This window comes from Methanomicrobium sp. W14 (assembly GCF_017875315.1).
Classification (GTDB): Archaea; Halobacteriota; Methanomicrobia; order Methanomicrobiales; family Methanomicrobiaceae; genus Methanomicrobium.
Map to the genome: position 1 here is coordinate 398,823 of NZ_JAGGMM010000001.1, position 57,671 is coordinate 456,493.

A 57,671-nucleotide genomic window follows, 5' to 3' on the forward strand; every position below is an offset into this window, starting at 1 on the left:
TGAATTATTCTCAGGCAGATTAATACAGAAAGTGTCGGTGCAAGGGCGCAACCTAAAGAACCGGCGGTGAAAACAGCCATTCCTGAAAGAAACATCCTGTTCTTCCCGACTGACTCTGACATCCGGGCAAAAACAAGCATTGCCGCAGTCATTGCGACAAGATATCCTGTTATAGTCCACTGGGAAAGGGCCAGGTCTGCGTTGAAGTATGATGTAATCGTCGGAAGAGCTATGGAAATTACCACACCGTCCAGTACAGACATGTACATTCCCAGTAGTGCGACGAACATCACAGCTTTTCGTTTATCCGGGCTGTATTTCCCGGAAATATCTGTGTCTGATTTGTTCATGAGCACTAAGTTTCTGGCACAATATATTCAAACTATTACAACCAAAGTGGGTTGTAATGCTGGAAAAACTTGTTGAAGACCTAAAAAATTATGGTTTCACCGAATACGAATCAAAAGCCTACGTGGCGCTTGTCGGCCTCGGAACCGCAACGGCAAGAGAAGTCTGTGAAATTTCAGGAGTCCCGCAGGGACGCATCTATACAGTCCTGAACACTTTGTCTGACAAGGGGTTTGTAAGCATACAGGAGGGCGTTCCGACATTTTATCTGGCTGAAAACCCTGCCGGAATCTTTACCTCCATAAAAGAGGAGTACTGTTCATCAATCGACGAGATGATAAAAAGCCTTAAGAAGCTTAATTATGAGGCGAAGCCGCAGTCGCCTTTCTGGTCAATCCACAGTGAAAAGAGCATTGTCACAAGGGAAAAAGTGATGATTAGGTATGCAAAGCATGACATCATCATTATTATAAAGGACCCCTCGTCCCTCCGCCCTCTTGTAAAAGACCTTAAGGCTGCAAAAAAACAGCTTGACCTGACTATTCTCGTATATGAAGGCAGCGAAGTGAAATGTCCGGGCCTGAAAATCGAAAATATGAGCAGCGGCCTGTCCGGCCTTTTCATTGAGATGGAAGACGAGTTCGGTCAGGTGATGAAGGATTCTGAATGGAGCACCGAGCTGTTTATGCTTGTTGACGGAATGACGGCGTTTACATCCGGTTACAGAGCAGGTAGAAAAAGTGCGACAGTGATAAAATGGCCGCCTATATGCTTTATGATGAAAAGACTTATCAAAATGCTTGAGCCCAACGTTTAAGTAAGTGATTTTGCACTAATTTTTTGTACTGCTTTTTTTATCGGTATTATGATGAAATCCGGTTTCATTTTGTCCCGTATGACCTGACATGCTCCCATGCTTTTTTGAGTTCAGGTCTTATTTCATTGTTGTCGTCGTATATGACGATGTTTTTTCTGTCGTAATAAGTCCGGTCCTTTCCCTGCGGGCAGACCTTTATGCATATGCCGCAGGGGGCAAGACGCCGCTTCTCAAGCCTGGCGCTGTTCTCTGCGCATGCTTTTTTGTCAGTAAGCGATTCCGGATAATTTCCCCCTCCATTTAAGGCTGAAACCGGGCACATACGCACGCATGCCATGCAGTGGCAGCAGAGTTCTTCTTCCATAAGCGGGTCCGGAGGGAGACATGCGGCTGTAAACACTGACCCAAAACGCACTCTGGGACCGTATTCCGGGGTCAGGAGCATGTTGTTCACTCCGAAATTTCCAAGCCCTGCAAGAAATGCGGCGTGACGGTGGGAGAAGAATGCGACCGGCTTTTCAAGTAGTACGTCAATGCCTGTGTACCCGTCCCGGGGAACAGAGACGGAAGGGTATCCGCATTTGTTGAGGTATTCAGCTATTCTGTATGTATACTGGTCCAGAAGTCTGTTAAGGGTGCCGTAAAGCTCCCTGTACCAGACTGACGGTGTTGTCTCTATAACAGGGAGATGGACGGGCAGACCGATTACTATTACCGACTTTGCCTCAGGGAAGACTGACCGGGGATAGAAGTCTTTTGGAATCCATGGTCTGAAAGGCGGTTTTTCCCAGCTTTCTGCGCTGGCAACTCCAAAAATGGGTATGTCCATCTCCCTGCATTTCTCCTTTAGGACTGTTTTCAGTTTCTCTGTCATAACCACCCGAAATTTTTTATCGGCCCTGAGAATAAATATACCTTATTCATCCCTGAAAAGTGCCGGTTCAGCAGGCACCTGAACTATTCAGCGGCTCCCTGAATTTTTTCCGGTGATGTAAATTATGAGGAAAGGGTTCTCTTCAACAATGACCCGGGGAAGAGAAATACCCGTTTTATTCCATCCTGAATAATATGGTGATGTAAAATGCAGGTCAGTAAAATTACCATTGGAAGCTTTTCGCACCTCACGTATCTTTCGCAGAAAGCACTGCGGCTGTATGACAAAAAGGGAATACTTGTTCCCGGATTTAAGGACATGTTTACAGGTTACCGCTATTATACCACAGAGCAGATAGAAGAGGCCCTTAAGATTAAAGTGCTTGCGGGCCTTGGTTTCTCTCTCTCCGAGATCTCGGTTATTATGTCTGCAATAGAGAACGGAGATGAGAAATATGTGTCTGCGCTGATTTCAAAGCGTCGCATCGCCACAATGGCTGAAATTGACCGGCTTGAAAAAATAAAAATCCTTTTGACTGAAAAAAAGGGTTTTACGGAGTTGTTCAGAATGAATGTATCAGAACCGGTAGTTAAAGAGGTTCCTGCTTTAAGAGTGCTTTCAGCCCGCAGGACAGGTACGTATGAGGAAGTTTGCTCAGATATTGCTGACTCTTTGATGGAAATAGTCAGCAGTCCTGAAAACCAGAAAAACGCTGTTAAAGTGACAGGGCCCTGTATTTCGCTGTGCTATGATGAAGAATACAGGGAGACGGATGCAGATATTGAGATGGCAGTTCCTGTTTCGGGACAGGTTATATCAGACAACCCTTCGTTTTCAGTAAGAACCCTTCCTTCATGTAAAGTAATTTCCGTAATCTACAAAGGTCCTTATGAACACGAGGGATTTTCTGTTGCGTTCGGTAACGTGTTCAGATATGCGTCTGAAAACGGACTTGAGACAACCGGGCCTGACAGGCAGATATACCTCAATAACCCGGATGAAAACGATCCAAAGGACTACCTTACGGAAATCCAGATCCCACTGAAATAATCTTTAAAAAAATCATTTCTTTTTGAGGATGTATACCAAAAGTCCTGTTTCGTTTTCGGTTCCGGATTTTATGAAGCCGTTTTTATCAAGAACCCTTTGTGAAGGGATGTTGTTTTTTTCCGTTTTGGCGGTTATTTCACTGGCAAGGCCTGATTGAAATGCTTTTTTTACTATGGCACTAACTGCCTCTGTAGCGTATCCCATGTTTTCAAACTGTTTCAAAACGGAATAGCCTATTTCCGGGAGTGCATTTTCGTGAAGGATAATTCCGCCGCTTCCGATTAATGTTCCGTATTCCTTACTGTCTTTATTTTCGCCTTTAAGTACCCAGTAATAACTGTAAAGTCTTTTCTCTTTGCAAAAACCAAGGAATAACTCAAAAACTTCCTTTGTTACAGTTTCGTGAGGCCAGTTTTCCGGGATGTCTACGGATGAAAGCGTTCCGGGTTTACCCCTTTTCCCAAGTTCATATTCCAGGGTTTCTTCTGTTTCTGGTATAAGGAAAAGTCTTTTGGTTATAATAATATCCGAATCCAATTTTTGTCTTCCTTTTATCAGGGATTTAAGATCAGGTGTCCATAGACTCCTTTTCTGTTGAACCTGTTTTCTATGATATAATTGTAGATTTTAACGTTCTGGTTATACTGCGATACTAAAGACTTTACAAATGAGTTTTTGCTGTTGTACTCATTGACAAGGTTATTGTATTCAGCTACAAGGCTGTTGTATTCTGCTGTGCTGCCTCTTTTTTTCAGGCTGTCCATCCTTTCAGCCATTGAGCTTATCCCGGAAGCCATAACTTCAAGCTCGTTTTCAGAGGAGTTAATTCTGGGCTCAAGGCTTTCAGCCTTCTGCTTTGCCTCAGTCATCCTTTCATAGATATAGGAGACATCCCCGCAGCTGTTATATGAGGTTGTTCCGTTTCCGACCCTGATTATGTATGGGTCTGAACTGAGAGTTTTACCGTCCCTGATTTCAATTACAGGCCAGCCTGGATAGTTATAGTCAGTTACCTCGACATATGCATAGCCTGTGTTTTTATAGGAGCATTCCGGGGATTTAATTCCGACAGACATATGCTCATCATCTTCAAATTCCATCAGTGAGACGTTGTAGCCTTCGGCTGACAAAAGGGCTGCCGTAAGTATGCTTTTGTCGTCACAGTCGCCGGAATTTTCATAAACTGTCTCTACCGGGAATTTTGGTTCCGTTCTGATTTTATCCGTTTTATAAGGAATGGACTCCACGTATGCAAGGATAAGTTCTGCGTACCTGTCAGAATCCAGAGACATCTGCTTCTTTAAGCTTCTGAACTGTTCCAGTATTGAGCTGTAGAGCGGAGAAAGTGACGGGTCGTTTATAAAAGACAAATAATACCCGGATGACCAGTTGTTTGATGATATTTTGTCCTGGCTTAAGTATGCTGATTTGTCGGCGTTGTATGCAGCCTCGTATAATCCCCTGTCTAAGGGTATTTTGATTGTTATGTTGGTGTTTTCAAACGGGAAAGTATGACTGACTGTTGTATATTCTCCTGTAGCTGAATTTTCCGGAATTGAAGGGTACTTGTCCTGACTTTGTCCGGTGAAGGTCGTAGAACAGCCGCATGAGAGAACGGATACGAACAGTAGTAAAAATACGGTCAAAACAGCAGAAAGTCTTTTGTCTGTCATTTTTTTCTCACCTGAAACCTTGCCCTGGGTGGTTCTTAATTCATTTTATTAGTATTCAGCTTTAATTTATTTTATAGGTAAAAACAGTTTTTCAGGTGGCTGACCTTTACTGTATCTGGTGAAGATAATGGTGAAAAAATGAAAAAAACAAGTCTTCATTGCCCTGTCTGCAATTCCCGGGATATATACAGGATGACCGGAGGATTCACAGGAGAAATATATATCTGCAAAAAGTGCGGCTATAGGGGAGCGCTTGTTGTAGAGTACGATAACGACTTAAAGGATGAATTTGAAAAGGCTTCTTCTTTCAGGGAAAGTGAGTATAATTGTGACTGTGGGAATTTCAGGGCAAAAACAGTCCTTGAGATAATTCTGGTTGTCCTTATTCTCCTCTCTGCTTATGCAATTCTTTCAGGATTTTAGGTTTTAGTCGCAGATATATGCCGGTTTGGAAAATAAAAAAGAAATCTGCTGAAAATGGCTGGGATAAATAATTCTCTCAAAAAATAAGTGGTATGATTTAAAAAAATCAGATGTTTCCGCCGGTATAATTAAATCCCTTATTCTGGACTGTGTGTTTTTCTGTAAATGAGTTTGTTATAAGATTTTTGTCGACCTTTGACGATATTTCACCTGTCTTTGCATAATTGTACATAAGAGCAACGAGTATGGCCTGCAGCGCTGAAATCAGAATGGCTGTTATTGCGAAGATGATTATGGTAAGGGCGCCCATGGAAGCTATTACAGTAGTATTTTCTGTTGCAAGCGAAAAGAATGTTCCTGCTAGAAACAGCATAAACGGGATGTAAACGAATGCAAATGAGAACCCGGCAACGACAGTCTCTCCCCATGTCTGCCTGAATAGTGACCCGGACTCTTTAATTGCCGAAAAAGCGTTTTTATGCTCAAATATCATCACTGGTATCACGAAAAACGTTGCAAGTTCCCACGCTGCACCTGCAATCAGAGAGACGATATCACCTATGACCTGACCTGCGCCGCTTTTTTGGTTTCTCAGAAGTCTTAATACCAGGCCGACTGTTGCCGCAATAAGAGACCAGACAAATATTCTTCCTGCGTTTGCTGCCGAAGCTTTTATGCCGTCCATTAAAGCCGGGTCATTTCCATCAATTACGGCTGTCGCGTTCGAGACAATTCCTGCCTTGAAGAAAGACGATATAAAAGCTATTACAAGGTATATCACAAACAATACAGCGACCCATGTTATCCACCCTGTTGTAGTCATGGAATCCGGGTTGAACCCTTCCGACCTGAATACGAAAAGAACAGGGAAGAACAGAAATACAAGGGCTATAAGTATGCAGACCCCTGATAAAACCGGAAATGCCATAAGACTTTTTTCACGTCTCAGTATTCCGAAAGTCTCCTTGAAAAGAGTCCATCCTTTAATTGCGCGATCAAACATAAATAATCTCTCTCATTCTGTTAATATTAAGAATACTGTTTAAGAGTCTGTTCATCAGTACGTTTATTGTGACCGGATAAAAAGAACAGCCGGGCTGACTATTTCTTTCAGGCTGCCCGGAGGTTATAACTCATACTTCAACGCATCTATTTATCGGATTATATTCAGATTATAAAGAACAAATGTCCAAGGCGTTTTTAGGAAAACTTGTTTTAAACTGGTGCGACAAATGCCATACTCCTGTTCTCGGGAAGAAGTGCTTTTGCGGTGAAGAGACAAGAAGCGTATCAATAACTCCCCCGGGAGATATAAGGCCGGCATTCAAAGCCGATATTGATCACATTAACGACCTTTATCTGAAGCAGTTCGGAGAAAAACTTGTACCTGAAGGTCATATAGTAATTCTCAACAAAATACCTGACGTAGACAGGATGGAGGAGGTCATAATGGGCGGTGCCGTTGTCTGTGCGTACAGGTACATACCGTCTGAAAAGAGGTGGGAGCTCCTGCCCAGGGTTCACGCGGCAAAATACTCAAAACCGAAATATAAGTATATTGTGGCAGACGACGGTGCAGTTGAGCCGATAAAGAAAGGTTCGAGTCTTCTTGCTCCAGGTCTTGTCGATATTGAAGAGAGTGTAAAAGCCGATGATGAAGTATTCATCCTTTCAAAGTCCGGAGAATGCATAGCAGTCGGGCGTTCGCGTGTAAGCGCTAAAGAAGCAAAAGAAATGGACCGCGGTCCTGTTGCAAAGACAAGAAAAACGAAACCCGATGTCTGTGTTCCAGGCGAGGCTTCATGGGAGAAAGCTGTTGGAGCCAATACCAATATACTGAACAATGCTGAAAGTGAAGCTGTCAACTTTGTAAAATCGGTTGTCAGCAAAAACCCCGGACTTCAGTGCAATGTCTCTTATTCCGGAGGCAAGGACAGTCTTGCAACTCTTCTGATAGTCCTGAAGGCAATAGGTAAAGTTCCTGTTTTGTTTTCCGATACTGAACTTGAGTTTCCGGAGACCTACAAAAATGTTGAGGAGGTTGTTGAAAAATATGGCCTTGATATTGTAAGAACCGGTGCAGGCGAGACTTTCTGGGAGGATTTTGAGGTGGAAGGACCTCCTGCGGTTGACGTAAGGTGGTGCTGCAAGGTATGTAAACTTCTGCCTGTAAAAAGAATAATCGAGGAGAAATGGGGTGAATGCCTCTCATTTATCGGTCAGAGAAAGTATGAGTCGCTTGCAAGGATGAAGAGCCCGCGGGTCTGGAGAAATTACAAAGTTCAGGTCCAGTTGTCTGCAGCGCCCATTCAGCACTGGACTGCTCTTCATGTATTTTTGTACCTTTTCAGGGAAAAGGCGCCTTATAATATACTATACAAGAGAAGAATCGACAGAATCGGCTGTTTTATGTGCCCGTCAAGCGATCTCGCGACATTTGAAATAATAAAGGCCGAATACCCTGACCTCTGGAAAATGTGGGAAGAAAAACTGTATTACTGGATGAACAAACAGGGTCTTTCCGAGGACTGGGTAAAGAATGCCGAATGGAGAAAGAGAGGAGGAGAGGATGACACAAGTAGTTATACTTGATTATGGTCTTGGAAATCTCAGAAGCGTAAAAAAAGGTCTTGAGAAAGCCGGTGCACAGACTACTATCACATCTGACCTGAAAGTCATGGATTCTGCGGACGGTGTTGTTCTCCCGGGTGTCGGTGCATTTTCCGAAGGGATGGAGAAGCTTTGCGATATGAAGGCTGCCCTATGCGATTATGTAAAGGAAAGGCCTGTTCTTGGTATATGTCTGGGGATGCAGATGCTTCTTGAGGTCGGTGAAGAGTATGGTATCCATAAAGGTCTTGGACTTGTCCCGGGAACCGTCAAACGTTTTCCTGTCCGGAAAGGCTATAAAATACCTCATATGGGTTGGAACACTATATCAATAACGCAGAATGACCCTTTTCTTGAAGGAATAGATAATAACAGCTATGTCTATTTCGTTCATTCCTATTATGCCGAAACGAAACCGGAGTACACTCTTACTTCAACCGATTACATTTGTCCTTTTGCATCTTCTGTAAAAAACAAAAATGCGTATGGGACGCAGTTCCACCCGGAAAAAAGCGGGAAGACTGGCTTAAAGATTCTTGAAAACTTCATTGGGCTTTGTAGTGAATAATTTTTTTACATTCTATTTTTTTCATATACTATGAAACAGGTTCTTTATTTGAATTTATGGCATTCACAATTCTCTCTGATGATTTCTGCAAAGTTGATATTTTTAAGGAATTAATTCATCTGGTCAGATCAGCAATAACGGTAATACGGAATTGTTGTATAAAATGTTTTCATCCAATAAAAGTAGAAGTTATTTTACTTTGTCAGACTGTAGAGATATTATTGAAAGCCTTTAGTTCATTTACATATTTTTCGATAAGATCTCTGTAGTCATGCATGATTCCTTTTTTACATTTTGAGTAAGAAAATTTTTGGAATATTTCGTCTTGTCACTGTGAAATTGAGAATCATATATCGTTGGTGGGGTCTTCTGACTCATCAATTATAAGAAATCTTACAAAAATAGATCTAACTTTTAGTAAAGTGCTGTCGGTGGGATCCGAACCCACGACCTCCAGATATCTCAGATATCAAAGCGCCCCGAAATGTCCTCAAAAACCCTATGAGTCTGGCGCCCTAACCGACTAGGCCACGACAGCACATCTTTAATTTAAATGTCGGTCTTACACACGAAGTGCATAATGAAAACGACGGATTCTCTATTAAAGGTTATGATATTGTTTTGTAAATCTGTATCAAAACAAAGTAACTCCTGTTAAAAATAAAAATGCCTAAAATATTTCTAAAAATTAAAAATTAATTTTCACTTTTTCAATTAATTCTCAGACTTCATAAGCTCTTTTTCAGTATCATCGAATACTTTGGTTATTGATTCGCTAGGGGGCTTCGTGTATATGCTTACAATGTATATCGCCGCAAGTGACAGGAAAAATCCAGGGATTATCTCGTAAAGACCGAAGAATTCAAACTGTTTCCATATCAGGACAGTAATTCCTCCGACTATGATTCCGGCAAGTGCTCCCGGAAGGTTTGTTCTCTTCCAGAACAGGGCCATTATCACAATCGGGCCGAAAGCAGCGCCGAACCCGGCCCAGGCATATGAGACGATATTGAATACAAAACTGTTCGGGTCAAGTGCAAGTATTATTGCAAGTATTGCAACAAGAAGAACGGAAAACCTGCTTATCCATATCAGCTGCCTGTCTGAAGCATCTGATTTCAGGTAATTTTTGTAAAGGTCCTGTGATACTGCCGAAGCGCTTACAAGAAGCTGGGAAGATGCGGTACTCATAATTGCTGCAAGAATACCACAGTAAATTATTCCTGCAAGGAACGTGAAGAAAACCTGACCTGTCATAACCATAAATACTGTCTCTGAGTCTGCACCGACAAGAGGAGTCGAGAGAAAGACTCTTCCGATAATTCCTATAGCAACGGCCGCAAAAAGCGAGATGATTACCCATATCATTGCAACCTTCCTTGCTTCTTTTATTTCCCCGGCTTTTCTGATTGCCATAAACCTGACAAGTATATGAGGCTGTCCAAAATATCCGAGGCCCCATGCAAGCATGGATACTATCGCAATTACTGTAAGGGGACTTCCGTCAGTATCAAGGAACGGGTTTAAAAGTGCGGGGTTAATCTGCTGAATACCTGAAATTGCATTTTCCGGACCGCCAAGCATTGAAAGTGCTGCAATAGGAACGATAAGAAGCGCGAAAAACATTAAAGACCCCTGGATAAAATCGGTAAGGCATACAGCTTTAAAACCTCCTGTGAAGGTATATAATACGACGATTAAAGAGCCCATAAGAAGAGCTGTTCTGTAATCAATTCCGAAAACCGTGTTGAACAATTTTCCGCTGGCAACAAACTGTGCGGATGTGTATATTAAGAAGAAAACAAGAATGAAAAGTGCGGAGATTGCACCTATAATATCCGATTTGTCCTCAAACCTGTTTTTTAGGAATTCAGGCAGGGTAAGTGAATCATTAGCATTCTTCGTGTAGACTCTGAGCCTTTTTGCTATGAATTTCCAGTTCAGAAATGTCCCGATAATAAGACCCAGTGCCACCCATATCGCAGACATGCCGGAAAGGTATGCAAGCCCGGGAAGACCTATCAGAAGCCATCCGCTCATATCGGAGGCTTCAGCGCTAAGTGCCGTAACATACCTGTTAAGGCCTCTTCCACCAAGAATATAGTCGCTGACGCTGCACGTTTTTCTATAATACAAAAATCCTATGATGACCATTATGGACAGATAAAGTACAAAAGCTGCCAGAGTCTCCAGTTCATTGCCAGATAACATTACAATCTCCTATTAAAGCGGTATCCTGTCACTTTTTCAGGCATAAAATATTCCTGAGATTTCACTTTTTTGATGAAAACAGGAGCTGTTCTGTATGAATAAGGCACAAAGCGTCATTTTTGGACCTCAGGCAAAGTCCTGCATGAAGATGCTAGTACCTTATCGGTGAAAACGGCTTGTCAGAATATTCATCTGGATACCCTTGGAAAATCAGTATCGTCTATATTGAAGCGACAGATAACACCTTTGCTTAATTAATCTAAAATAATTATTATATATATCATAAGTACTTGAGATTTTGAGCTGATAAAAGTTATAATGACTGCAAATTTTCCGTATCTTTATTATCTGGACGATTTTTGCCTTTTGTTTTGTAAATTACCAAATGAAGAATTTCCTTTTTTTTCTGGTTATCAGCATTCTTCTCAGCCAGAATAAGCATTGGAACTGCTTTTTCCCCAAGGTCTAAAAGACTCTCTTCTGCGGAATCGGATACCTTGTCATCCTCGTCAAAAAGGGCATTAATAAGTTCATATATGGATTCCGGCCGGTTGATTCCTGAAATGACGAATACAGCATTCAGCCGTTTTTTCGGGTCTTTACTTTTTAGGAGAGATTTTGCTGCATTTAATCCCATCAATCCTTCTTCTCTCAGTGCGACCCAGTTTTCACTTTGGATATAGTGTTTTATTCTTTCGTTTTGTTCAATGAGAGAAATTGTATTTTTGGCAGCGGTATTTTTTTCATCAGGGCTGTTCTTAATCTTCTCATTAAGAGAAAAAACAGCGTCTGTACCATATTTTACCAGGTATACCTGAGCAGTTCCTGAAATTTTTATTTTTTTGTCATCCAGAGCTTTTATAAGAGGATCAAGTGATTCTCTGGTATTTATTCTGCCTATAGTTCTTACAGCATTCAGCCTTGTTTCATCGTTTTTGTCATAAAGAAGTCTGGAGATCAGGGAAATTGCCCCGGGGCCGATTACTTCAAGTTTGTCCCATTCTCTGTTCTGTATATAGAATTTTATCTTTTCGTTCTGCTCTATTTTATGTATAATTTCTTCAATTACTGCTCTATTGTTGTAATCGCTTTTTTCCTCTGCAATAGTCTTTAAAGCAGGTAAAGCAGTCTGCCCCATTTCTGTTAAAGCTTTTTTTGCAAGACATGAAATTTCTTCATCCATATCAGAAAGTGCATCCGAAAGCGGCCTGACAGACTCCTCAGTGCCTGTTTTAATTATAATACTGAGTGCATTTTTTCTTTTTTCAGAGTATGGATTTTTTAATTCGCTGTATAGTGGCTGTATGGAGGTCTGTCCCAGTTTTAAAATGTCGCTCCACATATTTCTGGCAATCATGTAATAAACAAGGTCATCCGCATTTTTTGGGACAGTTTTTGTTATCTCCAGTGCTTTTGCTGCATTTTCCTTATATCTGCTGTTTTTTTCACTTTTAAGGGCTGTAATAAGAGGTTTTTGAACCGCATTCCCGTATTTTACCAGTCCTTTTACTGCTTTTTCACGTATGGTTTCGTTACTGTCGTCAAAAAGGGATATCAGAAGTTCAAAAGACCTGTCATCATTTAGTTCAGCCAAAAGGTTCACTGCTGTAAGGCGGACCCGTGAATCTTTGTCTTTCAGTGAAAATTTTAAAACATCAAATACTCTTTTATCTTTGGTTTTAAAGAATGATTTTAGATAAACCATTTCTACAGCAGGGTCATTTTCAGTATATATCCTGTCGTGCAACGCACTGAATGCTTCACTGTCGTGAGTATCGGGGATTTTTTTTGCAACTTCTGTTCTGATCTCAGGTTTTCCGTAGTTGAGAGTACGAATCATGCCTCTTATACCTGGTTTTCCGATTTTTATCAATACACCTGAAATTTTTTCCTGAAGGGACTGGTCTGCGTTGTTCATTGCATTTATCAGCGGTTCAACCGCAGGTTCGCCTGTTTCTGCGATTTCGTCTGAAAATTTCCTGCTTGTAGACAAATTGTCACTTTTAAGGCCTATCAGAAGGCTTGAGACTTTTATTGCAGCTTTTTTCTTTATTTCAAGCTCTTTTTTGATTATGGCATCAATTTCGTTCTGGGTAAGCTGTTTTTTAATGTCCTTGGCTGCTGTCTCTTCTTTTTTGGAGTTAGCCTGCTGTATAAGGTCATCAATCTCATTCTGGGTAAGTTTTTTGCCAAGGAGTACGGTTGTTTTTTTGTTTTTGAGATATACGGACCTGTGCAGGAGTTCATCAATCTCATCCTGTGTCAGTTTTTTGCCAAGGAGTTTAGATGTTTCATTTTTTTTTGCAGAATATGTTTTTCCGGTCAGTCTGATGATTTCATCCTGACTGAATTTTTTTTCAAGGATCTGCATTGCGTCAGTGTCCTTTGAGTTAAGTATTCTGTCAAGAAGACTGTCCAGTTCATCAGGGTTTAGTTTTCTCCTTAAAAGGTCTGCTGTTTTCCGGTTTGACTGTCTTATAATTTCTTTTTCTCTTTTGAATTCCCTCTCTGTGAATATATCCAGAATTGCCCTTGCATTCCTTTTTACCTCATAATCATTGTCTAAAGCATATTCCCTGACATATGGAACAATTTTTGTATCTTCAATCTTTGAAAGGACACTGAGCATACCGAGCTTTTCCATTTTTGTTCCCTGTATTTCTACCCTGTGAACCTCTTTCATAAGGTAATTGAACATAAAATTGCTGTATTTCAAAAGAGCTTCCATGGCCTTTTCTCTTACACTTTGCTCAGGGTCGTTAAGTGATCGCGTAACAGGGGGAATTCCGGAGGGATCACTTATGTCGCCAAGGGCACTAAGGGATGATATTCTTACAAGTTCATTTGAATTGGAAACCATATTTTCAAGAAATGGTATTGATGAATTTCCAATCTTTGCAACTGAATTTGAACATTCCTCTCTTACATAATCTTCACTGTCTGAAAAATGCCTGATTAACGCAGGTATTGTTGTAATGTCATGTATTTTTCCAAGGGAATATGCAGAAGCTTTTCTTACGCCGCCGTCTTCATCGTCAATAGTTTTCAAAAGAAGGGGTACTGCTTTTTTTTCGTAGATGTCTCCCAGTGCTTCTATTGAAGAGGCCTTTAAACTGGTGTTTTCATCTTCCGCAAGAAGGCAGAATATCTCGTATGACTTTTTACCGTATTTTTTCAGGTTTTCCACAGCTATTATCCTTACAACATAGTCCTTGTCCGAAAGCGCCTGTGAAAACTTATGGATGGTTTCCGTATCAAATTCCGATTTTTTAAGAATATCCTCCCAGTATTCAGTGGAATTAAATTCTGGTTTATTTATTGAATCCTTTTTATCAGTTGTATTATTTTCAGGTTCTTCCTTCTTTTTTTCTTTTATATACGAAAGAGCCTCTATAGCACCGCATTTAATTTTTTGGTCCGGTCCGTTTTTAGCTGCTTTTATGGCATCAGTGCCTGGCTTTCCGATGGAGTACAATAATTCTCCTGATTTTCTGCGGGTCTCAGGGATGTCATCTCCGAGGAATTCGATGAGAACGGGTATTGCCTTCTCGCCTAATTTTTCAACGTCTCTGTAATTTCCGCGCAGCATCATTGCTTTGGCAGCCTCCAGGACATTTTCTGTCTTCAGACCTGCTTTTTTTAGAGACCATGAAGCTTCAACCCTGACATCATTGTCAGAGTCATTCATACTTTGTATCAGGAGTGGGTATAGCGATGTGTCCCTTTTTTCAGAAATAGCGGCGACTGCCGACTGCCTTACCTCTTTGTCGCTGTCTTCAAGAAGTATTTTTAAAAGAGAGTTAGCATTTTTACTATCAATTCCACCGAGAATGACGGCTATTCTCTTTTTTATTCCGGGATCCGGCGTTTTAATGCCAAGATTGAGAGCGGGAAGAGCATGAATCCCTGTTTTTCCCAGTGATTCCCATTCGTTCTTAGCCAGGTAATAAAACGCTTTTTCTGTCTGGTTTTCAGTTTTCCAGTGTAGTGAATCAAGAGATTCAGCAGATTTTGCCCTGACATTTATGTTTTCATCCCGGAGAAGGTACAAAAGCGTATTTATGACTGTCTTGGTGGAAGGCGTAATATACCCAAGTACAACTGCTGAACCTTGCCTGAGCCTGTAGTCTTTGTCCATCGCCATAGCTGAAACATTTTCATATGTCTGACTGTTGTTTCTGACAATCCACGCAATTGTTCTTGCAGCGCCATCCCTTGTGTTTTCATTTCCGTTTTTAATGAGGTTCAAAAAAGTGCTGAAAAAATTTCTTTCATATGTACCCAGTATCTCCGCTGCCGCAGATCTGACATTAACACTTTCGCTGCCTAGTGATTTTAAAAGCGGAACAGAAGCAGCATTTTCCATATTCTTGAGCTTTTTAATTGCTTCCCTTCTTTTCTTTTTATCATGAGAGTCCAGAGAGCCTATTAAAATGCTGATTTCGTCCGACAAATCCCCCCACCCGGAAATATTATAAAAATCTAAAAATTTTAATTGAACAGATTCTGCAATTAAATTTTAACTTAAAGTCTGTATGCAGATAAATTTATCCCGGAAATTCGCACTGGAGAAAAATGATGTTTTATTCACGCAATGGCAGTAAAAAAAGGATACCTGAAATTTTATTCTGCCAGATAAATATACTTTTCAGGAACCTCAATCTCTATTTTATACGATTTAAGCATGTTTGGGTTTATTATGAAATAATAATTCCCTGCGCCTTCATAGAATTTGTGTGTCCATACGAATTCATCAACGTTGTCTCTGTCCAGGACCTTGCCATCTCTATCTGTACTGTTGTCGCCGGTGAGGACATCTTCAGGCTTGGAAAAAAGATAATTACTGTAACTTCCTTCAGATTTGTCTATCTCTTTTGGGACTGCTCCTTCTGTCCGGGTATTCAGGATATATACGATACTGTTCGGGTCTTCTGCGTCCATGACCTGAATGTTTATTGATGGAATAATCATATACTGATTTTCGGGTTCTACACCTATTCCTTCACCTTCACTTGCTATAAACCCTTCAATCTCTCCTGAATCACTGTCATCGGTATTTCCCACGTCTCCGAGATTTTCAATGCTGACTTTCATCTCCCAGTAGGGAAAGGGTATATTGATTATCTGCGTTGTGGCATCCCACTGTCCGTCTATTGTTGCATAAGTAACAAGAGTGTTGTTGCCAGGTTCCTCGTATGACGGGATGCTGTATCCAAGGTCTTTAAGGTTCGGTGCCCACTGAATATTATATGTTGAAGGGTCAACGAACTGAATCGATTTAGGCGCTCCGTCCCATGCAGGAGTTTCAGTCGGCGTCTGCGTGACTTTGGATAAAACAGGAGTATACGGGGATGACTGTGCACCTGAGGGTATGGGTATATTGGACACGGTCTGAGGTTTGGACTCAGGCAATACGCTCTCTCCGCTCAATATCGGCTTAACAACAAGTGCCAGAATGATTACGACTGCAATTGCAACAGCAAAGAACATGAGGTCCTGTTTTTGCATAATTTACTTTAGTTTATTTTAATTTATATATGATTTGTTTTTAAAAAATAATTTTAGATTAATTTTATTCATTTTCTTCAAAAAATTGTCAGAATAAGTGTAATGCATATAAGATATGCAAATTCCGTTTTAATTTAAATAAACCGATTAAAATCGTGCATTGATAAATTAATAAAATAGTTGTATTGATAAATTGCCATCCGTTCATAATGTCAGGTTGCAATTCCGCCTGATAAAGCTGACATCTTGGAATGAGCCGGTGAATCATTTTTCCTGTACTCGGTAAACTGCTTTAGGGACACGGTAAGGTCTCTTGTGAACGCGAAATATCCAATCTGGGTATTTTTGCACAGGTTCATAGCCATGTCCATCAGTCCCCTTGGGTCTGGACGTGCCTCCCCGAGCCATATATGGAAAATATTGCCGCCGTCGACTATCGGGAAGAAGACATGCTCTATCTCCATTCTCTTGGTAAGTGATACGTCTGCACCCGGTGTTACATGTGTCCCGTTTGTGTAGTATATGGGGAGATCAAATGTAGTCCCGAGTTTATCAAGGGCTGTTTTAAGATCGCCTTTGACAACTTTCTTGGTATATTTGCTGAAACGTATATCTATGAGGTCGGCTACACCGAAGCGCTGTCCTGTCGTTTCCGCAGGTGTACGCGCAAGAGCTATTGTCATATTATGTTTTGCTGATATCTTTTTGGCATACATCTCAAGCTCGGTCATAGCCCTGACTGCAAGGGCGAATGCTTTCCTGTCTTCGTGAATCTGGTATCCGGTATGGTGCTGGACCATCTCGTTTACACCCACAACGCCTATAGTATATACGAGTCCTTCCAGGTCGACTGCAACAGGACCCCTGAGGGTCCCTTCAGGTGAGTTGGGATCTTTTGGGCGTTGCATTGCAAAAGGCATTCTTCCTTTGGAGCGGATATTCTCCATCCATCTTCTCTTTATTTTGAAGATCTCTGTAGCTACGTCCATCAGTTTTTTAAGTTCGGCAAAAAGCCTCTCATCATCGCCTTCCGCTTTATACGCCGCTCTGGGGCAGTTTATTGATATTACCTGCCATGACCCCATTGAGAAGTGCTTTCCGTCTTTGAAATACATCTTGTCATCAAAGAGAGCGTCCTCGTTTGCCATTGATGAAAACTGGTATGCGCAGCACTGGTAGCATGATATGCCTTCTCCTGCTCCCCTGTATGCCGGGATCTGGTTGTCATAGTACGGTGTCCCGAATTTTGATGCGAGTTCAAAAGTCATAAGGTAAAGGTCACGGTAAGATGGCAGATCAGGATTTTCCATGTTGAATTTCTCATTCTCAGACATGAAGTCGGGTTCGATGCTTATCTCGGGTTTGGGAAAGTTGAAAGGTTTTCCCCAGTAGTCGCCTTCAAGCATGACTTCCATAAGCGCTTTGAATAAGAGACGCACCTCTTTTTCATATTCACCGTAGACTTTCTTCGGAGCCTGTTTTCCGTCCCATATTTTTCCTTTGTAAACACATGGTTTGTCACGCCAGAGTTTCGGGACACCGGGTGAGAGCTGAACAGATGAAAATACGACCTGCCCTCCGCGTGCGACCATCATCTGTGTCATCTCATAGACAAACATCTGCATATGCTGTTTTATGCCTTCATACTCCATCCCTTCAAAGTACGGTGCAAGAAACGTCAGAAAATTGTAGTAGCCCTGCCCGCCGGCAAAGTTTGTCTGCGCACTTCCGAGGGCTTTTACCGCGTGAAGAATTGCCACCTCAGGTCTTTTTGCAGGTCCTGCAACAGAAGCCTTCGTTCCGTTTCCGTCAGGCATAAGCCCGTAATAGAAGAAATAACGCAGGTCCCAGTCCTGGCAGAATGGTCTTGTGCCGAAATACTCCAGGTCATGGATATGCAAATCTCCCGAAAGGTGATAGTCTGCAAGCTCCGGCGGCATCTGCAAAAGGTACTGCTCCTTACTGATTTTATCCGCTTTTTTCTTGTGGGAAGTCTCTGCATTCTCCTGGAGATTTGCGTTGTCTTTTGCCTCAAACCCCCTGCCGACGTCTATTAAGTGTGCGTCGTACACAGGTGTTCCGACGCGTGTTGATACGTTTCTGTACTGTATCAAATCCTCTTCAAGAAGTGATGTATTTACAATTTCTCTTATCAGGGGGCCGGAAAGAAATTTGAGATTCAGCTTAAGAATTTTCTGCTCTACGTTGAAGGCTATTTTGCAGGCCGTTTCCTCATCAATTGGGTTTCCACCGTAAAATTCTCCGACCAGTTCAGTCTCCTTCAAAAGCTGCTGAACAATTCTGTCACGGTTCCACTCAAGAATAAGTCCGTGCGAAGTCCTTACTTTTGGAAGCGGAGATACCGAATAGCCTTCAAAAGTCTGCTGCAAAAACTTCTTTTTTTCACTGACCATTAATCAGTCACCTTTACACAGGGAAAGCACTTCGTCCCTTACAGAACCATTGTCAAACAACTCCTGTGACGTAAGAAATTTGTCATTTACCTGGAGGACAGGAGCTTCCCTTACGAATACATTGTTTAATCTGAGTTCTGTCATGTTTGCCGGATCTGCGAGGTCAAGTTCTTCATATAAAAAGCCGTTTTCCTTGAGGAAACTCTTTAGCATTTCGCAGTTCGGGCAGTTTTCAAGAGAATATACAACTATTTTCTGATTATCGGACACTAAAAAATCCCCCAATCGGTGATTATATGATTGTTTGTTGTGGAAAATAAAAAGACTGTTGGTTATTCACATTTGTTGAATCAAGATCAATTTAAATTTGCAACCCGTCCATGTGCTAATTTTCCCGGCTGTTTGTAAGTTAATCCTTAAACCTGTGCAATCTATTTAGGAACGCAAGTGATTATATGTATAGAAAATGGTGAGGATTTTTGCTGCACTGGACCTCCCGCCCGGGGCCAGGGACAAGATTGCAGATATTGGAAAAGAGATATCGAAATCAGAGGCTGAACTGAACTTTGTCAACCCCGAAATATCTCATATAACGCTTAAGTTTATAGGGGAAGTTGAAGAGGATCTACTCGAAAAAGTTTTGGATTCCCTGTCTTCAGTAAAATACGGGCGTTACAGTATAAGCCTGAGAGGAGTCTCTTTAAACAGCATAAAGTCCCCGCGTGTTATCTGGATAAACGGTTATGACAACGGTTCTTCTGCAAAACTTGCCGGATTAATAGATCTGAAACTAAAGAACCTTGGAATAAGAGAAGAGAGAAGACCTTTTAAAATTCATGCAACTGTTGCAAGAGTTAAAAGATGGCATCCCTCGGTTATGCCTATGATAAAAAAATTTGGAGACAAGGAAATCTGTAGTTTTGAAACCTGCGGGTTTAAACTAAAAAAGAGTACTTTAACCCCGAAGGGCCCTGTTTACGAAGATATTCTGGAGGTCGGTTTTGATGCGCAGTGAATGTGAAGAAGATATACTGAAATTAATCAGGCCAAAAATGGAAGAAAAGGAGAGTATACTGTCACTTGCAGAAAAGCTGGTAGCCTTTGTTGATGAAAGCGGTACTGCAAAGGGCATGATTGTAGGGTCTGTTGCACGCAATACGTGGGTCTCCGGAGACCTAGACCTGGATATTTTCATGCTTTTTGATCCTAACCTTTCAAGAGAGGAGCTTGAAGAAAAAGGTCTTTTGCTTGCAAAAAAAACTGCTTTGTCCTTCGGCGGGGATATTGTTGAAAAATACGCAGAGCATCCGTATATCAACACGAATATCGACGGTTTTGACGTTGATCTTGTACCCTGTTATGCAGTGCCGGACGCATCACAGATAAAGAGCGCTGTGGACCGTACTCCTTTTCATACCAAATACATCTCTGAAAGGGTGAAGGGTCTTTCTGATGATGTCATTCTCCTGAAGCAGTTCTTAAAGTCCTGCGGTGTATACGGGTCTGACCTGATGACAGGTGGATTTTCAGGTTATCTGTGTGAACTTCTCGTCTGCTTTTATGGCGGGTTTCACGAGTGTCTGGAGGCAGCCCGCGGGTGGCACCCCGGAATAGTCATTGATATTGAAAATCACCAGTCAAAGGAGTTTGACGACCCTCTTGTTGTAATCGATCCGGTTGACCCGAAAAGAAACGTTGCAGCAGCCCTGTGTGCTACTGCCATGTACAGCTTTGCCGAGTATTCACGCGGTTACCTGTCGGGTCCGTCATGCCTGTTTTTTGAGAACAGAAAAGTCAGAAAAATATCTTATGAAAGTTTTTCAGAGGAGATAGAAAAAAGGGGAACATTCTTTTACGGAGTTGTCTTTGATACGCCAGGCGAAATACCTGATATTGTCGTTCCGCAGCTTAAAAGAAGCGTTTCATCTGCAAAAGGTCTTCTTGAAAGAAACGGCTTTTCTGTAAACAGGGCTGACTGTTTCATGGGTGAAAAAAAGTCTCTGCTTTTATTTGAGCTTCTCGTCGAAAAGCTTCCGAGGATTGAGAGAAGAACGGGGCCGCCTGTATGGGAGGAGGAAAATTCCATGCGTTTTATCCAGAAGCACCTGGGAAACGCCTTTTCCGGCCCTTATATCTGTGAAGGAGTATATTATGCAGAAGTAGAGCGCAGGTACACAGATGCAGGCGGGCTTTTAGAGTCCGGAGATTTCATCAGCTGTGGCCTTGGCAAACATGTAAAAAGGGTAATATCGGGAAATTATTCAGTATTTAAGGGTTCTGAGTGTTGGAATGAAGAGTTTTCCGGGTTTTTATATGATTTTATAGCTAAAAGCTCCCCTTTGTGCAGAATGCATATTTTAAAAGAACTATAAAAGGCCTGATGTTGTAGCGCCGGGGGGCAACCGGATTTGCATTACCAGGATATGAAACAGATTTATTTTTTATTATGTTGAGTGCGTTTTTCAGTATATATTTTGTATATCTGATATATATCCTATTTTCAATAAATAAAAAAATCTTCAGAATTATCATGATTTTTCAGGACTTTGCAATACCCTGTCTGTCATGTATGGGTGGTCCGGTTATTGGGGGGCATAATTCCCGGGGTATATCTATATATAAAATCTTCCAATACTATATACATTAATAAACTGTGAATTCAGCTATATTCAATAAACCGGATTAGACAATAACTTTGTTGACTTTAAAGGCGGGATTTTCAATGGAAATAAGAAAAGTGCAGATTACGGGAGGGTCGTCTTATATCATATCCCTTCCTAAGGAATGGGTCCGTGATTCGGGCATTGAAAAAAATGATCCTTTGGGGCTTATTGTTCAGCCTGACGGCTCTCTTACCGTAACACCAAAAATAACCGGCAAAATGGCCGAACGGACAAAAATATTCAATCTGAATGATATTGACAACGCCGAAACTCTCTACAGGCTTCTGATTGGCGCGTATGTGACCGGGTTTAATACGATAAAAATTATAACTCCCGCAAGAATTCCTTCTTTTGCACATAAGGCTGTCAGACAGTTTATTCAGGCATCAATTGGCCAGGAGGTCTCAGAGGAGACTGAAAAATGCATTGTAATAAAAGACCTTTTAAATCCCGGAGAAATGCCTTTTGAAAACGTAATTTCCAGAATGTACGTTATTATGGACGGGATGTTAAGGGACTCAATGTTTGCACTAAAAACGCGTGACAAAGACCTTGCCGAGGACGTAATCTCACGTGACAGGGATATAAACAGGCTTTACTGGCTTATATCCCGCCAGTACAACCTTCTTTTAAGAAACGTCTCTCTTTCAAGGGAAATGGGAATGGATGTCGAAATGGCTCTTCATTACCTCCAGGTTTCAAGAATAATGGAAAGGGCCGGAGACCAGGTGGTAAGGGTTGCCGAAAATGTTCAGGGTCTTTTGTTTGTGTCCCTTGAAAGAAAACTGATGGATATTCTGCATATTCTTACTTCTGAAATTATGAACATATTCCACTCCTGTATCGATTCTTTCTTCAAAAGAGACCTTGCAGGTACAGACGAGACTCTTTTGAAAGTTCAGAATTTCAACCGGAAATGCGATGATGCAAGCAAAGAGCTTTCCGATATCAGCCGCCTGGGTGTTATTACGGTAGGATATATATTTGAAAATTTAAAACGGATAAGTGAGTATGCGGGAGTCATCTGCGAGACTTCTCTTAATTATATAGTTATGGAAGATTCATAATGGCGATCCGGGGTTTATATACTAATTTAAAATGATAATCGCCTCCTAATTTGTTATTGCACAGGAATATGATGTTATTCTTGTATCTCTATATTGTATTATATAGTCTATTGAGAATCTAAATTAACTAAAGGGTGAAATATAAATATATCATTTTCATAATTTATTATCATGACAGACGTTTCTACGATGCTGCAGAGAATAAAGGACGATAAAGTCAAGTTCATTCGTCTCCAGTTCTCTGATATTCAGGGACAAATTAAAAATGTCGCAATTCCTGATATACAGGCAGAAAAGGCTTTGACCGAAGGCATATCCTTTGACGGTTCTTCAATAGAGGGTTTTTCCAGGATTGAAGAATCGGATATGGTGCTTAAGCCCGACATGAGTACCTATGCACTTCTCCCGTGGAGAAATGATGTACCGGTCGCACGTTTTATCTGTGACGTGTACAAGCCTGACGGAACACCTTTTGAGGGAGACCCGCGCTATATCCTTAAAAAAGCTCTTAAAGAAGCTGCGGATATGGGTTATACTTTTAACACCGGACCTGAGCTCGAGTTTTTCCTCTTTAAGATGGTTGACGGCGAACCGACGACCCAGTTTAAAGACCTTGGCGGGTATTTTGATCTGGCACCGACAGACCTTGCCGAAGATGTTCGCCGTGATATAGTCCTTGCCCTGACAGAAATGGGATTTGAAGTGGAGGCGTCTCATCATGAAGTTGCAAAATCCCAGCATGAAATTGACTTTAAATATGCTGATGCACTGAAAACAGCTGATAATGTCGTAACTTTCAGGTTCGTAACAAAGACAATAGCTCTTTTGAATAATCTTAATGCAACATTTATGGCAAAACCCGTGTTCGGAATAAACGGAAGCGGAATGCATACAAACTGCTCTCTTTTCAAGGACGGTAAAAATGCCTTCTTTGATCCAAAAGCACCTCTCCAGCTTTCGGAAACCGCGACCCAGTTTATAGCAGGTGTTTTAAGCCACGCAAAGAGTATAACACGTGTTGCAAACCCGACTATAAACTCATACAAACGTCTTGTTCCGGGATATGAAGCACCTGTGTATATTGCATGGAGTGCTGCAAACAGGACTGCACTGGTACGTGTACCTGCACCACGCGGAAATTCGACACGTATAGAGCTTCGGAGCCCTGACCCTACATGCAACCCTTACCTCTCATTCGCAGCAATTCTTATTGCAGGTCTCGAGGGTATAAAGACAGAGATGCAGCCTGCGGTTAGTGCAAACCAGAACATCTTTGCAATGTCTGAAGACGAGAGAAAACAGGCCCATATAGACACCCTTCCGGGCGACCTTTATACAGCAAACAAATACTTTGTTGAGGATGAGCTCATCTGCAAACTGTTCGGAAAGCATGTCGTTGAGGGCATGGACAAGATTGCAAAAATGGAATGGGATGAATTCTGTACAGCAGTTCACCCGTGGGAAGTCGAGCAGTACCTTTCAAGGTATTAACCCAATCCCATTTTTTCGGAAAAAATCAGGTTTTCCATGATGTTCTTTTTTTTCAGATCCCTTGTCTGTTATATGGTTTAAATAGGGCTTTTCTTGGACTATTCAGGTATTTTTTGATTAAAATGCCAATCCTGAAGGGTTTTAAATTACAGGTGAACTCATATTTTTTATAGATTAGCTGAATGGCCGTGGTTTTGCAGTCTTTAACGATAGGGTATTATAACAGTTTAGTTTTAACTCTTATACATTCATTAAACGTGAAAAAATCTTCCAAATTAAATGATATATATTATACCTGGAGGATAAAAGGGATTATATGAGTTTTGTAAGGTCCGAAAGAAAATGCATTGAAATACTGCGGATATTGAAAGACCACCAGGAGCCTGTTGGAGCAAAACGCCTGTCTGAGCTTATGGCAGAGCACGGATTTACACTTACTGACCGTGCTGTCCAGTACTACCTGAGCTATCTTGATAATGTGGGCTTTACGAGAAAAATAGGCAACCGCGGCAGAGTCCTGACATCTGCCGGAGTCTCCGAGACCGAACGTGCACTCGTAGATGAAAGGATAGGGTTTGTTATATCAAAACTTGAAAGGCTAGCTTTCAGGAGCAATTTTGATCCGGAGACTGGCAAAGGGAATGTCGCCTATAATATGTCTTATGTTCCCGAAGAACAGACTGAAGTTATAACCGATATATTTGATGAAGCTATTAAGGGCGGGATCTGTTTCTTCTCAGCATATAAGGTTATTGATGATGACCCGAGGATCCCACGCGGGCACAGGGGAATTATAACGGTATGTAGTATCACTATGGACGGTGTTTTCCAGAAAAACGGAATTCCTGTTAAGATGGCTTTTGGTGGGACTATAAAGATTGAAAAGAATCAACCTGCCGGGTTTACTGATCTTATCGGCTACAAAGGAACTTCGGTCGATCCCCTTATGCTTTTCGTAAATGCCGGGATGACTTCAATCGGGTCTGTTTTGAAGAACGGAAACGGAATTGCCCTTGCGAACGTGCGTGAAGTTCCGGATACGGCTGTAGATTCCGCAAGTGAGATTGCGAAATCAATGAGAGAGGCAGGTTTTTTGTTTCCTCTTAAAATGGGAACAGGAATTCTCAATGTGCGTCCTGACCCGTACAGGACGTCTATCGTTGCCTACAGCGGACTGAACCTTATTGGTTATGCTTTTGAAAAGGGTTTCAGGCTAAAAACAGAGATTGGCGCGGGAAATATCCCTTTTTCCGGTTTTGAAAAATAATATCCGGTTAATACAATTTTTTAGTAGTCACTCAGGTACTTAAGCCTGGATATATCCATAAGGCCCTTCATAGACTGCACTTCTGCCCATTTCCCTGTTTCCATGAATGCAGCGATGGGGTTTGTACCGCCTATCATGGCAATAGCCTGGTAGTTTGGTGTTACAGGGACTCCCAGAAGAGATGAATTGGGTGCGCCGACATCAAGAATACCAGAAAACCCTGCTGAATTGAAATCCTCCAGCACTTCAAAAACTGCTGATTCAGCTTCCATATGGAATTCCCTGATGTTTGCTGTAATTGTGCCCTGTCCGTTTTTAATAACTTCCATAACAGAAGTGTTTCCCTGCGAGATCATCACCGTAATAGGGTCAATTGTTGTATATTCATACTGAAGCATTGCAGTAAACCTCCGCGGAACAAGTCTGTCAATTTCAACGAGTCCTCCTCCTATCGGGTTTACAGGGACTCCTTTGCGGTAGAGTATAGAATCAAGAATAAGGCTGCACAATGTACAGATTCCTGTGTAACCTTTTGGAACCTTGAAATCACCAAATTTTTCACCCTCTTTTGCAAACAAAACCCTGTCACTTATGCAGAGACCAGTTGTATAGGCGTCCTTGAATATTTTTATTGCGGCTTCTGTATCTTCGGCTTTAACCAGGGAAAGATTATATATGATATTGCCCCTGTTCTCAAGGGGTTCATAATCCAGTTCAAGTGCATTTTCTTCTATTTTGTGGTTCAGAAATTTCAGGGGTTTTTGCATGTGAATTCCTGATAATATTTTAATTCAAGATATAATAAACTTCTATTAAGGCTGAAGTTCTTGGTGTTATATGCTCCAGGAGGCTTATTTATCATGATTTTTGTCATTGTTGATAGATACATCTCTTAGAACATTTTTCATGCAGGAGTTCGGTGGACATTATGAAAAACAAGATCACGCTATTGTATGAGCGGCTATCCCGGGACGATGAACTAGATAGAGAAAGCAACAGCATTACCTACCAAAAAAGATGTTGAAGGACTGCGCCCGAAAAATGGTTTTCCACATCCTATTCATTTCACCGACGACGGGATAAGTGGAAATCGGTTCGACCGCCCCGGATTCACAGCCATGATTGAGGAAGTCAAAGTGGGACATGTTGATGCCGTTATTTTCAATGATATAAGCCGTTTGGGACGTGATTATCTTAAAACAGGTCAGATCATGGAGATTTTGAGACATAAAAACGTCCGGCTGATTGCTCTTAACGGTGGAGTAGCTTCAAAAGGCGGCGATGACTTCATATCCTTACACCGGAGAAACATGAAGCGGCAGAAAATCGAGGCCAAAAAAGCGCCTCTGCGCGCTGAATATGTAGCAAAGGGTGTGTTTGTTCCAGCAGGTGTTTTGCCAAAGGCGGAACCACGAAAACATGTTTCCACAGCCACGGCGTCAAACAGACCCTTATTGCACAGTGTATAGGGAAGTAATAACCTGCCCGGTGAAAAATAGAAATCTTTTTGAGGATTGCAATTAGCGGAGAGCCGTGTTAAAATAATATCGTTGAGACACTCATATATTAACTAAGTCACATATGTGGAAAGGAAGAGCTATGTCTGATAATTGCATTCGCGTGTCGGGAGCCAGAGAACGAAACCTAAAAAATGTAAATGTTGAAATACCCAAAAAGCAAATTACGGTTTTTACCGGTGTATCCGGTTCGGGTAAATCTTCATTAGTGTTTGATACAATAGCAGCAGAATCACAGAGACAATTAAATGAAACCTATACCAGTTTTATTCGTCACCGTATGCCACACTATGGGAAGCCCGATGTGGATGCAATTGAAAATTTATCGGTAGCATTTATTATCAATCAAAAAAGGTTAGGTGGTAATGCCCGGTCGACAGTAGGAACGATTACAGATACTTATTCGTTATTACGCCTGCTGTTTTCACGGATTGGCAAACCCTTCGTAGGTTACTCCAATGTTTTCTCATTCAATAATCCAGCCGGAATGTGCGGCCATTGTCAAGGTCTGGGAAAAATTGAAGCGATTGATATTGAACGACTGCTGGATAAAAGCAAATCGCTGAACGATGGAGCTATCCGATTTCCTACTTTTGAACCAGGTGGTTGGCGGCTGACACGTTATATTCATTCGGGCTTTTTTGATAACGACAAGAAAATCAAAGACTACTCTACCGAAGAGCTGGAACTTCTGCTCCACGCTGATGGCATCAAGGTGACAAATCCAGCTCCCGAATGGCATAAGACATCCCTTTATGAGGGACTGATTCCACGTATTGAGCGAAGTTTTCTTAAAAAGGAAGACGGCGAGAAAGTAAGATACACCAAGGAAATTGAACGTTTTGTTTCCAGGCAGGTTTGCCCAAACTGCCATGGAACACGTCTGAACGATAAGGTGCTGTCCTGTAAGATAAACGGCAAAAGCATTGCGGAATGTGCCGATATGCAGATAAACGAACTTTTGGATTTTGCCCGATCGGTTCACGCTCCTGTGGCTGCTACAATCGTTTCAGAGCTAATGAATCGTTTACAGCATATGGTTTTGATTGGACTTGACTACCTGAGTTTAAGTCGTGAAACATCCACCCTTTCAGGCGGGGAATCCCAAAGAATCAAAATGGTTTGTCAGTTAGGCAGCAGTTTGACTGATCTCACTTATATTTTTGATGAACCCAGTATGGGACTTCACCCTCATGATATAAGCAAAATAAATAATTTAATGAAACTTTTGCGTGATAAAGGAAATACCGTGCTCATTGTGGAACATGACCCGGACATGATAAAAATCGCAGACCATGTGATTGATATGGGGCCGGGTGCAGGAATCCACGGGGGGCAAATTGTATATCAGGGCGATTTGCAGGGCTTAAAAACTTCCGGTACGTTGACAGGTAAGTATTTATCGCATAGACCTGAGTTGAAATCCGAGGTACGTATCCCGAAAGGCTGTCTGTCAATCCAGAATGCAACGCTTCATAATTTGAAGAGCGTTTCAGTTAAAATACCCAAAGGTGTAATTACTGTCGTTACCGGAGTTGCAGGGTCAGGGAAGAGCACACTGATCAACCAAGTGTTGCCGCAGTTTTATCCTGAAACTGTCTTCATTGATCAAAAAGGCATACAAGCATCAAAACGTTCCAACATAGCAACCTTCACAGGTATCTTTGATATTATCAGAAAGCTCTTTGCTGAAAGTAATGGCGTCAGCGCATCCCTATTCAGTTTCAATTCGCAAGGAGCTTGTCCTGTCTGCAAAGGCTTAGGGGTTACTTATACAGACTTGGCATTTATGGATACAATTGTAACGGTATGTGAAGAATGCCACGGGAATCGTTACACTGATGACGTCCTGAGATACAAACTGAGGGGTAAGAGTATCAGAGATGTTCTTAAAATGACCGTATCAGAAGCTTTGGACTTATTTCAGGAAAGAGAAATTTTAACAGTACTCAAAAGACTCTCGGATGTTGGTATTACTTATATTTCTTTAGGACAACCGTTGAACACACTTTCCGGCGGTGAGTTGCAACGAATTAAACTGGCCTCTGAACTACAAAACAGAGGACAGATTTATGTTTTGGACGAACCCTCGACAGGTCTGCATATGGCTGATATAAAGCATTTGATTGGTGTAATGGATCGGCTTGTGGAACGAAATTCTACCCTTATTGTAATCGAACATAATTTGGATATCATCTGTAAGGCTGACTGGGTTATCGATTTGGGCCCATATGCCGGACAGAACGGTGGTAAAATAGTGTTTACAGGCTTGCCAAAGGATTTAATTCAGTGCAAAAACTCGCTGACTGGAAATCACCTTGAAAAATATGTCATGAGCGTGTAGGGGGTCATTTTAATGGCTATAAAAGAATTGGAAGACAGTTATATTCCCTTTCAATGTATGATCGTTTCTGATACAAATCGTTTTAATGTTGAGGGGGTTTCAACGGCGCAATACTATATTCTGGATACGTTGAACAAGCAAGGGCCTAAGACTACAAAGGAACTTGCCGAAATGAAGGGTATTTCGCAATCTGGCATTTCTAAGCTGACGAAACGCCTGTTAGAAAAAAAGTACATTATTCAGGAGCGGCACATTGATGATCGCCGTTCTTATAACATTGTACTTACCAGTGAAGGAAAAAAATTTCTTAGCCGTGTTGAAGATTTGGGAAATGAAATCATGAATTTGATTGAAAAAGCCTTAACAATAGAAGAAGTAAAATCTTTTTCAGAAATGTGCAACAAGGTTACAAGGTTATATTCCAACAAGTAGTGATGTGGTTATCCAAATAACGAAAACCAGACTGCCCTAGGATAAATAAAAAAACGTGGTTATGACAGGCTATTTTTTATACTGTTAATTGTACGATAGCCAAACGGCGGTTTTGAACAAAAATTCAAAGCCTTCGTTTTCTTGTTTTCAAAAAATAAGATCGTGGGGGATGTAATAATTGCACCAATTTCCATTTAGTACCTTGCAGGGATTCTCATGCATGGGTGTTTTTTACGCCCGTATTTACTGATCAGCCCCATTCATGACATCAGTACCATACTAAAGAGAATAAAAATTTTTTGTGTGGAGTAATGATTGCTTTTGTATGCAAATTATATTGGTAAACTGCGAATAGATGACTTTGATACTTTTGTATCCATTTTGCAAGAAAATTCATGGTATCTCAAATAAAAAAGGATGATAATGGCTATTTTCCTGTTAACAATCTGTTCTTGGCAGGAATTTTATCTGCTAAAATATTTAGTGATTTGTGTACAGCACATAAGTTCGCAGTTTGGGATGAAAATCTTGAGGTAATAATTGAAACCATTTTTGATGGATGTGATGGAATTGGCGGAACAGATTCAAAGCGCTTTTTATTATACTTTTTCTATACCTTTCAGACAGCTTTCCAAGGCAATTCCAGATAAAAGTAATTACCTAGGTCACTGATTGTGCTAAAGCCACGGACACGCTTACTACAATAAATATATGATAGTCATATTTAAAGCGTAACGGAAAAAAATAGTTATTTGGGATATTTGAAAAATGGCTGGCGATAGGAACCGGAAAAGTTTGGGGCCAAGAACAATATGATGTGCATAACACAGCAAATATTATATTGCCGCTGAATTTCTCTCTCAGTTCGGCTATAACCACTAAGAAGGTATTGAAATAGAAAGTCTCTATAACAGAAATGTTTACTGTTAGAGGGTTTAAATATTTAACGAAAAAGTCCTTGACAATTTGTCTCTGAATACGCCGGAAAAACTTATTTCTTGTCTGCCTGCATTTTTTTAAATACATCTGTCAAAACCCGTTTTCACAGGAGATTTTTGCTGTTGCATATGCATGATGTCCATATTTCTCCCTGCTTGGTTAAACTGTATATTATCCAGCGGTATTTCTGCGACCCTGAGATAAGACCTGCTTTTTTCAAAACGTTTAAGTGATAGGAGAGTTTTGAATCTGCAAGTCCCAGCACCTCCCTGATTGCACATACGCAGAGAGGTCCGCCTCTTAAGAGTGTAAGTATTTTAAGCCTTGTAATATCTGTACATGCCCTGTGCATAACGGATTGTCTGTTCATGCATTCTTCATCGCAGATTTCACCTTTTAGTCCTTTTATTCCACCTCTTTTTAAAATCTCTGATAAAATATCCTTTGGCAGGTCTTCAGGCAGATTGTATTCTTCTGCAGTCATTTCAGGAACATTTGAAATCAAAAACATTTAAACTGTTTGCAGGTACATATCATTTCAAACAGGTTTGAAATGGACCTGTTGGGAATATTTTAAACGGATATGTCCGTTAAAGCAGAGGGAGATATGGGTTATGCTTGAGATGCTGACACAAATGACCTGGTCGCCGTATATAGCCGGGGCAGGGATTGGGGTTATGAGCTGGCTGGCATTTTTTCTGTCAGACAAGCCTCTTGGCTGTTCCACATCATTCTTCAGAACATTCGGGATAATCAGAAAGGCTGTTCACAAAAAGGGTATGGATGAAAATCCGTATTACATAAAATACAAGCCTGAAATAGACTGGCAGTGGATGCTGGTCTTAGGCATTGTAATAGGAGCGTTCTTGTCTTCTGTACTTTCCGGAGTGTTTGAGATTACATGGGTTCCTGATATGTTTGCGTCTGAATTTGGAGACAGTCCTGTACTAAGGTTAATCGTCGCTTTAACCGGGGGAGTTATTATGGGCTTCGGGGCCCGTTTTGCAGGAGGATGCACGAGCGGTCATGGCATATCAGGCACAACGCAGCTTTCCCTGACAAGTATAGTCGCGGTTATATTCATGTTCTGCGGAGGCATCGCAATGGCAATGGCTATCTACGGGGTGTTCTGAAATGATCGAAAATCTGCATAAGAACAGACCTGTTCAGCTAGTAATCGGTCTTCTTATCGGAATAGGATTCGGTTTTTTCCTCCAGAAAGGAGGCGTTACAAATTATGACGTGATTATAGGTCAGCTTCTGCTGACGAATTTCACTGTTCTTAAAGTGATTGCATCCGCAGTCCTTGTAGGAATGCCGGGAGTTTTTCTTATACGTCATTTCGGTTACGCAAAAAAGCATATTGTGAAAGGTTCTGTCGGTTCTGCGGTTGTAGGTGGGCTTATATTCGGGATAGGTTTTGCAGTCCTCGGTCTTTGCCCGGGAACCGCCGCAGGTGCCGCAGGCCAGGGATCAATGGACGCACTTTTCGGGGGAATTGTAGGGCTTGTTGCAGGGTCAGGTCTGTTCGCGTGGCTTTATCCTAAGTTAAGCGAGGGGATACTGGGCTATAAACCTCTAAAACATGAAACACTATACGAACTTCTCGGAGTAAAAGAGGCATACCTTATTGTTTTCTGTCTTGCGGCGGGGGCAATTTTTTTGTATGCGCTTGAGTACTTTGGAATATAACCTATGAAAAAAATTAAGTGCTGTAAAATAAAGATTTGGAGTTGATTAAAATGAATGATGAGATGCAGAAAAAGCCGGATTATGGGAAGATATCAAAGATTTTGGTCGAGACGCTGAAACTGCCGCAGTCGCCCGTTGCAGTAAAACTTGCAAAATCACCTGAAGGCATTCCTGAAGGCGTAGAAGAAATCAAAGACACTGTGCGCCACTGTCAGATGGTAGCCATGGCAGGACGCGAGGGAAAAATATTCTATGCAAGAGCGGATAAGCATGCGTGTGCAGGCGGTGCATGGGCGCTGGGACTAAAGGAGATAACGCCTTCTCTTCAGACCGGGGAGTTCTATTTCAAACTTGGAAAGTTTGAGTCCTGGGCGTCCTGCATGAGGACTATCAAGAGTATTCCAAATGTTCATAAGACATCCTCAACGGAGCCTGCGACGTATGCAACCGTTTACGCCCCCCTTGAAAAGACTCCTTTTGACCCCCATGTCATAATAATTGTCTCGCAGCCTGTTATGATGCTCAAGTTTGCACAGGCCCTTTTGTACAAAATGGGAGGAAGAATTCATTCCGAGTTTTCAGGAATCCAGTCCGTTTGCGCCGATGCATGCACACAGCCTTACCTGACGGGAAAGGCAAATATATCCCTCGGGTGCGACGGCTCAAGGAAGTTCTCTGGAATCGACGATGACTATATGGTCATGGGAATTCCTGCCGAGATTATTGAAGAGGTTGCAGAGGCAGTACCGATAGTGTCCGGTGCGCCGGGCTCAAAAACAAGAAAATAATTTTTTTACTTTTTATCTTTCAAAACCGGATTAAACTGTTGTTTTTTTAGTTAAAGTATCAATAGCAGCAGAGTTTTTAACGGTTAAATTTATGCTTCACGGAATTTATTGTAAAAATTGTAAAGATAGAAGAAATATTCTGACTGAAAAAAAGTATCAGTCCGTTTTTCTGCCCCTGAGGGCCTTTTTATCAGCAAGCCTGTTTATTGCCTTTATATCAATGTCACCGGACATGTCGATGTACCCGTTGTTTTTTGCGCTTTCGACAAATCCTGCCCCTGTCTGTGTCCTGATGATAAGTGTCGTAAACCCGTCAGGACTTCCGATGGCACCTGCTGATATGTCAGATTCTACGCCTGTTAAATCGGTGCATATGCTGCATCCAGGGCGCACTGTGTCCTCGAGTTCGGAAAGCGGGACATTCTTTTTCGAACCGTCTGTAAGGAATATCTCAAGTTTTCCACTGACATTCATTCTTTTAATTTTCCAGCTGTCGATTTTCATCTCCGACTCTATTTTCCCTTCCATGAGCTTTCTGTAATCGAAGACTTCTGTGCAGAAAAGACCGAAAATAAGTCTTATAGCTTTCCCGAAGGGCTTTATTAAATCATTAGAGCTGTTTTTCATGAGCCTGAGAGAGGTCACGGCGCATGGTGTCCCTATTACTGCAACGTTTTTGTATTTTCTTCCTACGACAGCTTCCGAAAGGGCCATAAGAGCAGGCGTCCACCAGTTGTATTTGCTCCCTGCCGTTGCAAACATGGCCTCTTCGTTTGTTATCAGAACAGATTTTGGTTCTTTTGTCCAGTTGTCCTGCGAAACGGTTACGACTGCGTCTATAATTCCGGTTTTAAGCGCATTTGCAAGAATTGCTGTCACGGCACCGCCGCTTTGTTTTCCCGGAGTATCTGAAACCGATTTTGCAGATATTATCTCAATGTAATCTCCCAAAAGCTCTCTTTTCTTTTCTGCCTCTTTAGTTCTGGGGCAGACAGAGTAGCATGCTCCGCAGTTTACAAAGTCCGTTGCATCCTTGCAGTAGCCGGTGTTTACAGGTTTCGAATTGTCGCCATCAGGAAAAATAATTGCATCTGCCGGGCATACGGCACAGCAGGCGCCGCATCCTGAGCATCTTCCTGTATCCCAGACTTCCTCTTTTAATTTTTCATAATTTACTCGGGACATTTTATCCTTCACTCCCAGCAGTATTTGTTTGCAAAAGGCCTTGCACTTGAAGGCACTATCTTGACAAACTTTGAGTTCAGAATTTCATCTGCATTGTAATCAAAGTATTTTGCAAAATTCTCGATGAAAGGCCTCATATCATCAATGTCTTCCTGCGTAAGATCCTCTTTTTTTGCGCCGATTCCAAGTTTCAATTCATCGACGTCTCCTCTTAAAATTATCTTGCCGCCGTGAATCCCGCTTCCTACGCCTCTTTCGTCAACAGGGCATTCCCCGCAGAGACCGAGTACAATCAAAAGGCCTCCGGCAAGGTCTTCTCCAAGAAATGCCCGTCCGCATCCTCCCACAACAAGTACAGGCCTTTTTTCCTGGTATTCCTTCATGTGGATACCGCCGCGGTAGCCGATGTTGTCTCTTACGTACACTTCGCCACCACGCATACTGTGTGCTGTTGCATCCCCGGTGCTTCCGTGAATAATTACTCTGCCGGAATTCATGGTGTTTCCGGGAGCATGATCGCAGTTGCCGTTAACAGTAACAGTAGGCCCGTTCATAAACATTGCAAGGTCGCCTCCGGGAAGACCATTTATTGTAATGTTCACATTGTCGCCACGCAGACCGTCTCCTATGAACCTCTGTCCTAAGACGTTGTTTATTACTATTTCCGTTGTGCCTTCCGATACAGCCTTTCTCAGCATTCTGTTAAGAGGTGTATAATGAAGATTTTTGGCGTCTATTGTCATCTCTTCTGCCATATTTGTTATGCCTCTCTCTTCAGGCCCCCACTGTCTTAACGTCAAGGACGTTCATCAGTCCCTCATCAAGCATATATCCGCGCAGACGGTCGCGGTTTCCGCGCAGACTTTCAATTGAATTTATTCCGGCGGCACCCATGAGCTCGGAAAGCTCAAGAGTCCAGCCTTTAATAAGATTTGCAACGTTCTTTGAAGCCTCATCCGGGTTTAATCTTTTTACAAGTTCAGGTCTCTGAGTTGCAATTCCCCAGGGGCATAGTCCCCTGTAGCACGAACCGCAGACCCTGCACCCCATTGCGACAAGGGCGGCTGTTCCTATATATACCGCATCGGCCCCAAGTGCTATCGATTTTGTAAGGTCGGCGCTGTTTCTGATACCGCCGCTTGCAATAATCGATATCTCGTTTCTGACTCCCTGTGAACGCAGTTTGCTGTCTACCGCTGCAACTGCCGCTTCTATCGGTATACCTACATTGTCGCGGAATACGCGTGGAGCCGCTCCTGTTCCACCCTTAAATCCGTCTATTACGACTGCATCGGCAGAAGACCTGGCAATTCCAGCTGCAATTGCAGGAGCGTTGTGGACTGCCGCAATTTTTACGAAGACCGGCTTTTTCCATTCGGTCGCTTCTTTGAGGCTTCTTACAAGCTGTGCGAGGTCTTCGATGCTGTAGATATCATGATGAGGTGCAGGACTTATGGCGTCGCTGTGTATAGGGATCATTCTTGTTTTTGATACCTCTTCCGAGACCTTTTCACCCGGGAGATGACCTCCTATGCCGGGCTTTGCACCCTGGCCAATCTTAATCTCAATTGCAGCGCCGCGTTCAAGATAGTCTACGTCAACACCGAATCTCCCTGATGCGATCTGGACTATCATGCGGTCCTGGTATGGGAAAAGGCTTTTGTGAAGACCGCCTTCTCCGGTTCCCATATATGTGCCCACTTCATGGACGGCCTTTGCCATTGCAAGCTGTGCATTCAGAGAGATTGCACCGTAGCTCATATGGCCTATCATTACAGGGGTATCAAGCTTCAGGTTTGGAGCAAGTTCTGTATTTAAGTCGTAATCTCCGCTTGAATTTTTGGAGACTTCAACCTGTCTGGGTTTCTTTCCTATATAGGTCCTGATCTCCATCGGTTCGCGGAGAGGGTCGATACTCGGGTTTGTAACCTGGCATGCGTCGAGTACAAGCTTATCAAATATTATCGGGTAATCGCCTGCATTTCCCATGCCTGAAAGAATTATCTTCCCGGATTTCGCCTGGTTGTATATTGCCTCCCTTGTCTCGCGTGTCCATACCGGGTGCGACCTGTAGTCGTTCGGCTTCTCATGCAGGTTTATCGCATCACGCGGACACATGGCAATGCACCTGTGGCATGCTGTGCATTTCCTTGAGTCGGCTATAATTTTCTGGTCTTCTTTCCTGAATACCCCGTATGAACAGTTGTCTATGCACCTTTCGCAGAGCATGCACTGGTCCCTGTCAATAGCTATCTTGTATTTTGGAGGTACGCTGCCGATTGTCATCTTTTCACCATTCCTATAACGGGTTCTCCGGCCTTTGGCATCCATACTCTGTCAAGGTCAGGGTTCATTCTGCGAATGGCTGCTTCTTCGCTTGATATATAAAGACAGTCGCCGGATTCAGCCGCAATCATGGGCCTTAATTTTATTCTGTCGGTAAAACCTACTATCCCTTCAGGTTTTGCAACAACTATGGCGAAGGGACCGTTCATCATCGCAGACCCGTATGCCATCCTGAGAGTCGTATAAAGTTTCTTTTCCTTCTCAGGCATTCTGTCTATTTCGTCCCAGAATGGTGGTGCCAGGGCTTTTACGGATATTTCGTCCGGAAGTTTGTGTCTTCTGCCGAGAAGGTCGGCAAGATACGCTACAACTTCGGTATCGGTTTTCATTGTGCACTTGTACCCGAAACTTTCAATATATCGCCTGTTAGTCCCGTATGATGTTATTTCACCGTTGTGGATGACACTCCAGTCCAGAAGGTTGAACGGGTGTGCACCTCCCCACCAGCCGGATGTGTTGGTAGGATAACGGTTGTGTCCCATCCAGATGTAACCTTCATAATCCTCAATTTTATAGAAGTTTGCCACATCCTCAGGCCACCCGGATGCCTTGAAGACTCCTATATTTTTGCCGGATGAGAAGATCAGTGCACCGTTTATCTGGGTGTTGACCTTGTTCACGATGTTTATTATCGCATCTTCTTCAGGGGAGCACGACCCTGCAAGAAGTTTCGGGTCAGGTTTGAAAAAATATCTCCATGGTATATGCTGTTTTTTTAATCTTTTCTGTTCATATGTTGGGATTTCTTCAGAATATTCGATCTCTCCCCATTTGTTCAGCAGCTCTTCTACAGCCTTTTTTGGCTCTACCAGATTGTCGTAGAAGACATGGAGGGCATAGTAATCCCTGAAATCAGGGTATGCACCGTATACTGCATATCCTGCCCCTTCACCACTCCCTCTCTCGTTCATTAGGGCAAGAGCGTTTTTAATCGCACCTCCGTCCATGACGTTTCTGGAGCGATCTATTACACTAATTATTCCACACATTTTACTCACAAACCCTGTGTATACTGATATTTGATACCCTTGAGTAACCTAATTAGGTTGGATGTGCTACATATATATAGTAATATGTAGAAGGGAAATTCCTTCCTTTGATGTCCTAGAATGAAGAAAAAAGCATATTCACTTAAATCTTTCTTTTTGCGTCCTTAAGCCGGAGTAGTATCCGGCTTGCTGATGAGAATGGAAATATATAAATATGGTGGAAGATAACTTCCTTCTGTCACATGCGAGGCTAACCATTTATTATGGGTAACATAATAGTGGAAAATGGAGTGAAGAAAAAATGATTGATAGTGGAGATACAGCATTTGTTATCATCTGTACAGCGATGGTCATGCTGATGACACCTGGTGTCGGACTGTTTTATGGAGGAATGGTCCGGAGAAAAAGTATCATCTCGATGGTCGCGCTTGCATTTGTTGCATTTGCTCTGGTGAGTATTCAGTGGGTGCTTTTCGGGTATTCCCTGGCATTCGGAACTGATATCGGTGGTTTTATAGGGGGCCTTAATCACTTTGCGTTAAACGGAGTCGGACTTGACGGCGATGGGATTCCTGACATACTGTTTATGGTATTCCAGCTTGTCTTTGCAGGACTGACACTTGCAATCCTGACATCCGGACTTGCCGAGAGGGTGAAACTGGGTTCGTTTATCGTTTTCGGTCTTCTCTGGACAACACTGGTCTATGATCCTCTTGCGCACTGGGCATGGGGCGGCGGCTGGGCGTCACAGCTTGGTGCACTTGACTTTGCAGGCGGAACAGTTGTCCACATAAGTTCAGGTTTTGGTGCTCTTGCAGCGGCACTTATAATAGGAAAGCGTCTTGGATTCGGACAGGACTCAATGAAGCCTTCAAACATTCCGCTGACTCTCCTTGGAGGGGCACTTTTATGGTTCGGATGGTTCGGGTTCAATGCCGGCAGTGAGCTTGCAGCAAATGGAATTGCTGCAAATGCATTTGTGGTAACAAATACCGCTGCTGCTGCCGGTGCACTTGCATGGATGGCAGCCTCGTGGATTCACGGAAAACCAAGTTCGCTTGGTATGATTTCCGGAGCAGTTGCAGGACTTGTTGCCATAACACCTGCTGCAGGGTTCGTTGATGCAATGTCTGCAATCGTCATCGGCATAGTTGCGGGTCTGATATGTTATTCGGCGCTTCTCTTCCGTGTCAGAAAAGGTCTTGATGAGTCACTTGACGCCTGGGCCATTCATGGCGTTGGAGGATTCTGGGGTGCTATTGCAACAGGTATCTTCTGCACGGCTGCAATAGGCGGTGTTGACGGACTTATGTACGGAAACGTGCACCAGTTCCTGATTCAGTGCGTTGATGCCGTTGCAGCAATGGTATATGCTTTCGTTGTAACATATGTGCTTGCACTGATAGTAGACAAGACTATTGGCCTTCGTGTTAGCGAAGATGAAGAGTATGTAGGACTTGATATATCTCAGCACGGAGAATCAACACAGATTTAGGGTGTGTATTAAAATGAAGAAGATTGAAGCTATAATTCGTCCTGAAAAACTTGAAAGGGTATCAGATGCTCTTATAGAAAAGGGTCATCATGCAATGACTGTCACAGAAGTACGGGGAAGGGGGGCACAGCGTGGAATTGCCCTCCAGTTCCGTGGCAAGGAAATAATGGTGGATTTAATCCCCAAGGTAAAAATAGAGATGGTCGTTCACGATGAGGATGTTGACGGGGTCATTGCCATCATTAAGGAGTTTGCCCGCACGGGCAAGAACGGTGACGGCAAGATCTTTATTTTTAATGTAGAAAAGTGCATGGGAGTCAGATCCGACTGAATGTAATCATATTCTAAAGGCTAAATGAATGAAAAAGATTAGAAATATATTTTCTAATTTTTAAGAGAATGTTTTAAACCCCTCTCTAAGGAACAAGTGAAATCCTGTGAGAGTGAATGCCTGTGTAACAGGTATCCGCAAAAAACCGGGTTTTCTGTTGAAAACCCAAATATCTGAATTTGTAAACCTTTAATACATCAAAAGTCCGCAAAACCGGGAAATTGCAAAAAAATCCAGCCAGAATCCTTAAAGAAATGAGTAAAAACTGGTCTTACGACTATATTAACTATAGAGGAGCTTTGGATGATTTGCAATAATCTATTTATGGTGGTGGAAATTAATTTCCTACTGTCAAACTATCGGTGAGGATTTTATGGTTTTTGAAGCAGACTCTTTAATGATAAATTCAGCTTTTGTCCTAATCTGTACGGCAATGGTTATACTTATGACGCCTGGTGTGGGATTTTTCTATGGGGGGCTTGTCAGAAAGAAGAACCTCATATCAATGGTTATGCTCTCTTTTGTTTCACTGGCACTTGTTACCGTGCAGTGGGTTGTTCTTGGGTACAGCCTTTCTTTTGGCCATGATATCGGCGGCATTATAGGCGGCCTGGATTATTTTATGCTCCAGGGAGTCGGAATGAATGGTGAACCCGTCCCTGATATGCTTTTTATGATATTCCAGCTTGCTTTTGCTGCTATTACTCTTGCGATAGTAACCTCTGCTGTTGCAGAAAGGATAAAATTAAGTTCATTCATAATATTCGGACTGTTATGGACAACTTTTATTTATGACCCGCTTGTTCACTGGGTATGGGGCGGTGGCTGGATGCAGGCACTGGGTGTTGTTGACTTCGCCGGTGGTATTGTTGTCCATATAGGTGCTGGTTTTGCCGCACTTGCACTGGCACTTGTTATCGGAGCAAGGCTTGGATTCGGAGAAAACAGCCTGGAACCGCATAATATTCCGTTGACTCTTCTCGGAGGAGCACTTCTGTGGTTTGGCTGGTTCGGCTTTAATGCAGGCAGTGCACTTGGAATAAATGAAACTGCAATAAATGCATTTGTCGTAACGAACATTTCGGCGGCTTCCGGAGCTCTTTCGTGGATGGCAGTCTCGTGGGTTAAGAGCAAGCCAAGTTCACTTGGTATGATTTCGGGTGCGATTGCAGGACTTGGTGCAATAACACCTGCAGCTGGTTTTGTAGGCCCGGTCTCTGCAATGTGTATCGGTGCAGTCGCAGGAGCCCTGTGCTACGAGGCACTTTTATTTCGTATGAGACACAGTCTTGACGAATCGCTGGATGCATGGGCGATACACGGGGTCGGTGGTCTCTGGGGGACAATTGCAATTGGCATATTTGCAGTGCCTGTAATCGGTGGTGTAAGCGGACTTTTTGCGGGAGGAAATACCCAGATGGTCCTGCAGGTTGCAGGAGCGCTTTCTGCCGTGTTATTTGCCTTTTGCGGTACATTTGTTATTTCAAAATTTGTGGATACAATCTTTGGCCTTAGAGTTACAGAGGATGAAGAATATGTCGGACTTGATATCTCACAACACGGAGAGACTATGAATTAATCTGCTGAAAATATTTCAATGCTCGTATTTTTGGCGGTTTCGAGGTCTTTTGAGGGTTTAAAATGAATGAATGCAAAAAAATACTCCGGAAACTGAAAAATGAAAACTGGAAAGTGCGTAGCGAAGCGGTTGATCAAATCGGGTCTATATCCAGTCCTGAACAGGCTGTGGAACTGATATCCATTGTTGAAAATGAGAAATGGTTTGTCCTGGAGTCTGTTGCCGGCGGTCTTTCTCTTATTACCGACAGGTCAGTTTTAAAGGCAATAGATGAATCACTGAAAAATCACAGGTGGTTTATTCCGCAGGGTGTGCGCGCCCTTTTGAAGGCTGGATATTATCCTGATGTTTCTGCTGTTGCCGGTGCCCTCTCTGATTCCGATCCTGTGATAAGACGGTACGCGGCAGATGCCCTTGGGCTTATCGGGGATATCAGGGCTGTTTCCTTCCTTACTGATTGCGTGGAGGACAATGACTCTGGGGTAAGGACAAGGATAATTCTTGCTCTTGGAAAACTTTCCGAATCTGAAACGAAACCTTCAGGTGCAGTTTTAAATGCACTGTCTGATGAGTCTTCTGATGTCAGAAAAACGGCGGCATTTGTTATCGGCAAAATGAACCTGAAAGAGGTTCCTGAAGAACTTACGAGACTTCTTGACGATAAAAACAAGTATGTCAGAAGGTCTGCATCTGATGCAGTCGAGCGTATATCTGTCAGAAAATAAGTTCATATTTTTTAGAACCGAATAATTAATAGCCCCCCGGACAGGAGTCTTCTGCATGAGCGGGATATCAGGAGTACTTTTTGATCTTGACGGGGTCTTTTATGTGCGGGACAATTTGATAAAAGGAGCCTTAGAGGCCGTTGAAGTGTTGACTGAAGCAAAAATCCCCTTCAGGTGTCTTTCAAATACGACAAGAAAGTCTTCCGCGTCAGTTGCTGAAAAACTGGAAAGTTTAGGATTTTCAATTCCCGGTTCACACATAATTACTCCTGCTGTTGCCGCATCCGAAATGCTTTCCTCCCAAGGTGTCAGAAAATGCTTTTTTATGATAACAGGTAATGTATCAGACGATTTTTTGTCAAAAGGAATTGTTCACGATGAAGAGAACCCTGAAGCCGTTGTTGCAGGTGATGCCGGCGACAACTTTAACTATGGGTCATTAAATAAGGCTTTCAGACTTCTTAACCGTGGTATTCCGTTTTATGCCCTAGAAAAAGACAAATACTGGATGGATTCTGACGGCCTTTCATTATCGGCCGGCCCGTTCGTGAAAGGACTTGAATACGCTTCAGGGGTAGAGGCTGTTCTTGTCGGAAAACCTTCGCCTGATTACTTTAATGCGGCACTTGCTTCAATGGAAAAAAAACCTGAAGATGTCATGATGATAGGAGATGACATCAACACTGATGTCGGGGGATCACAGAATGCCGGTATGAAGGGAGTTCTTGTAAAAACAGGAAAATTCAGCGGGGACAGATTTTTAAAATCAGGTGTAACCCCTGACGGTATAATAGATTCTGTTGCAGATCTTCCAAAATTTCTTGGAATTGAGTGATTTTATTATTTTCTGTTTTGCTTTTCTTTAAAGGTTTTTTAAAATACATCCGTCAGCCTGTGCGTATCAAAAATCTCAGGTCAGGCTTTAGGATGCAATTGTAAAAACAATCCGGTAATATATCTGTTTTGGAAAAAGGATATTTGCAGGTCAGGGCTATAAATATATAAAAAAAGATGTCTGGATGAAAATGTCTTTTTAATTTTAATTAAGGATACTGTTATGTCTGATGAGGAGAACCGCGGTACACTGTTTATCGAAAATGATGATGATTTTTTAAACGAATTATCAGAATACCTTGACGTATTGTCAAATCCGGTAAGGCTGAAAATACTGAAATATATAGAAAAAGAGCCGCATGATGTCAGGGAAATTTCTTATGAAGTAGGAGTAAGCTATGAAAATACGAAAAAGCATATCCAGAAGCTTCACCTTGCAGGTATAATACGAAAAGAAACCGGTGTCAGCAGCAGAAAATCAAAAGGAATTCATCCTGTATGGAAATATTCAATCATGCCCGGAGGTATTGAAGCCGTATTCAGAAATCTCCAGGTATTCAGTGAGATAAACCTGGCTCCTGACAATGCGTTTATAGGAGAAAGGATACAGAATTTAAAAAAACGCCTCTCCGATGACGTTTCCGGTGATACTCCCCTTTTATTCATTGTAGGAGGTCCTGATGACGGTAAAGCGTATCCTCTGGATAAACCTGTTATGAGAATAGGTCGTTCTGACGGGAATTCCACTTATGTTCCGAAAGACGGGGATGTCGTGTTCCCTGATTTTTACGGGGCGGTTTCGAGAATTTCAAAGCCCCACTGCACTCTTTATGATGAAGGCGGGAGCTGGTATATTGAAGATAAAAGCAGTACTGGTGGTACTTACATAAACGGTGAGCTTATTGAAAAAGAAATCCGGCACAGAATAAACGACGGGGATATAATAGAGCTGTCCACTGGTGCAAGGTCAGGAAAAATTGTTGTTTCATACCCTGAAGAATAATTGTATATCTTAAGGGTTTTATTGCCCTTCCTCTTTTATGTTTTCACTTATCCCTATAGTATTATACGTTTTTCTTATTTTCAGAGGGTTTTTTTCTGACTTATTTCATCCTGTATTTCTGAAATCATTATTTATTATTCAAAATCCAAAATATGTGCATAATATATTCCGGGGTTGCAGTTTCTTTGCCGTATGATAGATTTCTTTTATTGATTTTTTTTGTGGCAATGCTTTTACCAGCTTTGGCTGTAGCTGCCGGGACAGATAATGTCTCTGAAAATGCAATGGTTTCATATGAAGACGGCGGAAGTAATCCTGTTTTGAGTTCCCAGAATACGTCTGCGGATTCAGCTGATGATGAGAATTTCAAGAATTATATGAGAGCTTTCAGCTCCAATATAATTCTTCTTTTCATCCTGTGCATTTCTATTTTCGTTCTTGCTGCACTGAATATAGCAGGGAGAAAATATTCAAAAAATTATTATTATCTTGAAAGATTTTACCTTAGGGTAATCCTGATACCGGCATATTCTGTTATGGGGATTCTGCTGGTTTTAATATCACTGTTTTCAATAGCCGTTATAGGAACATCTGAATTTACGTTTTCCGGAGATATAGTATATTCTTTTGTTTTTTCGGTTTTTCTCTTTGCATACGCGATGTCGTCGTTATGGCTTGCATATTCCATTGTCATAAAAAAGGTATATATGTTTATTCTCGGATTTGAGATTGCGACACCTGTCATACTAATGGCTTTCTTTTTGTCCGGCATAATAACTGTAACAGGGGATGAGTTCATTACGGCTGTTCTGTTGCCGTTAGTAGTTTTTATAGCCCTGATTCTTGTGCCTTTTATGCATATCTTTATGATTAAAAAAAGGAGGGGCTCTTCCACAGTATATTCCCCTGACAAAGACGAAGTTAATGACGCAGGCAGTACCACATATCCCTTTGATGAGGACAGTGAGGCGATTTTTATGCAGGCAAAAAAAATAAACAGTCTCCCTGTCGATCTCTGTGATAAATATATGGACCCGGAATTCATCGGAAAAGGCGGGACTGCGAAGATCTTTAAAGTAAAGCGGCGTGAAGATGAAAAAGTTGTCGCAGTTAAGATTCCGATAAATTTTGACGAGAGAACAGGTAAAATATTCTTCAGGGAGATGAACCTGTGGAAAAAACTTGACCATAAAAATATCGTAACTGTCTATTCAGTAAACATCCTCCCTGTGCCTTACGTAGAGATGGAATACTGTGAGATGTCTCTTGCCGATATAAAAAAACCCCTGCCCCGGGAAAAGGCACTGTACATAATAAAGGAAATAGGCTTTGGAATTTTGTACGCACATGGAAAAGGTGTTATACACAGGGACATAAAGCCGCAGAACATTCTTCTCTCAAAAGACTTTGTTCCGAAACTGACCGACTGGGGTCTTGGGAAAATGGTCAATGAAGGAGGAGAGACGACAAAGACTATAGCTTTCTCGTTAAACTACGCTGCACCGGAACAGGTCGCACCGAAAATGTTTGGAAGAAGCGATGAGAGGACTGATATTTTTCAGGCAGGTGTTGTTTTTTATGAACTTTTGACGGGTTTACTCCCGTTTTCGGGAGAAGGTGTGGGTGAGTTTTCGGCTGCTATAATAAATGAAGAACCTAAACCTCCTTCGTACTTTGATTCGGACCTGAAAAAATATGACAGAATCGTTATGAAATGTCTTCAGAAGAATCCTGAAAACAGGTACAGGACAATGGATGAACTTTTAAACGATCTTGACAGGCTTTGATCTGACTAATTTTCTTTCAGGCGATTTCTAAAAAATTACGGACTACCTGTTCATTTCTTACTTCGGGGTGAAAGACAATACCATAAACAGGTTTTTGACTGTGTGAAGCCACCTGGACCCCTGAGCCGGATTCTGCAATTGTATCAAAGCATTCAGGCATTTCAACGGAATTAAGGTGAAGTTCATACGCTTCAAATTCATCCATGCCTTTTAGAATCGGGTTGTCGCGTATTTTTTTCACCGTTGTCATCCCAATTTTTTTGTCCGGAATTATTTTTCCGCCGAAAATCTTTGCAATTATCTGGATTCCGGCACATATCCCAAGGACAGGAACTGTGGTTTCCTTTATGAATTCAAAGAGAGAAGCGGATTTGAGGAATTCGTTATCCATAAGCGTGGTCCCGCACAGGATAACTGCGTCAAAGTCTGTGATTTCAGAATAATCTATCTTGGTGTAATGGACAACCCTGTACTCCTTTCCGAAAGTCTTTACTATTCTCTCCATTGGTTTTATGAACTCGTAGTATGAAAGTGAGCCGGGTTTGTAGCAGAGGTCGCAGAGAAGTATCATTTATTCTCCAGGTGAGCTTTTTTAATCGAAAAAGTGCCGTTGTAGTTTTTGTATGACACTTCGTATTCGTCAATTACAATCCTTTTTTTAAAGAAAGGAGCGTCACAGACGAAGGTCTCGTATTCGCCGCCCTCCCCCGTGAGTGTAATTATGTATTTTTCCGAGAATTTGTGCAGTTTCAAAAGAGCTTCTCTGTCAATTTTTTTTCCAAGCCACGATTCGTCGAAGGGAGCGGAAAACACGCCGGATATTATCACTTCAAACCCTGATTTCAGGATGCTGTCCATGTAACCGGCCTGGTCAGCGTACCACAGGGGGTTAAAGCACCACAGGTTATTTTCAAGGCAGATCTTCTGAATCCTTGATGCCTGGTACACGGACATAACAGCGCCTGTAACTATTCCTTCAATCCCGTATTTCTTTTTGGCAAGACAGACTGCCGCGTCCAGGTCTTTTAGTTCGATCTCCTTTTCACCTTTTGTTTCGTATTCCAGAAGCGGGATTTCACATGCCTTCGACTGGAGTGAAGCTAGGTTTATGTTTGGCGTATGAAACATATAGCTCTCCATGTTTTTCGAAAGCAGCGATATCAGGCATACGACCTCCTCTTTTTTCATTGCCATGCAGCAGGAATACGCCGAATCCTTGCCGCCTGAAAACAGGACTCCGAGTTTCATGATAGTTTATAAATTTTTTTTATGTGTTCCAAAGGTTTGGGGCAGTCAGGACATAAGCACGTCTTTTCTTTTCCTGAGGGTTTTTACGTCCTTTTCAACCCCTATTTTTTCTCCGGTGCGTGGGTCGTACCCGAGGTAATACATCGCGGCAGACCGTGTCATGGGAGTAGGGGTGAATATCTGGAACTGCTTTCCTGAAAGTCTGTTTTTTCTCAGTAGGTCTCTTGTCTGCTTCAGCTCTTTTTCACCTTCTCCCGGGTGTCCTGTAATAATGTAAGGGATGATATATTTTTTAATACCCTCTTCTTTTTTAATTCTCTCAAATTTTTTTATGAAGGATTCAAAAACCTTTGTGTCAGGTTTGTTCATATAATGAAGAACCGGATCAGACCCTGATTCAGGAGCTATTTTCATCTGGCCGGATATATAATGCCTTAAAATCTCTCTTAGAAAATTATCGTCCATTATGCATGAATCAAATCTTAGGCCTGAGTTAATCTGAATATTCTTTACATTGTCAATTTTTTTGGCCTCTGATAACAGGTCAAGGTATTCCCTGTTTCCGGGAATGAAATTCCTGCATCCTTTCGGGCCCTTCAGGCAGTCATTGGTTTCGCATCCTCCGATTCTGCAGCCAGATGCATACATGTTCGCTGTAGGGCCGCCGATATCGGTAATTGTTCCTGGAAAGTCTTTTTTTGACGCTATAACCCTTATCTCGTTTAATATGGACTGTTTGCTTCTTGAGACGACTTTTTTTCCCTGGTGGTTTGCGATTGCGCAGAACGAGCAGTCCCCATAGCATCCCCTGTGGGATGTCACGGATGTTTTTATCATGTCAAATGCAGGGACATTTTTAAAATCGGGGTGGATTTTTCTCTCGAAATCCGTATCATAAATATAGTCCAGCTGGTCCTGTGTAATCTCCATTCCCGGGTACTGGACAAGGTACCTTGAGTCCTGCTTCTGGACGACCGTTTTTTTGTTGTCGTTGTCCTCAAACAGGATGTGGGCCCGTGCAAAAGATTCCCTGTCCTCCGAGACTTCTTTAAATGATGGGAGAAGGACATAACCCTTAAGGTCCGATATATCTTTTCTGATAACAGCAGTGCTTTCCGTTTTTATGTTCTCCGGTGATTCTCCTCTTTCAAGTGCCCGGACTACATTTAAAAGCGGATATTCCCCCATTCCGTATATGAGAATGTCCGCCTTTGCGTCGAAAAGGATGCTCCTTTTGATTTTGTCTGACCAGAAGTCGTAATGGGCGATTCTTCTCAGAGATGCTTCTATTCCGCCGATTATAACCGGTTTGTCTTTGCAGGCCGCTTTTATCTGGCTGCAGTAAACGTTTATGCACCTGTCAGGTCTTATCCTGTATTTTTTCTTATCGCCTATGCTGGAAAAATACGGATTTTTGTTTTCGCAGAAGAGGTCTTCTTTTCTTGGAATTCTGGCCGAAGTATAGTTGAGGACCATCGAGTCCATCTGGCCGCCGGAGACTGCGAATGCGATTTTTGGTATTCCGAGTTTCATAAAACTTTTAGGGTCTTTCCATTTCGGTTGCGAGATAATCCCTGTTTTGTACCCGTTTTTCTCAAGAAATCTTCCCAGAATTGACATTGCAAATGACGGGTGGTCTGCATATGCATCAGGAGTTACTATTATGACATCGCAGCAGTCCCAGCCCCTTTTGTTGAGATCCTCTTTTGTCGTCGGCAGAAACATAAAAAAACAGTTGTTAACGGTTTGTTTATTCTATATTATGACCTTAAAGGTATTAATACCTGTGAAAAAAGAGGAGTTTATTCAAGAAGAATGTCCAGGGCTTCGTTTTTGTATGAATCCATGACATACGGGATGCCCGAGACTTCTGAGGCGTCTTTTGTAAGGGCCATCAGGTCGTCTCTTGATATTGACGAGAGGCTGAAGTTTCTGCTCCCTGCCATAATCTGCTGCATTCCGGTCCTGAAGCGCTGGGTATATGTGTAAATGGCTATTGCCCCGAGAGGAATATCCTTTATTCCTTCGCCGTATTTTTCCTTCAGCTCTTCGTATGAAACAAATATCTCTTCAACGGATTTTCCGTATTTGGAAACAGTTTTCGGAAGGTTGTCCGAGTCCAGCCATTTCTGAATGTTCTTTCCTACCATGCCTGGTATCATCAGTGCACGGCCCATGCATACAGCTTTGAAGTACGGTGCACCCATGCAAAGCGCCTTGAATGCGTTTGCCTCATCCGCAAATCCGCCGGCTATAGCAAGGTCAGGGACACGCATTCCTTTGTTTTCAAGTTTTCCTGCAAAATCGTATGCAAGGGACTGAAGATAGAATGTCGGTATACCCCATTCGTTCATCATAGGCCACGGGCTCATGCCTGTCCCTCCCGGAGCACCGTCAATAGTCAGAAGGTCTATTTTTGCTTCGGAAGAGTATCTCATCGCCATGGCAAGTTCTTTCATGGAATATGCCCCCGTTTTCAGGGTGATGCGTTTGAATCCTATGTCACGCAGGCGGTCCACCTCTTCGAGGAATCCTTCTTTTGTAACAAACCCCAGGCGTGAATGGCGTTCAAATTCTTTGATTGCACCGTTTTTGTATGCTTCCTGAACGTCATGTCTTGTAGGGTCAGGAAGTACTATATAGCCTCTTTTTTTAAGTTCAAGTGCACGGTCCAGGTTTTTAACTTTTATCTCACCGCCTATGCACTTTGCTCCCTGGCCCCATTTGAGTTCCAAAGTCTCGAGGTTGTGCTTTTCTGATACGTATTCCGCAGTTCCAAGCCTTGTATCTTCAACATTCATCTGGACGAGGATCTCACCGTAACCGTCGTGAAATTTTTTATAGGTATTTATTCTTCTGTCCATCTCGGGAGATTCTATAACTTTTCCTTTACTGTCAAGTTTAAGGTCCGGGTCAACGCCGCATACATTTTCACCGCATACAAGAGTAATACCTGATATTGCTGCTCCTACAGCAAAGTGCTCCCAGTTTGCTCTTGCAATTTCAGTTGAACCAAGTGCTCCCGTAAATATAGGAACTTTCATAGGGACTTTAATATCCCACCCGTATTCTGTCGTTGTATCAACGTCGTCAAATACTGCTGTATCAGGATTTCCTGAAATACCTTTCATCAGACCTTTTGCACCAACGGCGTACCCGTGTATATTGAGGTGCGAGTAGTCGACAGGGTAATCTTTATCTGCACCGGCCGTAATTTCTCCGAAAGGTCCGGGGTATAATACCTCCCTTCCCCTGAAAGAGGACAGCCAGATATCACAGTTTCCTTTGCATCCGTCGACACATCTTGAACACATTCCGGACATTGGAACAACGTCCTTTGAGCGGGTCTGGGTATGAACAGCCTCATCCGAATTTGGAGTCCTTAAATTAACCAATAGTTTTCCTCCTTTTGAATTCATGCAGCATGACTGCAGAATAAAATCTATAACTGATAATTCTGCTGACGCAGGATTTCACCTAAAAAGCTTAAATCGTCAGGTAGTATGAATTATCGTTGCATTTTTCAATGCTTACATTCAACTTCTTTCTTAAATGGTATAATCTTTGCTATATACACTATAGAATCTATGTAAAATCAATAATGAACTGATCTTCAAAGAGTTTACATGCCGGGTTGGATCTTTTTTATCGCTTTTTATTAAAAAAGGGAAAAAATTTATTTTTTTGGGTTATTCCGTTAATATTTCATAAAAAAGCAGTTTTCAGTTAAAAAATAATTTAATATATTGCGAATGGTCAGAATCTCTTAATGTCTGTTTATGATGCAGGAAATTTTTTTCAGATGAATTTTACTCCTACATCCTTCATGTCATTGTATTTTGCAATATTGAATATAAGCGGTGTAATACTTTCTACAACAGATGACATTGCAAGTGGCCCGGCATCAATTGCCTTTAACTTTGAAACTTCATTTACAAGATTCATTACCTGTTTTTTTGCATCTTCGTCGTCGCTGCACACGGCGACCGAATAGTTTAATTCCTCGTCAATGTGCTTCCATTTATTTGCTGATATGTTGTTGAATGCCGAAACAACCTTCGCACTTTTTGGGAGAAGACTTTTTACTGCAAGTGCTGCTGACCCTTCCTTTGGAGGGTCATAGTAGAAGTAATCACCTTTCCCTATCGGATTTATTGGACTTATTACAATTTTGTCCTCAAACCCTTTTAGGGGCTCAAGAGTTGCTTTAAGGTACTTATAATTTACAGAAAGCACTACAATATCGCCTTCATCCACAGCCTCCTGGTTTGTAGCCCCTGTGCATTTGGATTTGATTCCTTTTTCATTCAGAGCATTTATTATGCATTCCCCGGCCTCCGATGCTTTATCCTTTTCCCTTGATCCAAGGATAATTTCATGATTATGTGAGAGACGACATGCAAGCCCCTGCCCGATGTGGCCCGTACCACCAACTATGCCTATTTTCATCTTATTTACCTTTGAATTGTGTGTAAAATTAACTTCCATTAACGATAAAAATCTCTTTTCCAAAAGAGTGTATCAGTAATTATTAATCACTTGTTTTTATTAATGATTGACTGTGTATGCAGTTATTGTATTCCGTAAAAAAGATTTGTCAATTAATCCTAGTCGGATTAATTGTCTTCTTCCTTTATTTCTTCCAGTATGTTTTCCATTACTTTTTCGACGTGCTCCCATGTAGCCTTGTTCTGTTCTGTACCGTCGTGGCGGACGATAAAAGGCCTTCCTTCGTCGCCTGACTTTCTAAGGTCAGGGTCCATGGGTATGGCGCCGAGGAAGGGAACTTTAAGTTCTTTTGCGGCTTTCTTTCCCCCGCCTGCACCGAAGAGGTCTATCTTTTCACCACAGTGCGGGCACACGTAGCCGCTCATGTTTTCTATGATGCCCAGAACTTTAATACCCAGTTTTTCTACGAACATAACCGACTTTGATGAGTCAAGGATTGCAACTTCCTGTGGTGTTGTCACAATAACTGCTCCTGCGATATTTGGAGCAAGCTGTGCAACAGAAAGTGCTTCGTCTCCTGTTCCCGGAGGGAGGTCAACTACCAGAAAGTCTAAAGACCCCCAGTTTACATCTTCAAGAAACTGCCTGATTGCGGTATTCTTCATGGCGCCTCTCCATATGACAGGGCTTGTTTTGTCAGGCAGAAGAAAAGCCATTGAAACGACACTGAGGTTTCCCGTAACCATTACAGGCTCAATGTGCTTTCCGTCCATTGATGAAAGTTTTTCATCTTCAATGCCAAGCATTTTTGGAATATTGGGGCCGTGGATATCAACATCTGCAATACCGGTTTTATAGCCTTTGTTTGCAAGTGACATTGCAAGATTTGTCGCAACTGTGCTCTTGCCCACACCGCCTTTGCCGCTTAAAACCAGTATTACGTGCTTTACGTCCATGTCAATCTTTGGCGGAAGACCTGAGTTTGCTTTTTTAGGGTCATTGCAGGATGCCGCAGATGCACATCCGCTGCAGTTTCCGTCGCATTCAGAACCCTGTTTATTTTCAACCATTGTAATCTCTCCAATATACGTGGAAATTTAAATTTTGTGTGTAAATATTCAAAATTATTTAAGATAAATGTATCAATACTGTCATCTGCCTCTGGTTTGGTCATTATGCCTGAGTAAAAGTTTATATTGATAAATGAAGGCATTATATGAGAATATTTTCCTGAATATAGATAACTTCTTTGTTTTCTCCATAACTATATATTATATATAAAGCGAAATATTTATTAAAATGACTAATACATAGATTATTGCCTGTTAATTCAGAAGCGTGGGTGTAGGTCATGTACTTCAGCAGAATTAAGATGTCGCATAAAGCAAGAAATGACAAACAATTCTGGGAGCAGACAAAGGACGAATATTCCCTTTGCTGGCTGTTCAAGCAGCTTTTCATGAAAAAAGAGAATTCTGAAACTCGTTTTATATTCCGCCAGGAATTTGGGTCTTGTTATCCGTCCTTTGTTTCTGTGTCTGAATCAATTCCGGGAGACGAATCAGAAAACTGGCATATATTTTCTGAAGTCTATAACCCTTCTCCTGAATGCGGGGATATTTATAATTTTTCTCTGCGCCTGTGCCCGGTTATTATGCAGAGAGAATCACATTTTTTAATCCGTTATGATTTTGTCCAGGATGCACTTTGCAGGAGAAAGAAAAATCTTTTCTCAAAAATTGAATTTTGTGACAGTTCAGATGTAATAAAGGACGCTGTAGCAGAATGGCTTATGAAAAATTCAGACCGGTGCGGTTTTTTGCCCCTTGAGGGTTCCCTTCGTGCCGACGGTTTTATGCAGCATAAATCGTGTATATCTGACGGCATCAGAATACCTGCATACAATACAGTTGAAATCTCCGGACTGTTAAAGGTGAATAATACGGAAAAACTAAGAAAAACCCTTTTTGATGGTATTGGAGAGTATCGTAGCCTCGGATGCGGTATGATTTTTGTAAAAGACCTGACTCCACAGGTTTTAGTCTGATTAAAAGAGCATTAACTTCTGTCTGAAGTTTTAACGACTGTATTTTGGTTTTTCTTTATCTTGGTTATGCACTGGCACAGATCACAGATTGTAACCGATCCTTCGCCTGTGATTACTCCGTCTGCCCATGCATTGATAATTTCATTCAGTTCATCAGAGATTTGAATATCCCCAAAACCCCTTTTGCGGCTAATATACTGACATACTGCCGCTCTTGTGATCCCCATCCATTTTGAAACCTTTACCTGTGATATGCCTCTCTCTGTTACCAGACGAAAGACCAGTTCCGCCCTTACCTGTGGAAGATATACTCTTGCAATCTCGTCACAGGTCATTATATCACATTGGTACGTATTCATGTTGTTGCCATTTCCATGGTATTTTCAGATTTTGGAATTATGTGCTTCTGATATAATACTTGTCTGGCATCCTTGAAATTGAACTTTTCGATTATGAGTTCGCTCTCTTTAAGGCGCTTTAATGCGTACCTTATGGTTCTTGGTGCTATGTCTGCTTCATTGGTGACATCCTTGAATGTTTTTGGTTTTCCATCTTCGAGAATCTGGAGAACTACCCTTGCTGATGGGGGAAGCCTCAGCTTGTTAACAGTGTTAACGTCTACCATAGATAATCAGTACGCGTTATCCATATATAAATATTTTGCCTATCAAAATCATTTATCCAATATGCGGCCGGATCTAAGAAATCCTCCTGTTTCTGCTCTTAAAATTAAAAATCATTCAAAAAAAATTGAAACAATACCATGGAGTAACCTTCTCTAAAAATCACATTAATATGCTTTTTAATTTAAAAAATACCTTCAAATTTTATTTTATTATGGTATCCAGATGTTTCTGCCCTTCGAAAAAGAGAGCATGTCACCAATGCAGATTTTCTGATTGCAGATTGTCCATGCCTGCGCTTTTTTTGTTAATTTTTCTGTGAGAAAAAAGCATGAAACAATGTTTTTGTCAGGATTTATAAAATTATGATTACTGAAAAGTCTTTGATATTCTTAGACGGCTTATCTGTGATACATAGGATATGTCTTTATATAATCAAATGTGCAGACAGTGGAAAGTCTATATACCAAATTTTACCTTCAGGGTGTCAGACACTATTAAAATCAATTTAAAGTTGCATGGTTTTGGTCATCTCTCTAAAAAGAGAATTGTCTTTTAGAGACAATATTTTTTCATAAAAAAAACGTTATTATCTACAGTTATGCAGAAAATGTAACGGAGGTGACACCTTTATTACAGTTTTACTTGCATGTAGCTTTTCAGGACGCCGGAATAGATTTCAGTCGCCTTAAAAAGGTCATCTGCAGATACCTTCTCGTTTATACCATGTATTGTTTTGATATCTCCCGGCCCGTATTCAAGGACATTAAAACCGCTTTTCCTAAGATACCTTGCATCGCTGGCTGCCCACTGGACTATCGGGCAGGGTTTACTCTCGTAAACCCTTTCAACCTCTCTGCAGACAGTTTTTACCAGTTTTGAATCCGGATGCGTAATGTTTGGGTCGGATTCTTCATGTACCTTTATTTCAAAAGACTGACAGCTCTTATAAAGTTCATTCTTTACATAGCCGGTGCTGCATCCCCAGGGAATTCTTGTTTCAAGCTCAAGAGTGCATTTCTGTGCCGTAATATTCATCTCTTCACCGCCTGTTATCTTCCCCGGATTATACGTAACTTTTTTCAGCACTTCTTCAGCGTTGGAAATTCCGAAAAGCTTAGAAAGTACACGTGAAGATCTGGCAATTATCTCTTCAATATCAGGACTGCATGAAAATGTTTTGCAATAGAGGCGTTTTACAGAGTCCAGAAATTTTGATGCATTCATTATAGCACTGACTCCTACAGCAGGATACAGGGAGCCGTGACCCGGAACACCGGTGAAATTGATTTTCATTCTTAAAAGCCCCTTCTGCCCTATCGCAGGGTTCAGGTGAGGAGTTGGTTCTGCGATAATGCAGTCGCAGGGATGAATTATCTTTTTTGCAAGAAGAAACTGTATGCCAGCTTTTCCTCCGTTTTCCTCGTCGCAGACGAAACAGAGGTTACAGGGAAGGTCGAACCCGTCTTCGATGGTTTTTGATATTGAATATAATATTGAAGCACAGCCGCCTTTCATATCTGTAGAACCCCGGCCGTATACAAAACCCCCGGAAATTTCTCCTGAAAATGGTTTTTTGTTCCAGCCTTCATCAATTGCAGGAACGACATCAAGGTGACCTGAAAAAAGGAGAGGTCTTTTTTTATAATCTGTATATATGTTGCATCTTCCTGCACCGTCATCTGTCGATTTATACTTAAGACCCTTTTTTTCAAGAAAATCCCCTATGTAATCCGCAACTTCTGCTGTTTTTCCCGGGGGATTTTCACTTCTGATCTTTACAAGATCAGAACATATTTCTGAAACATTCATAGTCTAATTTTTTGATTTTAGGAACTCGCTGAAAAGTACATCAAGAGAACCTTCCCTGTATATGCTTTTAATCAGTTTTTGATCAAAGAACTCCTCTATCCACTGGTTAAAAGAGCCTGCCGGAGTAGGCTGGTTGCTGTCGGGGTCAGTAGAAATCCTAAAGCTTCTGTATTCCGCACGATTTGATTTGTCATATATTGATTTCCAAAGGTAAGGCAGCGAATCGAACTTGTCCCTGTGGTTTGATTTAAGCCAGTTTATGAATTCCGGGAAATGTGCCCTGTCACCTTTTTTTTCTTCTTCAATTCTCCACCGCATATACTCCATATTCATTTTATTTCTTATATTGTGATAATTGAAGGCAAGTATGCATATGGAGAAGTCAATATGTGCAAGTGTATCCATGAAATAAAAATACAGTACCTGGTTGAAGTCCCCAACCGATTCAAGAACAAGTGATTTCGAATATAAATTGTCCAGAACCTGATGATACTCGTTTTTTTCCTGAAGCATGTTTAGGTATTGATTTATATCCCAGAAAAATATTTGCAAGTATATGCAAAAAAAAGACTGTCACCTGAAAAAAGGTTCTCTTCTGCCTACAGCAAGTTTAAATAGTTCTTCAAGTTCAACGCCGCGTTTACCTTTTATATCGATATGGTTGTCATGTCTTAGAAGGCACGGTTTTAATTCCCCGTCTGACGTAACTCTCAGCCTGTTGCAGAAAGCACAGAACTCATTGTTGTGCATAGGTCTTACGACTTCTATTTCGGCGCCGTCTATGCAGTATTTTTTCCTGTGGTGCATACGCCTTGTGTAAATTATTTTTGACCTTTTTTTCAGCTCTTTTTCGATAGAATCCATTTCATTATCATTATCTTTGGATTTTAAATCCATATACTCAATAAACTGGAGTATTATATCATTTTTATTTTTTACAAAAGATATGAAGTCTTCTATTTCATCGTCATTACAGTCTCTTAGTATTACCACGTTCAGTTTTACCGGAGTTAATCCTGCCTCTATAGAAGTGTCGATTCCTTCAATAACCCTCTGAAGGTAATCTTTTCCGGTAATTTTCCTGTATTTTTCAGGTTTCAGGCTGTCAAGACTTACGTTTACTCTTGAAAGTCCGGCATCCTTGAGGTCATATGCCATCCCGGAGAGAAGAGTGCCGTTTGTTGTCATGGACGATTCCATTGACGTGGGAACGGCTTTTACAATTTCAATAATATCTTTTCTTAGTGTAGGTTCGCCACCGGTAAATTTGACACTTTTCATATTGAATTTGGCAGCTGTTTTTAGTATCTCGGCTATATCTTCAAAAGAAATTTCTTCTTTGGGAGATACCTCGCCTTCCCTGTGGCAGTACCTGCATCCAAGATTGCATTTGGAAGTCAGGCTGATTCTGATATTTGTAACAGGCCTGTTATAACTGTCCGTCAGAAACATTTGAGAATCCTTTGAAGTTTTTTGCAATGATATAAGCCTCTGTGCTTCCTCTGCGGGTGGCTTTTGTCCTGTAAACCTTTACTGCGTAGAAGTTGTCTCTTGTTGTGTTTAAAAGTTCTGCAAACATTTCACCCTGAAAGGATTTAACGACAAAATTACCGCCTGGTTTTAATATAAGACATGCAAAATACAAAGCCTGTTCACAGAGGCCTATCGCCCTTGCCTGATCATAAGACTTCTGCCCGGACAGTTTCGGAGCCGCATCGCAGACTACGACATTGACCACGTCAACATAAGACAATACCTGTGCCTGCGTTTTTTCGGATGTGAAGTCCCCGCGTATGGTTATCACGTTTTCTACCGGTGCTATCTGGTTGAGGTCTACTGCTACTACCTGTCCGTCGGTCATATCGCGAATTGCCTGCGACCAGCTCCCCGGCGCTGCTCCGAGATCAACTACATTGTCATCTTCCCTTATTACGCCAAATCTTTTTTGAATATCAAGAATCTTGTATGCCGCACGAGACCTGTACCCTTCACGCTTTGATTGCCGGTAATACTTATCTGCGCCCCATTGTGAACCCATATTTATCCCTATTAAATGCCTTTTTTAATTTTCTTCAATTTTCCACTTCAATGGCAGACTTTTACTGAATATTTTGAAAAAAATACTATCCGATAATTGCTTATGTATATAATTTACTCTTTTGATGAAATATAACTTATGAGTTTAATAAATAATAACTGCCGTAACAAATTACGCTTAAATAGTTTATAATAGAGTTATATATAATCAGTTGTGATCAACCGATGCAATTTGCTCCTGATTGTTGTGATTGCAGGGGCAAAAGCATCCTGACATAACTTCAGAGAGACAAAAAGCCGTTTTCAGGCTTAACGTAAAATTCCAAAGAGGTTTTTAAAGCAGAGCCAACAATTTATATGTTATAATTCAAACGGGGTAAATAAATGTTGAAGGCAACCATAAATACTGAAATTTTTAAGGAAACAGTTGACGTTATAGTGGCAATCGTGACGGAATGCCGTCTGAATGTAAGTGAAGCAGGGTT

The 57,671-nt window shown here is 41.7% G+C and carries 54 protein-coding genes and 1 tRNA gene (2 of these 55 cut by a window edge); 26 read left to right on the top strand and 29 right to left on the bottom strand.

Annotation, left to right across the window (positions count from 1 at the left end):
* Window positions 1–350 carry the start of an MFS transporter gene (locus tag J2128_RS02115; protein ID WP_209689239.1) on the bottom strand. The gene continues 1,132 nt to the left of window position 1, outside the view, so the window shows 350 of its 1,482 coding nt (coding positions 1–350); its start codon is at window positions 348–350; its stop codon lies beyond the left edge, outside the window.
* A gap of 56 nt (window positions 351–406) precedes the next feature.
* Here J2128_RS02115 and J2128_RS02120 point away from each other — a divergent pair, with 56 nt between their 5' ends.
* Window positions 407–1,165 carry a TrmB family transcriptional regulator gene (locus J2128_RS02120; RefSeq protein WP_209689241.1) on the top strand — a complete coding sequence of 253 codons (759 nt, stop codon included), beginning with the start codon at window positions 407–409 and terminating at the stop codon, window positions 1,163–1,165.
* 64 nt (window positions 1,166–1,229) lie between these two features.
* Here the strand turns inward: J2128_RS02120 and J2128_RS02125 are convergent, their stop codons facing one another.
* On the bottom strand, window positions 1,230–2,039 hold the full coding sequence (locus tag J2128_RS02125; RefSeq protein ID WP_209689243.1) for an epoxyqueuosine reductase: 810 nt from the start codon (window positions 2,037–2,039) through the stop codon (window positions 1,230–1,232).
* A gap of 207 nt (window positions 2,040–2,246) precedes the next feature.
* On the opposite strand from J2128_RS02125, the gene J2128_RS02130 reads away from it, so the two are divergent.
* Entirely contained in the window at window positions 2,247–3,089 is an 843-nt protein-coding gene (locus J2128_RS02130) for a GyrI-like domain-containing protein (protein WP_209689245.1), read from the top strand.
* Window positions 3,090–3,101: 12 nt separating this feature from the next.
* Here J2128_RS02130 and J2128_RS02135 read toward each other — a convergent pair whose 3' ends face one another.
* Window positions 3,102–3,626 (bottom strand): GNAT family N-acetyltransferase, encoded by a 525-nt coding sequence (locus tag J2128_RS02135; RefSeq protein WP_209689247.1) that lies wholly within the window; start codon window positions 3,624–3,626, stop codon window positions 3,102–3,104.
* Between the two features lie 17 nt (window positions 3,627–3,643).
* Entirely contained in the window at window positions 3,644–4,762 is a 1,119-nt protein-coding gene (locus tag J2128_RS02140) for a hypothetical protein (protein ID WP_209689249.1), read from the bottom strand.
* 138 nt (window positions 4,763–4,900) lie between these two features.
* Here J2128_RS02140 and J2128_RS02145 point away from each other — a divergent pair, with 138 nt between their 5' ends.
* Window positions 4,901–5,185: a hypothetical protein gene (locus J2128_RS02145; protein WP_209689250.1), complete on the top strand. Its 285-nt coding sequence runs from the start codon at window positions 4,901–4,903 to the stop codon at window positions 5,183–5,185.
* A 106-nt stretch (window positions 5,186–5,291) separates the two neighbouring features.
* Here J2128_RS02145 and J2128_RS02150 read toward each other — a convergent pair whose 3' ends face one another.
* Complete coding sequence (locus J2128_RS02150; RefSeq protein ID WP_209689252.1) at window positions 5,292–6,188, bottom strand: DUF6159 family protein; 897 nt, start codon at window positions 6,186–6,188, stop codon at window positions 5,292–5,294.
* 182 nt (window positions 6,189–6,370) lie between these two features.
* Between J2128_RS02150 and J2128_RS02155 the strand changes: the two genes are divergently transcribed.
* Together J2128_RS02155 and hisH are read left to right on the top strand one after the other, a co-directional pair.
* Window positions 6,371–7,777 (top strand): phosphoadenosine phosphosulfate reductase family protein, encoded by a 1,407-nt coding sequence (locus J2128_RS02155; RefSeq protein WP_209689254.1) that lies wholly within the window; start codon window positions 6,371–6,373, stop codon window positions 7,775–7,777.
* Complete coding sequence (hisH, locus tag J2128_RS02160) at window positions 7,755–8,363, top strand: imidazole glycerol phosphate synthase subunit HisH (protein ID WP_209689257.1); 609 nt, start codon at window positions 7,755–7,757, stop codon at window positions 8,361–8,363. The genes J2128_RS02155 and hisH overlap by 23 nt, the downstream gene beginning before the upstream one ends.
* 423 nt (window positions 8,364–8,786) lie before the next feature.
* Here hisH and J2128_RS02165 read toward each other — a convergent pair.
* The 6 genes from J2128_RS02165 to J2128_RS02190 all read right to left on the bottom strand — a co-directional run bounded on the left by J2128_RS02165 (window position 8,787) and on the right by J2128_RS02190 (window position 18,766).
* Window positions 8,787–8,901, bottom strand: a tRNA-Met gene (locus J2128_RS02165).
* A 176-nt stretch (window positions 8,902–9,077) separates the two neighbouring features.
* Window positions 9,078–10,574 carry a sodium/proline symporter PutP gene (gene putP, locus J2128_RS02170; protein ID WP_209689259.1) on the bottom strand — a complete coding sequence of 499 codons (1,497 nt, stop codon included), beginning with the start codon at window positions 10,572–10,574 and terminating at the stop codon, window positions 9,078–9,080.
* A gap of 313 nt (window positions 10,575–10,887) precedes the next feature.
* Window positions 10,888–15,027: a HEAT repeat domain-containing protein gene (locus J2128_RS02175; protein WP_209689261.1), complete on the bottom strand. Its 4,140-nt coding sequence runs from the start codon at window positions 15,025–15,027 to the stop codon at window positions 10,888–10,890.
* 170 nt (window positions 15,028–15,197) lie between these two features.
* Window positions 15,198–16,082, bottom strand: a complete 885-nt coding sequence (locus J2128_RS02180; protein ID WP_209689263.1) for a hypothetical protein — start codon at window positions 16,080–16,082, stop codon at window positions 15,198–15,200.
* Window positions 16,083–16,294: 212 nt separating this feature from the next.
* On the bottom strand, window positions 16,295–18,496 hold the full coding sequence (gene nrdD, locus J2128_RS02185) for an anaerobic ribonucleoside-triphosphate reductase (protein WP_209689264.1): 2,202 nt from the start codon (window positions 18,494–18,496) through the stop codon (window positions 16,295–16,297).
* Window positions 18,497–18,499: 3 nt separating this feature from the next.
* Window positions 18,500–18,766, bottom strand: a complete 267-nt coding sequence (locus J2128_RS02190; RefSeq protein ID WP_209689265.1) for a glutaredoxin family protein — start codon at window positions 18,764–18,766, stop codon at window positions 18,500–18,502.
* 196 nt (window positions 18,767–18,962) lie between these two features.
* Here J2128_RS02190 and thpR point away from each other — a divergent pair, with 196 nt between their 5' ends.
* The 5 genes from thpR to J2128_RS02215 all read left to right on the top strand — a co-directional run bounded on the left by thpR (window position 18,963) and on the right by J2128_RS02215 (window position 24,984).
* Window positions 18,963–19,511, top strand: coding sequence for an RNA 2',3'-cyclic phosphodiesterase (gene thpR, locus J2128_RS02195; protein ID WP_209689266.1), 549 nt, complete (start codon window positions 18,963–18,965; stop codon window positions 19,509–19,511).
* On the top strand, window positions 19,501–20,868 hold the full coding sequence (gene cca, locus J2128_RS02200; RefSeq protein ID WP_209689267.1) for a CCA tRNA nucleotidyltransferase: 1,368 nt from the start codon (window positions 19,501–19,503) through the stop codon (window positions 20,866–20,868). Before thpR ends, cca begins: the two co-directional genes overlap by 11 nt.
* A 350-nt stretch (window positions 20,869–21,218) precedes the next feature.
* A complete protein-coding gene (locus J2128_RS02205) occupies window positions 21,219–22,226 on the top strand; it encodes a phosphate uptake regulator PhoU (protein ID WP_209689268.1) in 1,008 nt (335 codons plus the stop codon).
* Between the two features lie 171 nt (window positions 22,227–22,397).
* Window positions 22,398–23,717 (top strand): type I glutamate--ammonia ligase, encoded by a 1,320-nt coding sequence (gene glnA / locus J2128_RS02210; RefSeq protein WP_209689269.1) that lies wholly within the window; start codon window positions 22,398–22,400, stop codon window positions 23,715–23,717.
* A 316-nt stretch (window positions 23,718–24,033) separates the two neighbouring features.
* A complete protein-coding gene (locus J2128_RS02215) occupies window positions 24,034–24,984 on the top strand; it encodes a DUF128 domain-containing protein (RefSeq protein WP_209689271.1) in 951 nt (316 codons plus the stop codon).
* A gap of 20 nt (window positions 24,985–25,004) precedes the next feature.
* Here J2128_RS02215 and J2128_RS02220 read toward each other — a convergent pair whose 3' ends face one another.
* Window positions 25,005–25,751, bottom strand: coding sequence for a DUF128 domain-containing protein (locus J2128_RS02220; protein WP_209689273.1), 747 nt, complete (start codon window positions 25,749–25,751; stop codon window positions 25,005–25,007).
* 312 nt (window positions 25,752–26,063) lie between these two features.
* On the opposite strand from J2128_RS02220, the gene J2128_RS13000 reads away from it, so the two are divergent.
* The 4 genes from J2128_RS13000 to J2128_RS02240 all read left to right on the top strand — a co-directional run bounded on the left by J2128_RS13000 (window position 26,064) and on the right by J2128_RS02240 (window position 29,927).
* A complete protein-coding gene (locus J2128_RS13000) occupies window positions 26,064–26,453 on the top strand; it encodes a recombinase family protein (protein WP_394357555.1) in 390 nt (129 codons plus the stop codon).
* Window positions 26,454–26,583: 130 nt separating this feature from the next.
* Window positions 26,584–28,845, top strand: a complete 2,262-nt coding sequence (locus J2128_RS02230; RefSeq protein ID WP_209689275.1) for an excinuclease ABC subunit UvrA — start codon at window positions 26,584–26,586, stop codon at window positions 28,843–28,845.
* A 12-nt stretch (window positions 28,846–28,857) separates the two neighbouring features.
* Window positions 28,858–29,277: a MarR family winged helix-turn-helix transcriptional regulator gene (locus J2128_RS02235; RefSeq protein ID WP_209689277.1), complete on the top strand. Its 420-nt coding sequence runs from the start codon at window positions 28,858–28,860 to the stop codon at window positions 29,275–29,277.
* A gap of 395 nt (window positions 29,278–29,672) precedes the next feature.
* A complete protein-coding gene (locus J2128_RS02240; protein WP_209689279.1) occupies window positions 29,673–29,927 on the top strand; it encodes a hypothetical protein in 255 nt (84 codons plus the stop codon).
* A 392-nt stretch (window positions 29,928–30,319) separates the two neighbouring features.
* On the opposite strand, the gene J2128_RS02245 is transcribed toward J2128_RS02240, so the two are convergent.
* Entirely contained in the window at window positions 30,320–30,700 is a 381-nt protein-coding gene (locus tag J2128_RS02245; protein ID WP_209689281.1) for a metalloregulator ArsR/SmtB family transcription factor, read from the bottom strand.
* 130 nt (window positions 30,701–30,830) lie between these two features.
* Between J2128_RS02245 and J2128_RS02250 the strand changes: the two genes are divergently transcribed.
* The 3 genes from J2128_RS02250 to J2128_RS02260 are packed head-to-tail and all read left to right on the top strand — an operon-like array spanning window position 30,831 to window position 32,696.
* Window positions 30,831–31,349, top strand: coding sequence for a YeeE/YedE thiosulfate transporter family protein (locus J2128_RS02250; RefSeq protein WP_209689284.1), 519 nt, complete (start codon window positions 30,831–30,833; stop codon window positions 31,347–31,349).
* Between the two features lies 1 nt (window position 31,350).
* The gene (locus J2128_RS02255) at window positions 31,351–31,908 is read left to right on the top strand and encodes a YeeE/YedE thiosulfate transporter family protein (RefSeq protein ID WP_209689285.1); all 558 of its coding nucleotides are present in this window, start codon (window positions 31,351–31,353) and stop codon (window positions 31,906–31,908) included.
* A 50-nt stretch (window positions 31,909–31,958) separates the two neighbouring features.
* Window positions 31,959–32,696, top strand: a complete 738-nt coding sequence (locus J2128_RS02260) for a DUF169 domain-containing protein (protein ID WP_209689288.1) — start codon at window positions 31,959–31,961, stop codon at window positions 32,694–32,696.
* A gap of 156 nt (window positions 32,697–32,852) precedes the next feature.
* Here J2128_RS02260 and J2128_RS02265 read toward each other — a convergent pair whose 3' ends face one another.
* From J2128_RS02265 to J2128_RS02280, 4 genes are read right to left on the bottom strand one after another with little or no spacing between them, the layout of a single operon-like run.
* A complete protein-coding gene (locus J2128_RS02265) occupies window positions 32,853–33,881 on the bottom strand; it encodes a Coenzyme F420 hydrogenase/dehydrogenase, beta subunit C-terminal domain (RefSeq protein ID WP_209689290.1) in 1,029 nt (342 codons plus the stop codon).
* A gap of 8 nt (window positions 33,882–33,889) precedes the next feature.
* Window positions 33,890–34,636, bottom strand: a complete 747-nt coding sequence (locus tag J2128_RS02270; protein WP_209690185.1) for a hypothetical protein — start codon at window positions 34,634–34,636, stop codon at window positions 33,890–33,892.
* A 19-nt stretch (window positions 34,637–34,655) separates the two neighbouring features.
* Window positions 34,656–36,167, bottom strand: a complete 1,512-nt coding sequence (locus J2128_RS02275; RefSeq protein ID WP_209689292.1) for a glutamate synthase-related protein — start codon at window positions 36,165–36,167, stop codon at window positions 34,656–34,658.
* The gene (locus tag J2128_RS02280; RefSeq protein ID WP_209689294.1) at window positions 36,164–37,216 is read right to left on the bottom strand and encodes a glutamine amidotransferase family protein; all 1,053 of its coding nucleotides are present in this window, start codon (window positions 37,214–37,216) and stop codon (window positions 36,164–36,166) included. The genes J2128_RS02275 and J2128_RS02280 overlap by 4 nt, the downstream gene beginning before the upstream one ends.
* Window positions 37,217–37,517: 301 nt before the next feature.
* Here J2128_RS02280 and J2128_RS02285 point away from each other — a divergent pair, with 301 nt between their 5' ends.
* From J2128_RS02285 to J2128_RS02315, 7 genes are all read left to right on the top strand, one after another.
* Window positions 37,518–38,711 (top strand): ammonium transporter, encoded by a 1,194-nt coding sequence (locus tag J2128_RS02285; RefSeq protein ID WP_245323267.1) that lies wholly within the window; start codon window positions 37,518–37,520, stop codon window positions 38,709–38,711.
* Between the two features lie 13 nt (window positions 38,712–38,724).
* Window positions 38,725–39,042, top strand: a complete 318-nt coding sequence (locus tag J2128_RS02290) for a P-II family nitrogen regulator (protein WP_209689296.1) — start codon at window positions 38,725–38,727, stop codon at window positions 39,040–39,042.
* A 373-nt stretch (window positions 39,043–39,415) separates the two neighbouring features.
* On the top strand, window positions 39,416–40,621 hold the full coding sequence (locus tag J2128_RS02295; protein WP_245323269.1) for an ammonium transporter: 1,206 nt from the start codon (window positions 39,416–39,418) through the stop codon (window positions 40,619–40,621).
* Between the two features lie 62 nt (window positions 40,622–40,683).
* Window positions 40,684–41,346 (top strand): HEAT repeat domain-containing protein, encoded by a 663-nt coding sequence (locus J2128_RS02300; protein ID WP_209689298.1) that lies wholly within the window; start codon window positions 40,684–40,686, stop codon window positions 41,344–41,346.
* Window positions 41,347–41,401: 55 nt separating this feature from the next.
* Entirely contained in the window at window positions 41,402–42,181 is a 780-nt protein-coding gene (locus tag J2128_RS02305) for a TIGR01458 family HAD-type hydrolase (RefSeq protein WP_209689300.1), read from the top strand.
* 222 nt (window positions 42,182–42,403) lie between these two features.
* Entirely contained in the window at window positions 42,404–43,183 is a 780-nt protein-coding gene (locus J2128_RS02310; protein ID WP_209689302.1) for an FHA domain-containing protein, read from the top strand.
* Between the two features lie 227 nt (window positions 43,184–43,410).
* Entirely contained in the window at window positions 43,411–44,970 is a 1,560-nt protein-coding gene (locus J2128_RS02315) for a serine/threonine-protein kinase (protein ID WP_209689304.1), read from the top strand.
* Between the two features lie 16 nt (window positions 44,971–44,986).
* On the opposite strand, the gene J2128_RS02320 is transcribed toward J2128_RS02315, so the two are convergent.
* The 6 genes from J2128_RS02320 to J2128_RS02345 all read right to left on the bottom strand — a co-directional run bounded on the left by J2128_RS02320 (window position 44,987) and on the right by J2128_RS02345 (window position 51,737).
* Window positions 44,987–45,541, bottom strand: coding sequence for a gamma-glutamyl-gamma-aminobutyrate hydrolase family protein (locus tag J2128_RS02320; RefSeq protein WP_209689306.1), 555 nt, complete (start codon window positions 45,539–45,541; stop codon window positions 44,987–44,989).
* Window positions 45,538–46,218: a diphthine--ammonia ligase gene (locus tag J2128_RS02325; RefSeq protein WP_209689308.1), complete on the bottom strand. Its 681-nt coding sequence runs from the start codon at window positions 46,216–46,218 to the stop codon at window positions 45,538–45,540. The genes J2128_RS02320 and J2128_RS02325 overlap by 4 nt, the downstream gene beginning before the upstream one ends.
* Before the next feature lie 45 nt (window positions 46,219–46,263).
* Complete coding sequence (locus tag J2128_RS02330) at window positions 46,264–47,943, bottom strand: YgiQ family radical SAM protein (protein WP_209689310.1); 1,680 nt, start codon at window positions 47,941–47,943, stop codon at window positions 46,264–46,266.
* Window positions 47,944–48,020: 77 nt separating this feature from the next.
* The gene (locus J2128_RS02335) at window positions 48,021–49,613 is read right to left on the bottom strand and encodes an FMN-binding glutamate synthase family protein (RefSeq protein ID WP_245323271.1); all 1,593 of its coding nucleotides are present in this window, start codon (window positions 49,611–49,613) and stop codon (window positions 48,021–48,023) included.
* A gap of 403 nt (window positions 49,614–50,016) precedes the next feature.
* Window positions 50,017–50,667, bottom strand: coding sequence for an NADPH-dependent F420 reductase (gene npdG / locus J2128_RS02340; RefSeq protein WP_209689314.1), 651 nt, complete (start codon window positions 50,665–50,667; stop codon window positions 50,017–50,019).
* A gap of 167 nt (window positions 50,668–50,834) precedes the next feature.
* A complete protein-coding gene (locus tag J2128_RS02345; protein WP_209689316.1) occupies window positions 50,835–51,737 on the bottom strand; it encodes an Mrp/NBP35 family ATP-binding protein in 903 nt (300 codons plus the stop codon).
* A 281-nt stretch (window positions 51,738–52,018) separates the two neighbouring features.
* Between J2128_RS02345 and cas6e the strand changes: the two genes are divergently transcribed.
* Entirely contained in the window at window positions 52,019–52,714 is a 696-nt protein-coding gene (cas6e, locus tag J2128_RS02350; protein ID WP_209689317.1) for a type I-E CRISPR-associated protein Cas6/Cse3/CasE, read from the top strand.
* 11 nt (window positions 52,715–52,725) lie between these two features.
* Here cas6e and J2128_RS02355 read toward each other — a convergent pair whose 3' ends face one another.
* From J2128_RS02355 to J2128_RS02380, 6 genes are all read right to left on the bottom strand, one after another.
* Window positions 52,726–53,073, bottom strand: coding sequence for a transcriptional regulator (locus tag J2128_RS02355; RefSeq protein WP_209689318.1), 348 nt, complete (start codon window positions 53,071–53,073; stop codon window positions 52,726–52,728).
* On the bottom strand, window positions 53,070–53,339 hold the full coding sequence (locus J2128_RS02360; protein WP_209689319.1) for a helix-turn-helix transcriptional regulator: 270 nt from the start codon (window positions 53,337–53,339) through the stop codon (window positions 53,070–53,072). Before J2128_RS02360 ends, J2128_RS02355 begins: the two co-directional genes overlap by 4 nt.
* A gap of 631 nt (window positions 53,340–53,970) precedes the next feature.
* Window positions 53,971–55,149 (bottom strand): M20/M25/M40 family metallo-hydrolase, encoded by a 1,179-nt coding sequence (locus J2128_RS02365; RefSeq protein WP_209689320.1) that lies wholly within the window; start codon window positions 55,147–55,149, stop codon window positions 53,971–53,973.
* A gap of 3 nt (window positions 55,150–55,152) precedes the next feature.
* A complete protein-coding gene (locus tag J2128_RS02370) occupies window positions 55,153–55,662 on the bottom strand; it encodes a hypothetical protein (RefSeq protein WP_209689321.1) in 510 nt (169 codons plus the stop codon).
* A gap of 60 nt (window positions 55,663–55,722) precedes the next feature.
* Window positions 55,723–56,601 (bottom strand): GTP 3',8-cyclase MoaA, encoded by an 879-nt coding sequence (gene moaA, locus J2128_RS02375; RefSeq protein WP_209689322.1) that lies wholly within the window; start codon window positions 56,599–56,601, stop codon window positions 55,723–55,725.
* On the bottom strand, window positions 56,579–57,187 hold the full coding sequence (locus J2128_RS02380) for an RlmE family RNA methyltransferase (protein ID WP_209689324.1): 609 nt from the start codon (window positions 57,185–57,187) through the stop codon (window positions 56,579–56,581). The genes moaA and J2128_RS02380 overlap by 23 nt, the downstream gene beginning before the upstream one ends.
* A gap of 383 nt (window positions 57,188–57,570) precedes the next feature.
* Between J2128_RS02380 and J2128_RS02385 the strand changes: the two genes are divergently transcribed.
* On the top strand, window positions 57,571–57,671 hold the 5' end (the start) of the coding sequence (locus J2128_RS02385; protein WP_209689325.1) for a DNA polymerase sliding clamp. Its footprint extends 643 nt past the window's final position; the window shows 101 of its 744 coding nt (coding positions 1–101); its start codon is at window positions 57,571–57,573; its stop codon lies off the right edge, out of view.

Bases quoted from the DNA above. Each gene is read 5' to 3' on its own strand.
- J2128_RS02120 (WP_209689241.1), top strand. From the start codon at position 407: ATGCTGGAAAAACTTGTTGAAGACCTAAAAAATTATGGTTTCACCGAA.
- J2128_RS02125 (WP_209689243.1), bottom strand. From the start codon at position 2,039: ATGACAGAGAAACTGAAAACAGTCCTAAAGGAGAAATGCAGGGAGATG.
- J2128_RS02130 (WP_209689245.1), top strand. From the start codon at position 2,247: ATGCAGGTCAGTAAAATTACCATTGGAAGCTTTTCGCACCTCACGTAT.
- J2128_RS02140 (WP_209689249.1), bottom strand. From the start codon at position 4,762: ATGACAGACAAAAGACTTTCTGCTGTTTTGACCGTATTTTTACTACTG.
- J2128_RS02145 (WP_209689250.1), top strand. From the start codon at position 4,901: ATGAAAAAAACAAGTCTTCATTGCCCTGTCTGCAATTCCCGGGATATA.
- J2128_RS02150 (WP_209689252.1), bottom strand. From the start codon at position 6,188: ATGTTTGATCGCGCAATTAAAGGATGGACTCTTTTCAAGGAGACTTTC.
- J2128_RS02155 (WP_209689254.1), top strand. From the start codon at position 6,371: ATGTCCAAGGCGTTTTTAGGAAAACTTGTTTTAAACTGGTGCGACAAA.
- hisH (WP_209689257.1), top strand. From the start codon at position 7,755: ATGACACAAGTAGTTATACTTGATTATGGTCTTGGAAATCTCAGAAGC.
- putP (WP_209689259.1), bottom strand. From the start codon at position 10,574: ATGTTATCTGGCAATGAACTGGAGACTCTGGCAGCTTTTGTACTTTAT.
- J2128_RS02180 (WP_209689263.1), bottom strand. From the start codon at position 16,082: ATGCAAAAACAGGACCTCATGTTCTTTGCTGTTGCAATTGCAGTCGTA.
- nrdD (WP_209689264.1), bottom strand. From the start codon at position 18,496: ATGGTCAGTGAAAAAAAGAAGTTTTTGCAGCAGACTTTTGAAGGCTAT.
- thpR (WP_209689266.1), top strand. From the start codon at position 18,963: ATGGTGAGGATTTTTGCTGCACTGGACCTCCCGCCCGGGGCCAGGGAC.
- cca (WP_209689267.1), top strand. From the start codon at position 19,501: ATGCGCAGTGAATGTGAAGAAGATATACTGAAATTAATCAGGCCAAAA.
- J2128_RS02205 (WP_209689268.1), top strand. From the start codon at position 21,219: ATGGAAATAAGAAAAGTGCAGATTACGGGAGGGTCGTCTTATATCATA.
- glnA (WP_209689269.1), top strand. From the start codon at position 22,398: ATGACAGACGTTTCTACGATGCTGCAGAGAATAAAGGACGATAAAGTC.
- J2128_RS02215 (WP_209689271.1), top strand. From the start codon at position 24,034: ATGAGTTTTGTAAGGTCCGAAAGAAAATGCATTGAAATACTGCGGATA.
- J2128_RS02220 (WP_209689273.1), bottom strand. From the start codon at position 25,751: ATGCAAAAACCCCTGAAATTTCTGAACCACAAAATAGAAGAAAATGCA.
- J2128_RS02230 (WP_209689275.1), top strand. From the start codon at position 26,584: ATGTCTGATAATTGCATTCGCGTGTCGGGAGCCAGAGAACGAAACCTA.
- J2128_RS02235 (WP_209689277.1), top strand. From the start codon at position 28,858: ATGGCTATAAAAGAATTGGAAGACAGTTATATTCCCTTTCAATGTATG.
- J2128_RS02240 (WP_209689279.1), top strand. From the start codon at position 29,673: ATGGTATCTCAAATAAAAAAGGATGATAATGGCTATTTTCCTGTTAAC.
- J2128_RS02245 (WP_209689281.1), bottom strand. From the start codon at position 30,700: ATGACTGCAGAAGAATACAATCTGCCTGAAGACCTGCCAAAGGATATT.
- J2128_RS02250 (WP_209689284.1), top strand. From the start codon at position 30,831: ATGCTTGAGATGCTGACACAAATGACCTGGTCGCCGTATATAGCCGGG.
- J2128_RS02255 (WP_209689285.1), top strand. From the start codon at position 31,351: ATGATCGAAAATCTGCATAAGAACAGACCTGTTCAGCTAGTAATCGGT.
- J2128_RS02260 (WP_209689288.1), top strand. From the start codon at position 31,959: ATGAATGATGAGATGCAGAAAAAGCCGGATTATGGGAAGATATCAAAG.
- J2128_RS02265 (WP_209689290.1), bottom strand. From the start codon at position 33,881: ATGTCCCGAGTAAATTATGAAAAATTAAAAGAGGAAGTCTGGGATACA.
- J2128_RS02270 (WP_209690185.1), bottom strand. From the start codon at position 34,636: ATGGCAGAAGAGATGACAATAGACGCCAAAAATCTTCATTATACACCT.
- J2128_RS02275 (WP_209689292.1), bottom strand. From the start codon at position 36,167: ATGACAATCGGCAGCGTACCTCCAAAATACAAGATAGCTATTGACAGG.
- J2128_RS02280 (WP_209689294.1), bottom strand. From the start codon at position 37,216: ATGTGTGGAATAATTAGTGTAATAGATCGCTCCAGAAACGTCATGGAC.
- J2128_RS02285 (WP_245323267.1), top strand. From the start codon at position 37,518: ATGATTGATAGTGGAGATACAGCATTTGTTATCATCTGTACAGCGATG.
- J2128_RS02290 (WP_209689296.1), top strand. From the start codon at position 38,725: ATGAAGAAGATTGAAGCTATAATTCGTCCTGAAAAACTTGAAAGGGTA.
- J2128_RS02295 (WP_245323269.1), top strand. From the start codon at position 39,416: ATGGTTTTTGAAGCAGACTCTTTAATGATAAATTCAGCTTTTGTCCTA.
- J2128_RS02300 (WP_209689298.1), top strand. From the start codon at position 40,684: ATGAATGAATGCAAAAAAATACTCCGGAAACTGAAAAATGAAAACTGG.
- J2128_RS02305 (WP_209689300.1), top strand. From the start codon at position 41,402: ATGAGCGGGATATCAGGAGTACTTTTTGATCTTGACGGGGTCTTTTAT.
- J2128_RS02310 (WP_209689302.1), top strand. From the start codon at position 42,404: ATGTCTGATGAGGAGAACCGCGGTACACTGTTTATCGAAAATGATGAT.
- J2128_RS02315 (WP_209689304.1), top strand. From the start codon at position 43,411: ATGCTTTTACCAGCTTTGGCTGTAGCTGCCGGGACAGATAATGTCTCT.
- J2128_RS02320 (WP_209689306.1), bottom strand. From the start codon at position 45,541: ATGATACTTCTCTGCGACCTCTGCTACAAACCCGGCTCACTTTCATAC.
- J2128_RS02325 (WP_209689308.1), bottom strand. From the start codon at position 46,218: ATGAAACTCGGAGTCCTGTTTTCAGGCGGCAAGGATTCGGCGTATTCC.
- J2128_RS02330 (WP_209689310.1), bottom strand. From the start codon at position 47,943: ATGTTTCTGCCGACGACAAAAGAGGATCTCAACAAAAGGGGCTGGGAC.
- npdG (WP_209689314.1), bottom strand. From the start codon at position 50,667: ATGAAAATAGGCATAGTTGGTGGTACGGGCCACATCGGGCAGGGGCTT.
- J2128_RS02345 (WP_209689316.1), bottom strand. From the start codon at position 51,737: ATGGTTGAAAATAAACAGGGTTCTGAATGCGACGGAAACTGCAGCGGA.
- cas6e (WP_209689317.1), top strand. From the start codon at position 52,019: ATGTACTTCAGCAGAATTAAGATGTCGCATAAAGCAAGAAATGACAAA.
- J2128_RS02355 (WP_209689318.1), bottom strand. From the start codon at position 53,073: ATGAATACGTACCAATGTGATATAATGACCTGTGACGAGATTGCAAGA.
- J2128_RS02360 (WP_209689319.1), bottom strand. From the start codon at position 53,339: ATGGTAGACGTTAACACTGTTAACAAGCTGAGGCTTCCCCCATCAGCA.
- J2128_RS02365 (WP_209689320.1), bottom strand. From the start codon at position 55,149: ATGAATGTTTCAGAAATATGTTCTGATCTTGTAAAGATCAGAAGTGAA.
- J2128_RS02370 (WP_209689321.1), bottom strand. From the start codon at position 55,662: ATGCTTCAGGAAAAAAACGAGTATCATCAGGTTCTGGACAATTTATAT.
- moaA (WP_209689322.1), bottom strand. From the start codon at position 56,601: ATGTTTCTGACGGACAGTTATAACAGGCCTGTTACAAATATCAGAATC.
- J2128_RS02380 (WP_209689324.1), bottom strand. From the start codon at position 57,187: ATGGGTTCACAATGGGGCGCAGATAAGTATTACCGGCAATCAAAGCGT.